Annotated in this window: 56 protein-coding genes and 5 pseudogenes (1 of these 61 cut by a window edge); 30 read left to right on the top strand and 31 right to left on the bottom strand. The window is 60.0% G+C overall.

Annotated elements, in window-relative coordinates; all coding sequences use genetic code 11:
- The 11 genes from ACP15O_RS17405 to ACP15O_RS17355 all read left to right on the top strand — a co-directional run.
- A protein-coding gene (locus ACP15O_RS17405) for a hypothetical protein (protein WP_025042408.1) crosses the window boundary here: on the top strand, window positions 1-217 show its end. Its footprint begins 377 nt before the window's first position; 217 of the gene's 594 nt are visible here — the last part of the coding sequence; the start codon falls outside the window, past its left edge; it ends in the stop codon at window positions 215-217.
- Between the two features lie 102 nt (window positions 218-319).
- Window positions 320-973 (top strand): DUF6927 domain-containing protein, encoded by a 654-nt coding sequence (locus ACP15O_RS17400; protein WP_425097375.1) that lies wholly within the window; start codon window positions 320-322, stop codon window positions 971-973.
- A gap of 126 nt (window positions 974-1,099) precedes the next feature.
- A complete protein-coding gene (locus tag ACP15O_RS17395; RefSeq protein ID WP_005668772.1) occupies window positions 1,100-1,426 on the top strand; it encodes a type II toxin-antitoxin system PrlF family antitoxin in 327 nt (108 codons plus the stop codon).
- The gene (locus tag ACP15O_RS17390; RefSeq protein ID WP_425097374.1) at window positions 1,423-1,941 is read left to right on the top strand and encodes a type II toxin-antitoxin system YhaV family toxin; all 519 of its coding nucleotides are present in this window, start codon (window positions 1,423-1,425) and stop codon (window positions 1,939-1,941) included. The genes ACP15O_RS17395 and ACP15O_RS17390 overlap by 4 nt, the downstream gene beginning before the upstream one ends.
- 94 nt (window positions 1,942-2,035) lie before the next feature.
- Window positions 2,036-2,200 (top strand): hypothetical protein, encoded by a 165-nt coding sequence (locus tag ACP15O_RS17385; protein ID WP_425097373.1) that lies wholly within the window; start codon window positions 2,036-2,038, stop codon window positions 2,198-2,200.
- Window positions 2,190-2,342: an antitoxin PaaA2 family protein gene (locus ACP15O_RS17380; protein WP_348432494.1), complete on the top strand. Its 153-nt coding sequence runs from the start codon at window positions 2,190-2,192 to the stop codon at window positions 2,340-2,342. Before ACP15O_RS17385 ends, ACP15O_RS17380 begins: the two co-directional genes overlap by 11 nt.
- A 102-nt stretch (window positions 2,343-2,444) precedes the next feature.
- A complete protein-coding gene (locus ACP15O_RS17375) occupies window positions 2,445-6,707 on the top strand; it encodes a strawberry notch-like NTP hydrolase domain-containing protein (RefSeq protein ID WP_425097372.1) in 4,263 nt (1,420 codons plus the stop codon).
- A gap of 121 nt (window positions 6,708-6,828) precedes the next feature.
- A complete protein-coding gene (locus tag ACP15O_RS17370; protein ID WP_425097371.1) occupies window positions 6,829-7,215 on the top strand; it encodes a DUF6878 family protein in 387 nt (128 codons plus the stop codon).
- Window position 7,216: 1 nt separating this feature from the next.
- The gene (locus tag ACP15O_RS17365) at window positions 7,217-7,678 is read left to right on the top strand and encodes a DUF6915 family protein (RefSeq protein ID WP_425097370.1); all 462 of its coding nucleotides are present in this window, start codon (window positions 7,217-7,219) and stop codon (window positions 7,676-7,678) included.
- 100 nt (window positions 7,679-7,778) lie between these two features.
- Window positions 7,779-8,081: a hypothetical protein gene (locus ACP15O_RS17360; RefSeq protein WP_425097369.1), complete on the top strand. Its 303-nt coding sequence runs from the start codon at window positions 7,779-7,781 to the stop codon at window positions 8,079-8,081.
- 125 nt (window positions 8,082-8,206) lie between these two features.
- Window positions 8,207-8,935 carry a DUF736 family protein gene (locus ACP15O_RS17355; protein ID WP_425097368.1) on the top strand — a complete coding sequence of 243 codons (729 nt, stop codon included), beginning with the start codon at window positions 8,207-8,209 and terminating at the stop codon, window positions 8,933-8,935.
- A gap of 482 nt (window positions 8,936-9,417) precedes the next feature.
- Here the strand turns inward: ACP15O_RS17355 and ACP15O_RS17350 are convergent, their stop codons facing one another.
- The 4 genes from ACP15O_RS17350 to ACP15O_RS17335 all read right to left on the bottom strand — a co-directional run bounded on the left by ACP15O_RS17350 (window position 9,418) and on the right by ACP15O_RS17335 (window position 12,607).
- On the bottom strand, window positions 9,418-10,650 hold the full coding sequence (locus ACP15O_RS17350) for a type II toxin-antitoxin system HipA family toxin (protein WP_425097367.1): 1,233 nt from the start codon (window positions 10,648-10,650) through the stop codon (window positions 9,418-9,420).
- Window positions 10,643-11,233, bottom strand: a complete 591-nt coding sequence (locus tag ACP15O_RS17345; protein WP_425097366.1) for a helix-turn-helix domain-containing protein — start codon at window positions 11,231-11,233, stop codon at window positions 10,643-10,645. Before ACP15O_RS17345 ends, ACP15O_RS17350 begins: the two co-directional genes overlap by 8 nt.
- 142 nt (window positions 11,234-11,375) lie before the next feature.
- Window positions 11,376-12,287, bottom strand: a complete 912-nt coding sequence (locus ACP15O_RS17340) for an ImmA/IrrE family metallo-endopeptidase (RefSeq protein ID WP_425097365.1) — start codon at window positions 12,285-12,287, stop codon at window positions 11,376-11,378.
- Window positions 12,284-12,607: a helix-turn-helix domain-containing protein gene (locus ACP15O_RS17335; protein WP_425097364.1), complete on the bottom strand. Its 324-nt coding sequence runs from the start codon at window positions 12,605-12,607 to the stop codon at window positions 12,284-12,286. The genes ACP15O_RS17340 and ACP15O_RS17335 overlap by 4 nt, the downstream gene beginning before the upstream one ends.
- Window positions 12,608-12,748: 141 nt before the next feature.
- Between ACP15O_RS17335 and ACP15O_RS17330 the strand changes: the two genes are divergently transcribed.
- The 5 genes and pseudogenes from ACP15O_RS17330 to ACP15O_RS17310 all read left to right on the top strand — a co-directional run.
- Window positions 12,749-12,982 carry a DUF2188 domain-containing protein gene (locus ACP15O_RS17330; RefSeq protein ID WP_088736227.1) on the top strand — a complete coding sequence of 78 codons (234 nt, stop codon included), beginning with the start codon at window positions 12,749-12,751 and terminating at the stop codon, window positions 12,980-12,982.
- 17 nt (window positions 12,983-12,999) lie between these two features.
- The gene (locus ACP15O_RS17325) at window positions 13,000-13,266 is read left to right on the top strand and encodes a multiubiquitin domain-containing protein (protein WP_425097363.1); all 267 of its coding nucleotides are present in this window, start codon (window positions 13,000-13,002) and stop codon (window positions 13,264-13,266) included.
- On the top strand, window positions 13,241-14,425 hold the full coding sequence (locus ACP15O_RS17320; protein ID WP_425097362.1) for a ThiF family adenylyltransferase: 1,185 nt from the start codon (window positions 13,241-13,243) through the stop codon (window positions 14,423-14,425). Before ACP15O_RS17325 ends, ACP15O_RS17320 begins: the two co-directional genes overlap by 26 nt.
- Window positions 14,415-14,840, top strand: coding sequence for a ubiquitination-like system serine protease family protein (locus ACP15O_RS17315; protein ID WP_425097361.1), 426 nt, complete (start codon window positions 14,415-14,417; stop codon window positions 14,838-14,840). Before ACP15O_RS17320 ends, ACP15O_RS17315 begins: the two co-directional genes overlap by 11 nt.
- 761 nt (window positions 14,841-15,601) lie before the next feature.
- A pseudogene (locus ACP15O_RS17310) lies at window positions 15,602-15,730 on the top strand (DUF2493 domain-containing protein); the annotation flags it as partial.
- Here the strand turns inward: ACP15O_RS17310 and ACP15O_RS17305 are convergent.
- From ACP15O_RS17305 to ACP15O_RS17255, 11 genes and pseudogenes are all read right to left on the bottom strand, one after another.
- Window positions 15,730-15,891 (bottom strand): annotated as a pseudogene (locus ACP15O_RS17305) (TrbI/VirB10 family protein); the annotation flags it as partial. The pseudogenes ACP15O_RS17310 and ACP15O_RS17305 sit on opposite strands and share 1 nt — an antisense overlap.
- Window positions 15,888-16,583 (bottom strand): TrbG/VirB9 family P-type conjugative transfer protein, encoded by a 696-nt coding sequence (locus ACP15O_RS17300; protein WP_425097360.1) that lies wholly within the window; start codon window positions 16,581-16,583, stop codon window positions 15,888-15,890. The pseudogene ACP15O_RS17305 and the gene ACP15O_RS17300, both read right to left, overlap by 4 nt.
- 2 nt (window positions 16,584-16,585) lie before the next feature.
- Window positions 16,586-17,242 (bottom strand): VirB8 family type IV secretion system protein, encoded by a 657-nt coding sequence (locus ACP15O_RS17295; protein ID WP_425097359.1) that lies wholly within the window; start codon window positions 17,240-17,242, stop codon window positions 16,586-16,588.
- Window positions 17,243-17,256: 14 nt separating this feature from the next.
- Window positions 17,257-18,066 (bottom strand): type IV secretion system protein, encoded by an 810-nt coding sequence (locus tag ACP15O_RS17290; RefSeq protein ID WP_425097358.1) that lies wholly within the window; start codon window positions 18,064-18,066, stop codon window positions 17,257-17,259.
- Window positions 18,066-19,154 (bottom strand): lytic transglycosylase domain-containing protein, encoded by a 1,089-nt coding sequence (locus ACP15O_RS17285; protein WP_425097386.1) that lies wholly within the window; start codon window positions 19,152-19,154, stop codon window positions 18,066-18,068. Before ACP15O_RS17285 ends, ACP15O_RS17290 begins: the two co-directional genes overlap by 1 nt.
- Before the next feature lie 55 nt (window positions 19,155-19,209).
- Window positions 19,210-19,377 (bottom strand): hypothetical protein, encoded by a 168-nt coding sequence (locus ACP15O_RS17280; RefSeq protein ID WP_425097357.1) that lies wholly within the window; start codon window positions 19,375-19,377, stop codon window positions 19,210-19,212.
- A complete protein-coding gene (locus ACP15O_RS17275) occupies window positions 19,374-21,749 on the bottom strand; it encodes a VirB4 family type IV secretion/conjugal transfer ATPase (protein WP_425097356.1) in 2,376 nt (791 codons plus the stop codon). The genes ACP15O_RS17280 and ACP15O_RS17275 overlap by 4 nt, the downstream gene beginning before the upstream one ends.
- Window positions 21,739-22,017, bottom strand: a complete 279-nt coding sequence (locus ACP15O_RS17270) for a VirB3 family type IV secretion system protein (protein ID WP_008327373.1) — start codon at window positions 22,015-22,017, stop codon at window positions 21,739-21,741. The genes ACP15O_RS17275 and ACP15O_RS17270 overlap by 11 nt, the downstream gene beginning before the upstream one ends.
- The gene (locus ACP15O_RS17265; protein WP_425097355.1) at window positions 22,010-22,303 is read right to left on the bottom strand and encodes a TrbC/VirB2 family protein; all 294 of its coding nucleotides are present in this window, start codon (window positions 22,301-22,303) and stop codon (window positions 22,010-22,012) included. The genes ACP15O_RS17270 and ACP15O_RS17265 overlap by 8 nt, the downstream gene beginning before the upstream one ends.
- Window positions 22,300-22,914 (bottom strand): lytic transglycosylase domain-containing protein, encoded by a 615-nt coding sequence (locus ACP15O_RS17260; RefSeq protein WP_425097354.1) that lies wholly within the window; start codon window positions 22,912-22,914, stop codon window positions 22,300-22,302. The genes ACP15O_RS17265 and ACP15O_RS17260 overlap by 4 nt, the downstream gene beginning before the upstream one ends.
- 43 nt (window positions 22,915-22,957) lie before the next feature.
- Complete coding sequence (locus ACP15O_RS17255; RefSeq protein WP_008327368.1) at window positions 22,958-23,326, bottom strand: hypothetical protein; 369 nt, start codon at window positions 23,324-23,326, stop codon at window positions 22,958-22,960.
- A gap of 210 nt (window positions 23,327-23,536) precedes the next feature.
- Between ACP15O_RS17255 and ACP15O_RS17250 the strand changes: the two genes are divergently transcribed.
- Window positions 23,537-23,788, top strand: coding sequence for a hypothetical protein (locus ACP15O_RS17250; protein ID WP_064223255.1), 252 nt, complete (start codon window positions 23,537-23,539; stop codon window positions 23,786-23,788).
- A gap of 124 nt (window positions 23,789-23,912) precedes the next feature.
- On the top strand, window positions 23,913-24,170 hold the full coding sequence (locus ACP15O_RS17245) for a helix-turn-helix domain-containing protein (RefSeq protein WP_017470289.1): 258 nt from the start codon (window positions 23,913-23,915) through the stop codon (window positions 24,168-24,170).
- Window positions 24,171-24,687: 517 nt separating this feature from the next.
- On the opposite strand, the gene ACP15O_RS17235 is transcribed toward ACP15O_RS17245, so the two are convergent.
- Window positions 24,688-25,383, bottom strand: coding sequence for a hypothetical protein (locus ACP15O_RS17235; RefSeq protein WP_173674657.1), 696 nt, complete (start codon window positions 25,381-25,383; stop codon window positions 24,688-24,690).
- Window positions 25,384-26,239: 856 nt separating this feature from the next.
- Between ACP15O_RS17235 and ACP15O_RS17230 the strand changes: the two genes are divergently transcribed.
- From ACP15O_RS17230 to ACP15O_RS17200, 7 genes and pseudogenes are all read left to right on the top strand, one after another.
- A complete protein-coding gene (locus ACP15O_RS17230; RefSeq protein ID WP_161353838.1) occupies window positions 26,240-26,998 on the top strand; it encodes an electron transfer flavoprotein subunit beta/FixA family protein in 759 nt (252 codons plus the stop codon).
- Complete coding sequence (locus ACP15O_RS17225) at window positions 26,998-27,924, top strand: electron transfer flavoprotein subunit alpha/FixB family protein (protein WP_161353837.1); 927 nt, start codon at window positions 26,998-27,000, stop codon at window positions 27,922-27,924. The genes ACP15O_RS17230 and ACP15O_RS17225 overlap by 1 nt, the downstream gene beginning before the upstream one ends.
- A gap of 14 nt (window positions 27,925-27,938) precedes the next feature.
- Complete coding sequence (locus ACP15O_RS17220; RefSeq protein ID WP_161353836.1) at window positions 27,939-29,723, top strand: acyl-CoA dehydrogenase; 1,785 nt, start codon at window positions 27,939-27,941, stop codon at window positions 29,721-29,723.
- Window positions 29,724-29,733: 10 nt separating this feature from the next.
- A complete protein-coding gene (locus ACP15O_RS17215) occupies window positions 29,734-31,368 on the top strand; it encodes an electron transfer flavoprotein-ubiquinone oxidoreductase (protein WP_239368547.1) in 1,635 nt (544 codons plus the stop codon).
- A gap of 23 nt (window positions 31,369-31,391) precedes the next feature.
- Window positions 31,392-31,840: pseudogene (locus ACP15O_RS17210) on the top strand (MaoC family dehydratase).
- A 55-nt stretch (window positions 31,841-31,895) separates the two neighbouring features.
- A complete protein-coding gene (locus ACP15O_RS17205; protein WP_370687519.1) occupies window positions 31,896-32,204 on the top strand; it encodes a carboxymuconolactone decarboxylase family protein in 309 nt (102 codons plus the stop codon).
- 261 nt (window positions 32,205-32,465) lie between these two features.
- Complete coding sequence (locus tag ACP15O_RS17200; protein ID WP_425097353.1) at window positions 32,466-34,244, top strand: PHA/PHB synthase family protein; 1,779 nt, start codon at window positions 32,466-32,468, stop codon at window positions 34,242-34,244.
- A 314-nt stretch (window positions 34,245-34,558) separates the two neighbouring features.
- On the opposite strand, the gene ACP15O_RS17195 is transcribed toward ACP15O_RS17200, so the two are convergent.
- From ACP15O_RS17195 to ACP15O_RS17140, 12 genes are all read right to left on the bottom strand, one after another.
- A complete protein-coding gene (locus tag ACP15O_RS17195; protein ID WP_170848854.1) occupies window positions 34,559-35,170 on the bottom strand; it encodes a TetR/AcrR family transcriptional regulator in 612 nt (203 codons plus the stop codon).
- A gap of 62 nt (window positions 35,171-35,232) precedes the next feature.
- Complete coding sequence (locus ACP15O_RS17190; protein ID WP_425097352.1) at window positions 35,233-36,393, bottom strand: ABC transporter substrate-binding protein; 1,161 nt, start codon at window positions 36,391-36,393, stop codon at window positions 35,233-35,235.
- A 20-nt stretch (window positions 36,394-36,413) separates the two neighbouring features.
- On the bottom strand, window positions 36,414-38,252 hold the full coding sequence (locus ACP15O_RS17185) for an AMP-dependent synthetase/ligase (protein WP_425097351.1): 1,839 nt from the start codon (window positions 38,250-38,252) through the stop codon (window positions 36,414-36,416).
- The gene (locus ACP15O_RS17180; protein ID WP_425097350.1) at window positions 38,249-39,019 is read right to left on the bottom strand and encodes an ABC transporter ATP-binding protein; all 771 of its coding nucleotides are present in this window, start codon (window positions 39,017-39,019) and stop codon (window positions 38,249-38,251) included. Before ACP15O_RS17180 ends, ACP15O_RS17185 begins: the two co-directional genes overlap by 4 nt.
- Window positions 39,016-39,783 (bottom strand): ABC transporter ATP-binding protein, encoded by a 768-nt coding sequence (locus tag ACP15O_RS17175; protein WP_093455112.1) that lies wholly within the window; start codon window positions 39,781-39,783, stop codon window positions 39,016-39,018. Before ACP15O_RS17175 ends, ACP15O_RS17180 begins: the two co-directional genes overlap by 4 nt.
- Window positions 39,780-40,859 (bottom strand): branched-chain amino acid ABC transporter permease, encoded by a 1,080-nt coding sequence (locus tag ACP15O_RS17170; RefSeq protein ID WP_093455113.1) that lies wholly within the window; start codon window positions 40,857-40,859, stop codon window positions 39,780-39,782. Before ACP15O_RS17170 ends, ACP15O_RS17175 begins: the two co-directional genes overlap by 4 nt.
- Before the next feature lie 4 nt (window positions 40,860-40,863).
- Window positions 40,864-41,745: a branched-chain amino acid ABC transporter permease gene (locus tag ACP15O_RS17165; protein WP_425097349.1), complete on the bottom strand. Its 882-nt coding sequence runs from the start codon at window positions 41,743-41,745 to the stop codon at window positions 40,864-40,866.
- Window positions 41,742-42,857, bottom strand: coding sequence for a CaiB/BaiF CoA transferase family protein (locus tag ACP15O_RS17160; RefSeq protein WP_425097348.1), 1,116 nt, complete (start codon window positions 42,855-42,857; stop codon window positions 41,742-41,744). Before ACP15O_RS17160 ends, ACP15O_RS17165 begins: the two co-directional genes overlap by 4 nt.
- A gap of 4 nt (window positions 42,858-42,861) precedes the next feature.
- The gene (locus ACP15O_RS17155) at window positions 42,862-43,635 is read right to left on the bottom strand and encodes an SDR family NAD(P)-dependent oxidoreductase (RefSeq protein ID WP_093455115.1); all 774 of its coding nucleotides are present in this window, start codon (window positions 43,633-43,635) and stop codon (window positions 42,862-42,864) included.
- A gap of 11 nt (window positions 43,636-43,646) precedes the next feature.
- Window positions 43,647-44,783, bottom strand: a complete 1,137-nt coding sequence (locus tag ACP15O_RS17150; protein WP_425097347.1) for an acyl-CoA dehydrogenase family protein — start codon at window positions 44,781-44,783, stop codon at window positions 43,647-43,649.
- Window positions 44,784-44,792: 9 nt separating this feature from the next.
- Window positions 44,793-46,031: a thiolase family protein gene (locus ACP15O_RS17145; RefSeq protein ID WP_425097346.1), complete on the bottom strand. Its 1,239-nt coding sequence runs from the start codon at window positions 46,029-46,031 to the stop codon at window positions 44,793-44,795.
- A gap of 10 nt (window positions 46,032-46,041) precedes the next feature.
- Window positions 46,042-46,830, bottom strand: a complete 789-nt coding sequence (locus ACP15O_RS17140) for an enoyl-CoA hydratase/isomerase family protein (protein ID WP_425097345.1) — start codon at window positions 46,828-46,830, stop codon at window positions 46,042-46,044.
- Between the two features lie 663 nt (window positions 46,831-47,493).
- Between ACP15O_RS17140 and ACP15O_RS17135 the strand changes: the two are divergent.
- From ACP15O_RS17135 to ACP15O_RS17120, 4 genes and pseudogenes are all read left to right on the top strand, one after another.
- Window positions 47,494-47,813 (top strand): annotated as a pseudogene (locus ACP15O_RS17135) (IS5/IS1182 family transposase); the annotation flags it as partial.
- 459 nt (window positions 47,814-48,272) lie between these two features.
- Complete coding sequence (locus tag ACP15O_RS17130; protein ID WP_317939114.1) at window positions 48,273-48,446, top strand: hypothetical protein; 174 nt, start codon at window positions 48,273-48,275, stop codon at window positions 48,444-48,446.
- Between the two features lie 86 nt (window positions 48,447-48,532).
- The gene (locus ACP15O_RS17125) at window positions 48,533-49,978 is read left to right on the top strand and encodes a coniferyl aldehyde dehydrogenase (RefSeq protein ID WP_161353830.1); all 1,446 of its coding nucleotides are present in this window, start codon (window positions 48,533-48,535) and stop codon (window positions 49,976-49,978) included.
- Between the two features lie 35 nt (window positions 49,979-50,013).
- On the top strand, window positions 50,014-51,624 hold the full coding sequence (locus ACP15O_RS17120; protein WP_239368535.1) for a GMC family oxidoreductase: 1,611 nt from the start codon (window positions 50,014-50,016) through the stop codon (window positions 51,622-51,624).
- A 232-nt stretch (window positions 51,625-51,856) separates the two neighbouring features.
- Here ACP15O_RS17120 and ACP15O_RS17115 read toward each other — a convergent pair whose 3' ends face one another.
- The 3 genes from ACP15O_RS17115 to ACP15O_RS17105 are packed head-to-tail and all read right to left on the bottom strand — an operon-like array spanning window position 51,857 to window position 55,162.
- Entirely contained in the window at window positions 51,857-52,648 is a 792-nt protein-coding gene (locus ACP15O_RS17115; RefSeq protein ID WP_008335465.1) for a TniQ family protein, read from the bottom strand.
- Window positions 52,645-53,568 carry a TniB family NTP-binding protein gene (locus ACP15O_RS17110; protein ID WP_235872058.1) on the bottom strand — a complete coding sequence of 308 codons (924 nt, stop codon included), beginning with the start codon at window positions 53,566-53,568 and terminating at the stop codon, window positions 52,645-52,647. The genes ACP15O_RS17115 and ACP15O_RS17110 overlap by 4 nt, the downstream gene beginning before the upstream one ends.
- Window positions 53,528-55,162, bottom strand: coding sequence for a Mu transposase C-terminal domain-containing protein (locus ACP15O_RS17105; protein WP_024099411.1), 1,635 nt, complete (start codon window positions 55,160-55,162; stop codon window positions 53,528-53,530). Before ACP15O_RS17105 ends, ACP15O_RS17110 begins: the two co-directional genes overlap by 41 nt.
- A 151-nt stretch (window positions 55,163-55,313) precedes the next feature.
- Here ACP15O_RS17105 and ACP15O_RS17100 point away from each other — a divergent pair.
- Window positions 55,314-55,712: pseudogene (locus tag ACP15O_RS17100) on the top strand (IS5 family transposase); the annotation flags it as partial.
- Window positions 55,713-55,999 lie beyond the last annotated feature (287 nt).

The raw sequence follows: 55,999 nt of genomic DNA, 5'->3' as shown, positions 1-55,999 counted from the left end.
CCGCGTCTTCGTGCGCCGGGCCTCGGACTATCTCATCGGCGGGACCTACGAGGTGCCCTCGGGCCTCGGGGGCACCTTCCGGGTCATTCTCAAGGATGCCTGCGACACCTTCGCGATCGTGCAGAACTGCGGCAATTGCGAGGATTTCGACGCCATGCAGCCCTACCGCGTGCCGCTCGATGCCCTGATGGAAATCGATGACCGGAGGGCTGCTTAACGCGCCCTTTCTCAAACAAGCATCGCCAATACCCTGCCGGGCCTGCGGCCCTCTCGGGACATTGGCGACAACAATTTTCCCTACGAGAGAAAGGACTCTGAAATGGGATGGCTCTTCTACACCGACGGCCGCGTCCAGACCTACGCGGATGAGAAAGCGGAGATTGCCCGGCTCTGCACCTCTCATGGCGAAACGCGCAGAACCGAATTGGTCAAGGCCTGCAAGGTCGGCTCCACCTGGTACGCGGCGGCAAAGGTCACCAATCTTGACGGCACCCCTGTCGAGGACGCGACCTATGTCACCGAACCTGACGGCTCGATCACCTTCGGCGCTGTCTTCCTCACCCGATACGACGATGGGTGTTGGGGCTACAAGGACATTGAAGAAGGTGGTGGTCCGAACGAGTCTCGCGCTCCCCTTGGGCTGATCAAGCTTCTCTCCGACCTGAAAGATCCGGACAGCTACGCGCATGCATGGCGCCAGCGCTGCCGGGACTGGGCCGCGATCCCTGACTATCAAGAGGGGGACAGGATCAAGCTCGCCGCGCCTGTGACCCTGACCGATGGCAGCACCTGCCAGATCGTCACCGCAACCCACTACAGACGCGGGCGGCAAAAACGCCGCTGCTACCGCATCGAGGAAACCGGTGGGCTCGTACGCCTGTCGAAGGCCTCGCTTGCGGGCTCGGAGCTGCTCAGTTCCGCAAAAGGTGCTGCCAGCCCGGTGCTGGCGGAGTATCTCGCGGGGCGACATTAGGTCCTGCGCCGGACGGTTCATCGGCCTGCCCGGCGACAGCAGATCCTGCGGCTTATCTTGACATGGCAATGCAAATGCATTACCTATCACAAGCAGCAAAGACCCCCATTCTTTCAGGAGACTGCCATGACAGCGCTTGCACAAGATGTCTCGAAACTTACGGATCGGTATCAGACGACCGTGCCGGCGGGTGTGCGCAAGCAGCTCAAGCTGGGCAAGGGCGACCAGATTCGCTACTGTACCGAGCCGAGTGGCAGGGTCTATATCGAGCCCGTGCGCAGCGACGAGGAAGATCCCGTGCTCGGAGCTTTTCTCGATTTTGTCGAGGCCGATATCAAGGCGCATCCGGATCGCATTCGGGCGTTCGATGGGGCTTTGCATGACCGTCTTGCAGCACTGGTCGGAGACGTTGACGTCGATCTCGATGCGCCGCTATCGCTCGAGGATGAATGAGCGGCGATAGCGTGCCCGCAGGGGCGCCCCTTGTCGTAAACGGATGGTCGATTTATGCGCATCCGCTCTTTCTGGACCAGCTCGAAGGGCTGATCGAGGAGGTTGAAGCGCGTAAGGCACGCGATCCAAAGACCTGGCGCAAGAAAAACCCCACGAAACGGCTGGCAGCCATCTTCAAGCTGGTCACCGAGGCCATACCGGCGGACCCGGGTGCCGCCGCCTACCGGCAAGGCGGCACGCTCGGCGATCACCGCAAGCACTGGTTCCGGGCGAAATTCTTCCAGCAGTATCGGCTGTTCTATCGGTTCAACAGCGATGCGAAGGTCATCGTGGTGGCCTGGGTGAACGACGACAAGACCCTGCGCGCCTACGGCAGCAAGACGGATGCCTATGCGACGTTCAAAGGGATGTTGGAAGATGGCAATCCACCTGACAATTTCGACGCGCTCTTGAAAGAAGCTGCGGCGGCGGACAAGCGGTTTGAGACGTCTCTTGAAGCGGCGCCCGATCGGTAAGTGGGCCAGCTTGCTGTGACCCTTTGGCATTATCGTTTACGACGCCCCGCTGGAAGATGTAGCATCGGCTGATAATACGGTCGGAGAAAGCACAATGATTGAGGCGGAAAAGGATAGGCAGCACCTCGGGTTAGAGGAGCAATGCGCGCCTGACCTGACGGGGCACCGTTTCCCAATTGCCGTGCAAGTTGCAGACATGCCCGATGACCTCGGCAAGCTGCTGGATATCGGGCTCGAGGAGCATTTCCGTGGCGGCTGATGTCAATTCGTATGACGCGTGGTTTCGCGCGAAGGTGCAGGCCGCGCTGGAGGAGGAATGCACGGGAACATCTCAGGTTCAGGTTATGCAGGCCGCACAGGCATTGATTGATGCGAAGCGGCAGGTCGAACCCAAGACCTGAGCAAGCCTTGGAGGTCAGCGCGGTCTGACCCCCGTCACCCTGAAAAGCGAAAGTGGGCTTTTTGTCCTTTGGAACTCAGACCCTGATCCAAAGGAAATCCCCATGTCCAAGCCCCGCTCAACGCTCCCCAATCCTGTTGAATCCGACGCTAACCTCGCCTCTGCCCTCGCGCAGATCGGCGCGGAGGTCGACAACCAGCCCCTGCGCAGTTCAGCGCTCGCGCGCATCATGCGCGAGACGTTTCATGGCAGCGATGCCGGCGGTGCCTGGGACTGGCGCATGGCCTACGACCTGATGCAGGCCACGGCCATCCAAGTGCTGCTGCGCGGGGACGGCGAGGTAGGTGACATCGCCACCGCAAAGCTGCTTGCCTCACGGCTCCTTACGGAAACCCGCCGGTCGGAACAGCAGATCCGGCTGCAGCAGTTTTCCACGCCGCTGCCATTCGCGGCGCTGGTTTTGCGGGCCGCGGCGATCCGCAAGGGCGAGACCGTTCTGGAGCCCTCGGCTGGCACCGGTGCACTGGCCGCTTTCGCCGCCCGGGCTGATGCCACGCTTTTGCTCAACGAGATCGACCCCTTTCGCCAGCGCCTCCTGCGCGCGGTTTTCGGCGGCGAGGTCACAGGCCATGACGGCGAGCATATCGATGATCTGCTACAGACGCCGGTTCTACCCGACGTCGTGGTGATGAACCCACCCTTCGCCTCCTCGGTCGACCGATCCCGCGACAAGCACATCGCTGCCAAACATCTCATTGCGGCTGCAAAGCGCCTGGCACCAGGTGGGCGCCTGGTGGCGATCATGCCGCCGGGGTTCACGCCCGAACGCGATGCCGCGCATTGGTCCCGCGCCTGCGGTCTCCTGACGCCACGATTGGCGCTGACGATGCCGGGGCAGGTCTACCGCAAGCTCGGCACCTCTGTCGAAACCCAGCTGATGGTCTTCGACAAGGTGCAGGAGGACGGCGCGATGATCCGCGCCAATGTCCGGGTTCTGGATGAAGCCTTGGCATATGTCGACGCCGTGGCCGCAACACGGACCGAGATGCGCCCCGCCCAACGGACTGAAGCGACCCCTCATGCTCGGCCGACCGTTCCATCCTCATCTCCGCGCAAGGCTGCTGCTGCGCCTGTCACCACCTCCAAACCCTGGGCCAACGCCGTCCGTCCGCTCAGCTTCACGAGCCTTCAGACCCCCCGTGACAACACGCCCATCTCGGACATCTACGCGCGCTACCGTCCGCAGCGGATCGAGATCGCGGGTGGGCAGGAACATCCCACGCCGCTCGTTGAAAGCATCGCCATGGCCTCGGTTGCCCCGCCCATGCCCTCAAACACGGGCCGTGATGGCTTGCGCCTGCCCGCACGGTTGATCGAGGAGGGACATCTCTCCGAGGCGCAGCTGGAAACCATCATCATGGCGCATGACGCCCATGGGCGCGACCTGCCGGGGCGGTTCACCATCGACGACGACCAGACCAAGCTCACCCGGGCCGATGATGACCCGGATGCCAATGCTTATCGCCTCGGGTATTTCCTCGGCGACGGCACCGGTTGCGGCAAGGGGCGCGAATGCGCGGGGCTCATCCTCGTGAACTGGCTTGCCGGGCGCAGAAAGGCGATCTGGGTCTCCAAATCCGCCACGCTCATCGAGGACGCCATCCGCGACTGGACCGATCTCGGCGGCTCGCCAGCCGACATCCAGCCGCTCTCAAAATGGAAACCGGACCAGCCCATCACCGTGACCTGTGGCATCCTCTTTGTCACCTACGCCACGCTGCGGTCCGCGGGCAAATGCGGCACCACGCGGCTGAGCCAGATTTTTGAGTGGATGGGCGAAGATTTCGACGGCGTGCTGGCCTTTGATGAGGCCCATGCCATGCAGAACGCGGCGGGGTCCGAGCAGGGCAGGGGGGTCAAACCCTCCCAGCAGGGCCTTGCGGGCCTGCGGCTGCAACTCGCGGCCCCGCGCGCCCGCGTCTTCTACATCTCGGCTACGGGTGCCACGAGCGTCCACAACCTTGCCTATGCGGCGCGTCTCGGGCTCTGGGGGCAGGGCCCCGAATACCCCTTTCCGAGCCGCGAGAGCTTCGTTTCTGCGATGGAAGCCGGCGGCGTCGCTGCCATGGAGGTGGTCGCGCGCGATCTCAAGACGCTCGGGCTCTACACTGCGCGTGCCCTCAGTTTTGATGGCGTGGAATATGATGTGCTCGAACACGCGCTCACTCCAGCCCAGATCGAGATCTACGACGCATACGCGGGCGCGTTTCGGACGATCCACCACAATCTCGGCGCCGCTTTGACCGCCACTGGCGTCAACGACGCCTCGGGAGAGACCAATGCCTCGGCCGCACGCGCCTCGGCCAAGTCCCGCTTCGAGAGCACGAAGCAGCGCTTCTTCAACCATCTCCTGATGGGAATGAAGGCGCCGACCATCATCCGCGCCATCGAGGACGATTTGGCGGCGGGCAATGCTTGCGTCATCCAAGTGGTCTCGACCGGTGAGAGCCTGCTGAAACGTCGGCTTGAGACGATGGACCCGGAGGACGAGCTGGTCGAGGGTGCCTTGACGCCGCGCGACTACGTCCTGGGCTATCTCGAACAGGCCTTCCCGATCCACGCGCAAAAGCTCGTGGAGATCGACGGCAACATGGTCGCGGAACCCTTACGGGATGAGGCCGGCGCGCTGGTTGTCTCGCGCGAGGCGCTCGCCCTGCGTGATGCGGCCATGATGGAGTTGATGACGCTGGCCCCGATCCCCTCGGCGCTCGATCAGATCCTCTGGGCCTTTGGTGATGAGGCTGTCGCCGAGGTCACGGGGCGATCTATCCGGCCCCTCAAGGCCGAGGATGGCCACCTCTTCATCGAGAAGCGCGCCGCCAGCAGCAATTCCTCCGAGACCCAAGCCTTCATGGACGGCGAGAAGGATATCCTGATCTTCTCCGACGCGGGCGGGACGGGCCGATCCTATCATGCGGCGCAAACGGCCAAGAACCAGAAGCGTCGGCGTCACTACCTGCTGGAGCCCGGCTGGCGCGCCGATGCGGCCATCCAGGGGCTCGGCCGCACGCATCGATCGGCTCAAGTGTCAGCGCCCTTCTTCCGGGTCTGCACCTCCGATGTGCATGGCGAGAAGCGCTTTACCTCGACAATCGCCAAGCGCCTCGACCAGCTGGGGGCGTTGACCAAGGGTCAGCGCGAGACCGGCTCGCAGGGCATGTTCCGCGAGGAGGACAATTTGGAAAGCCCGATCGCGCGGGCGGCGCTGCGTGGGTATTTCGCCGATCTTGCCGCCGGACGCGCTGAGGCGATGAGCTACGAGAGCTTCACCGACTGGACGGCCCTGCGGCTGATCGACAAGGACGGGGTGCTCCTTGAGGAGTTGCCGCCGATCCAGCGGTTTCTGAACCGGATGCTTGCCCTTCCCATCCACATGCAGAACGCGCTCTTTGCCGATTTCATGCGCCGGATCGCTGATCAGACGGAACGGGCGCGCGCGGCAGGCACGCTCGATCTCGGCGTGGAAACCCTGCGCGGCGAAAAGATCGAGCAGGTCTCCACGGAGGATCTCTGGACCTGCCCGAAATCTGGCGCCGTGACTCGGATCATCGGGCTCGAGGTCACCGACCCGGTTCACGTGCTGTCGGCAGATGACGCCCTCTCTCGCAATTCCGACAAGCTGCCGATGGTCAATAGCGCCTCCGGTCGCGCGGCGCTCATCTCGGCGCGGCCCATGCAGATGTATGACGAGGACATCGTCACGCTGATGCGCAAGGCGGTGCGGCCCAACGGGTCGAGCTACCTCGAAGAGGCACGGTTCGAGTCCTCGGCCTGGGAAGAGATCGGCAAGCCGGAGTTCGCACGGCTTTGGGATTCCGAGGCTGCGTCCCTGCCAAAAACCACCACGACCAAGCTCTACCTGTTGACTGGGCTGCTGCTGCCGATCTGGAAGGACATCCCGACCACCAACGAGCGCATCTACCGCGTCACGCCAGACGGGCCGACCGCCATGATCGGGCGCACGCTCAGCGAGGAAGGGGCGGCAGCGTTGCGCGCCCGCTTCCTCGTCTCCAACCCGCAAACGCCGCAGGAGATGTTGACCGCCGCCTTTGGCAACACCGCACCTGTCAATCTGGGCCGGGGCCTGAGCCTGACCCGTCGCCGGGTCGCAGGCGAGATGCGTCTCGAGCTGGGCGGTGCCGACAAGGGCATGATGGACGGCCTCAAAGCTCTCGGCTGCTTCACCGAGATCATCGCCTTCCAGTTTCGTGTGTTCCTGCCGCATGGGGATGGGGTCGATACATTGGGCATTCTGGCACGGATCGTGGGGCAGGGAACCGGCAAGGCGTCAGACCAAGCCGCCTGAAAAGTCAAAGGGGGCTTTGTGTCGGGCGTCGCGGATCGGGTTTTGGCCGGTCTGCGCTTTCCGGGCGCGCGCCGACCAATGCGACGCCTGGCCCCCCAACTTCTGACAAGAGGACAGACCCATGACCAATCCCCAGATCGACTATGCCGCAATGGCGGCTCAGTGGCGCGCCGAGCGCGAAACCACCCTGAAAGCAACCCGAGCGGAACTGATCGCGCAATTGCGCGCGCTTGGCATCAACGAGGTCACCGCCGAATACGAAGGCTATGGCGACTCCGGCAATGTCGAGGACGTGAATGTGCAGCCTGCGGAGGTCAAACTGCCGGAAGCGCTTGTCACCGCCGTGGGCGATTTCGCCTGGTCACTCGCCTATCACCATCATCCGGGGTTCGAGAACAACGAGGGCGGCTACGGCACGCTGACCTGGGACATTGCAGCAGACAGCATCACCCTCGATCACGCCGACCGCTATGTCGAATGCTCGCACAGCTGTGACGAGGGGCTTTGAGATGGCCCATCCGCTTCATCATGCCGAAAGCTCTGCCCGGAAGTTCGGCGGGGTGCCGTCTGACTATCAGGCCGTCCACGATTGGTTTGACGCCTCGAAAGAGCACCTCGCGCTCTTCACGCACCGGGCCTTGCGTCACCATGCCCAAGGCCTGTTCGAGGCCGAACGTGTCTTCGGTCTGACCCTGACCAATAGCGCTGGTCGGGACATCCCCGTGCGCTGGATCGGCGAGCAACATGTCCGCGAAGATTGTCAGGGCCGTATCCCGAGCATGGCGGACTGGCTGCGACGCATACAGCCTGAGCCATGGATGGCCAATGGCCATATCGAGCAGCACGTCAGCGGGGAGCCCTGCGGCGATCCAAGGGTTGCCTGGGCCTCCGAGGTCGCCGCCGGCAGAACGGTTCTTGGCCTGAAAGATTGGATGGCGGCACGCGCGACGCAAGCCACGCAGAGCGCCTGACAGCTCTCGGCCGTTTGCCAAACGAATGCTGCGTGGAAGCCCGGTTGGATGACCGGGCTTCTTGCGTCGTTTCCCCACCATTCTTCGTAAGGAGGTTCGCATGACACTCGAAGACATCAAAGCCGCGGTCGATGCCGGGCAGACCGTGCATTGGGCCAATACCGGCTACGTTGTCCAGAAGGACCGGTTCGATCAGTACCTCATCACCTATGTGCTGAACGGCAGCTGCATCGGCCTGACCGACCGGGGCGGGCAACGGTTGAACGGAAGAGAGGCGGAGTTTTTCATCGCGCAATCGAAGGACGCCGCGGAAAATCCGGACAGCCAATCTAGACCAGACGGGCAGGGGAGGGGCGTAGCACCCGGAGGCGCGGGGGCCTTCCCACTCGGACGGCAGCTCTGACCCTTGGGCGGGGCTGAAAGGAAAGCAAGCTTTCTGTTTTGTGATCCCTCAAGGGGTCGAGAAAGCAATCCCGGATGCGCTGGCAAGAACGTCAGGCACCGGCCAATCCAAGAAGGAACTATCCCATGTTCGCAGGAACCCTCACCCGCAATGTCGAGACCGCCGCCGCCGAATACACCGGCATGATTCACTCGACGCGATTTGACATCGCCATCCAGCTTGAGGCACGGGCCAAGATGTCCGCGCGCAGCCCGGATTATGACGTGACGGCGATCAACAAGTCGGGCCGCAAGGTCCGCATCGGCACGGCCTGGAACGAAACCGGCAATACCAGCGGCAACCCCTACATCTCGATGCAGATCGACGTTGGCATCGGCCCGTTCCGGGTCAACGCGGTGCAGACGAAAGAGGCGCGCGCGGCTCAGAGTGGCGAATTCGAGATCATCCCTCTGGTCTCGAACGGCCCGATGAAATCCGGCTCGATCTCGGGCGAGCTCACCGCCATGGACGCCGACAACGCCTTCACCGGCTACATCGCCAACATGATGTTTGATCTGGAGTTCATCCTGATCGAGAACAGCTACAAATCCGAGGAGACCCACCCCGATTACCGCATTGAGGTCAGCTCCCCCCGGGGCACACCGATCCGCGTCGGCTCGGCCTGGATGGCGAAAAGCAGCCGCACGGGCAACGACTACCTGTCGCTGCTGATCAACACGCCCGATGGCGATTTGCGTGTCAACGCCGTGCAGAACGAAGAACAGCGCGGCGGGCAGACCTTCTCGATCATCCCGTTCATCGACAGCGGTGAGCAGCCGCAGGACGCAGGCGCGGGGCTGTCGCTGGTCGCGTGATCAGCGCGAGAGCCGAGACCAACTAAACCCGGAGGGGAGCCGTGGGACCACGGTTCCCCTTTTTCTGTGCTGGTGTGGTTTGGAGATTGCGCGAAGGAAACTATGCTTAAGTCAGGTGTTGGAGTAGGCCCAGAGCCGCCATTCTGCAGTCGGTAGCGGCCCCGGCTGATGCTGCAGAAAGCACCAAGGGCAGCGAAGCGCAGATAGCGATCTTTGCAAACTCAGTGTTTCTTTATCTCAACAAGCGCCTTTGCGAACATGACAACTGGAACGAGGCAAAGATCAAAGAACGATCAGGTGACTTGTTCGAGAACGCCAAGAAAATCTGAAACCTGCCGAACGCCGCAAGCTAGAGCGTACCTGTCGCCCTGCTTCGCCGGAGCTGTCCGTCACCCCTCACTTGCTGATGGGGGTGCGGCGGCGCAGAAGAACAGGGCACCGGCCTCCGCCCTGCTTTGCTGGTGAGTCAGGAACCCCTTACCCTATGAAAGCTCCTCCAAAATTGGCACTGTCTTCATGTGAGCCTCAACGGCTGACCTGACCTCATCGCTCATCGGCAGGTTTGCCGCTTCCGCTTCCCAATGCTCCCGAAAGAGCTGAACCGTCTCTTTGGCAGCATCGATCGCCATCTTCTTCGGAATGGCCGCTTTGACGGCAAGGTGCTCTAGCTCATCCACCGAGAATGCCGAGAACACCTTGGCACGACTGATCTTCATGTTGGTCGCATCGCCCGGAATGTAGGGCACAGTCGCCACAAAATCATAGGCAGGTGCCAGCGAGACATACCGCCTGTCCGGATAGATCAGTGACCAGTTTTTCATGTGCATGTCGGCATTGCCGATCAGCATGTTAAAGGTCAGGCGCCTGACATATTCGATGATGTCGGCATCGTTGCCTTCGGCGGCGATCACTTGGGCGATGTTCCGGAATGTGCCATTACCGTATTTGTCTTCGGGATAGAGCCCATATACCTGCGCAAAATCCTCGATATGCACGCGCGATCCGTCGGATAGCCGATCAAAGCGCTCGATCACAAAGGCATGGTTGCCGATCTTATCGATGCCTTCGGGCAAGTTCTTGATCGCATCGATGCCGACCAGATGGATGGCAGGCACGTTCATCCCGATTAGGCTGGCCAGTTTCATCATCGAGAATTCATTTTCAGGGACGCCTGCGAATTCACGGGAGGGGAGCTTGACGATCCAGGAGCCCCCGACCCCGGAGGCGGGAATGGTCAGCCCGCCACTTGCTTCCATCACGGCGGAAAACTTGAGCTGAACACCTGCCAGCGAAAACCGCAAAGCGTTCTCTCGCTGATCATCACCATGATCATCGGCTCCGTCGGCAGCATCCGGTGGCCAGGCTTCACCGTCAGCAGGGGCGATCGTGATCGCGCCGGGCAGGTCATGGCCAAGCGCCCAGAGCAGATAGAATTCACGTTCGGGGTTCACGCCCACCTGTTCGGCCAGGTATTTGCGCAGATGACCCTCGGGCAGAAGGTTTGAGAAGAAGGGCATGACGCGCTTCTGATACGGCCTAAAATCCGTGTAGAGCTCCCCAAATTCATCCTTGAAGGCAAGACCAAGCGTCGGCCTGTCAGGATCGGCGATGTACTCATCGGTGAAGGCAAAGATGGTGCGATCGCCGCCAAGATTGGTGAGTGTGCCGATAGGCTCCCCATACAGGTTTACGTTCAGGACTGAGACACTACTCATCGTTATCTCCATCAAGGCGATAGGCAGGGCGCGGCAATCGAGTCCGCTCCTCGTCGGCTACGCCATGAGCAAGCATGTTGCGCAAACTGTTCATCTGCTTTGACACGTCTTGCAGCGCTGCAACGCCACCCGCGCCCTCCACGGCTTTGAGCGCTTCGCGGATACTGCGCAACGTGTCGGTGTTCCGGATCAGGTTCTCGAATTGCCGCATCTCCCGAAACTGCCGCTGCAGGTTTTCGAAGGCGGGACTATCGATCTTGAGCGACTGGATGTGCTCAAGCTGCTTGGCGAGCCGGGCAATCTCTTTGCGGGCTTCCGGCGTGGCCTTCGGGACGTCGTTTACGCTACGGGTGATTGTCCTGACTGCTGGCGCAGCCTTGCGCGGCACGAGCGCCAGTTCCAGATCAAGGGCGTTGGCGATGGCGGTCAGGCTTGAGACGGTGAGGTTCACCGCGCCGCTCTCGATCTTGGAGATATGCGACTGCGGCACGCCTGCACGGGCGCTTAGCGCACGCTGGCTAAGCCCCTTCTTCTCGCGTGCAGCTTTCAGTGTTGCCGCTAGTTTTTCGCTCTCATAGCTCATTTTGATGTAATCCTGCATATCAAGCAAAGCGCTTGATCTATTTTAATGTATCATACGGAACACGAATTTTCAAGGAGTGATCTGTTTTCATATATCGAAAGACCGAGATGATCTACTTTTATAGATCATTTTTGGCGCGCTTTTAGCCCAGCCAAGAAGAGCCCGGCGTGCGGCTCACCATACGGTCGTATATGTCTTCCTCGGCCTCTTCGGTAGGCTCGAAGCGTGATGGCGCATCACCAAGATGGATCAGGGAGAGCGCAAAGTCGTGGACTTCGGAGACCAGAGCATACTCGGTGCAGGGCTCTTTGAACCAGATTCCTGCCTCATGCTCTCGCGTTGCTTTTCGCCGAACCAGTTCGGTTTCCGTTGCCGGTATCGCGGCGGCCGGTATCTCGATTGCCGGGCGGCCAGCCGTCTTGAAGTAGGCACCTGTGCGCAAGGCGCGATCACTCGACCGCGCCCAATGAATGAAGCCATCGATAGACTTCACCAGAACTGCACGGCGCTCGGTGTACTGCAACCAGCGCAGCGTCGCCGCGATCAGGGACACGCCGTAGCGGTCGGCGCATGCCCCCAAAGCCTCCAGGTCAGGCTGAGATTTTGGACCGATCTGCGCGCGGAAGTCATCCAGCGGCATGAGGAGATTTGCGGCAAACTCGTTCGCCTCCTTCTCGATCTGCCGGTACTTGCTGTCCCAGCGTTCCATATCCTCGGTGCTGCACTGGATACCGTCAGGATGATCCTGCCTGTGCAGGAGATAGTGCCCGAACTCATGGGCGAGCGTAAAGTTGATCCGCCCCGGCGATGCTGTGTCCGAATTGTAAAAGATGCCCCAGCCTTTCTCGCTAGGCGGCGCCTTCATCAAGGCGCCCTCGAAACCTTTCAACGGGGCGCCCTGTACAAGGCTTATCGGATCGTCAGGAAAGCGCTGCTTGGAAAAATCATAGGCGAGCGCTTCAACATTCACCGGAAAGCGGTCGTCGCCACCCAAGGTGTTCAGGATGATGGTCAGATCGTATGCCCATCGTTGTGGCGACTTCGGCTTGCTCATCCGGGTTTCCCCCATAGTTTTACCATCTCACGAATTTTTTCTTTCGTGTCGGCGTCCATGTGTTTGTACTCGCGATAGAACTGCGCATCGACAGCGTCTTCCTCGGTGATCGTCTGCTTTTCATCGAGCAGGTACTCAATCGTGACGCCAAGCGCTCCAGCGATCTTAGCCAGCTTCTCCGCCGATGGACGCGGCGGGTTCTTGTTCTCCAGCTCCCATATGTAGCTTTTGCTGGAGCCGGTGAGCTCGGCGAGTTTGTCGAGCGTGAGCTTTTGCTCCTTCCGTAAGCGGCGAATCTTCTCTCCCAGGCTGTTGGTCATGTGGCGGCCTCCCCGTCGATCTTCTTGTTCGGTAAAGACATACTTTACGTGCTTGACTTCTGACTTTCAACAAATATATGATGTTCGGTGTAGGCGCACTTTTTGTGCCTACACCCCTAACGAACAGGAGATGTGAAAACCATGAGTAAGGGACCGAAGACCCATCACGTCGTGCCGAACCCGGCGGGCGGATGGGATGTGAAGCGTGGCGGCGCATCCCGCGCCAGCAGCCACCATGAAACCAAGCAGGACGCTGTCGATCGCGGACGTGAAATCAGCCGCAACCAGCAAAGCGAACTGCGTATCCACAACCGCGACGGACGGATCGCTAACAGCGACAGCCACGGCGGCGATCCGTTCCCGCCCAAAGGCTAAAAAGAAAGGACACGGCCATGGCGAAGGACGAAACGGGCAAACCCGCAAAAGAGTACACGATTGTCGTGAACGGCCGCGAGAAGACCGTGACGGCGACAGAGCTTGGCGAGGACGATCTGGTCGCCCTTGCCTACGAAAACCCGCCCACTGGCGAGTTGATCTGCTTCACGATCACTTACCGGCGCGGCCAGGGCAACAAGCCCGAGGGCACGCTGGATGACGGCGATACCGTGAAGCTGAAGGAGGGCATGATCTTCAATGTCACGGCAACTGATAAGTCGTAACGACGATCTCAAGGCTCTCGAAGAAGGCGGATACGAGGTGGCTGTGAAAAGTGGCCACCTCGTGATCTCCAACGTGCCTTACGTGAACGCCAATCGGGAGGTAAAGCTCGGTACGCTCGTTTCGGTTCTGCAGATGAACGGGGGCGAGACGATGACGCCAAGCGACCACAAGGCTTATTTCGCGGGCGAACATCCTTGCAATCATGACGGCAAAACGCTCGAAGGCATCAGGCATTCCACCAAACGCCAGAGCCTCGGCAAGGACATCACGGTAGACCATATGTTTTCCGCTAAGCCGAAAGAGGGCTACCGCGACTACGAACACAAGATGACCACCTATGTGGAGATGATCGCATCGCCCGCGCGAAAGATCGATCCGACAGCGGATGCGCGCACCTACGTCGTGGCAAACACCAATGAGCCTGATCCGGTGTTCAACTACCATGACACGGCCTCGACACGAGCCGGGATCGGCGCCCTCTCGGACAAACTGGCTATGAACAAAGTGGCCATTGTCGGCCTTGGCGGCACCGGCTCTTACGTGCTCGATCTTATCGCCAAGACGCCGATCCGCGAACTGCATCTCATCGATGGGGATGATTTCCTGCAGCACAACGCGTTCCGCAGCCCCGGCGCGCCTGGCATCGAAACACTGCGCGAACGAAACAAAAAGGTCGATTACTTCGCGGCGCTTTATGCACCCATGCGCAAGGGGATCGTCCCGCATCCGGTCTATCTCGACGCCTCCAACGCGGAACTTCTGGACGAGATGGATTTCGTCTTCGTGTGCGTTGACTCTGGAGCAGCCAAGCGCCCGGCGGTCGAACGTCTCGAAGAACAGGGCACCCCCTTCATCGATGTAGGTATGGGCATTGAGATGGGCGATGATGCCTTGGTGGGCGTGCTGCGGGTGACGCTAAGCACCGATGAGCAGCGTGAACCTTTACGCCGCCGCGTGGGGATAGGCGAGGCGGACGTCGATGATGCGTACGCCACCAACATTCAGGTGGCTGATCTCAACTCCCTGAACGCGACACTCGCGGTGATCCGGTGGAAGAAGCTGGTAGGGTTTTATGCCGATTTTGAGGGCGAGCATTCCAGCAACTACACTATTGATGGCAACAAAATAGACAACATGGACAAGCGCGATGGCGATTAAGAAGATTACCCACAAATTTGTAAATGCGATCCCCGAACGGACCGAGGAGGGCATCCTGTATCTTGCCATGGATTACGCAACGGCAGTGCACAAATGCGCCTGCGGCTGTGGCAGGGAAGTCGTCACGCCCTTAAGCCCGACGGATTGGAAGATGGGCTATGACGGTGTGTCGATCTCGCTCTCGCCGTCCATCGGGAACTGGAGCTTTCCCTGCCGGTCGCATTACTGGATCAAGCACAGCAATATCCGGTGGGCAGGTGATATGAGTGATGAACAGATTGCCGCCGGACGGGCGCACGACCGTCGCGCCAAAGATCGGTATTACGATGCGCCGGAAGCCCCCGCATCAATGGCGAATGCAGATGTGCCACAAGGTCTTTGGCAACGTTTCCGGCGGTGGCTAAGCGGCAAGTAATGGTTAGTACCGACGCCGATATCCTTACCGCGAGAGCGGTTTTGTCCTTGTCCCGAATCCCTTCCGTTCGATGATGTATGGCGGCTGCACCTACGGCGAAAGACGGTTTATCCAGATGCGCATTCAGCATATGTATCCCCACCCGCCGCCAAAACCCGCAACTCTGCGAAAAGTAATTCACATAGTCAGCAGCGGCGTCGCCTGCACGTAGACCTCGATCTAGCCTTGCGGCCTCCCCAGCTCGGCTTCGCGTGTCGCAGGGGAGAACGGCCCTTCGGTCCGTCGCGCATTCGGCCATGCGGCCTCACCGCGGCGTTGCACCCAGGCCCCCGGTTTGCCCGCCTCGCGAGCACGTCTCTCCCTGGCCGCTCCGCCGGATTGCGCTCTGGTCTGTTTTGCGGAGCAAAACGATCCCGCCGCTGCATCCGTCTCCCGCGTCCGGTCGGGCCGTTTGCCTGCTCGGGTCGGGCAAACCTACCGTCAAAACACACACACATAAGTGCGGAAGCATATCCTCCGGATGGCCCCCAAATCAGCCCGCGTCAAGGATCGCAAAACTTTTCGGCGAGGTCGGGGCCTGTGGCCCGGGGCGGTTCCGTGCGTGAGTGCGCGCCTGTGTCGGGTGCTGCGCGCGGAAAACTTTTGCGCCCGGCAAGCCGGCGGCTGCGCCGTCCCTGACCCGGGCAGATTCGGAAACCAGACATTCGGCCATGCCCCCACACTCACGTGGTGGCTCTATAACCGAACACTGGAGACCAGACATGGCTTACGACACCGCGAACACCTACGAGACCATCGAACTTTTCGGGCTGACCGAGAAGGACGCCCACCTGCCGATCCCCGAAGATCACATCCTGACCGACCACATCATCCGCGAGAGCTTCGAGGCTTGGGACAGGAGATAGAGCAGCGCTCCGCCAGCACCGATTATTAGAACAACGACCAAGGCCAGAAGTGGCGAGCGCCGCGGGGCAGGGGGCGAACCAGCGCCCTTGCCTTGTTCTAGAGCAGCGAGGCGTTTCTCGAGGTCCGCGTTTCCGGTGTCGCTCATGATCCCACCCCCGCAGGCGGTGTGGCCTCGATACAGACCACCTCTTCCCCGATCCGCAGGACCCATTGCCGGTTCACCCCCGAGACCCGGATCACGCCATCCTCGGTGGCTTGCGTATTGACCGTCCGTTCGCGGCCACTGGCGTAGCGGAAGATCGCTGGCACCGGTGCGTTCCGTGGGAACTCGAAATACGTGAACGTCCCGTCATCCCAGACGCGGGCAGGGGTAAACTCGCTCCGCGCGCTGGCACCGTAATTGTAGTTCGGCGCTTGGGCTGCGATGGCACGTGTGGGGCGGCTGGTATCCTCGGGGTAGCGGAACTGGACCACGTAGAAGGTCGGACTGCGGACCTCCTGGACGTTGAAGTAGTAGCTCCGCCGGTTCGTATAGACCGTCACGTTGGTATGGACACCGCGCGCGACGGGTTTGATCGCGAAGGCCTGACCGCCGGGTACGCCGTCGATCTCAAACCCTTCCGTGTCACCCGCGATGATCGAACGGATGCTTTCACCCTCGCCGAACTCGATGGTGGTCACATGGGTGAGCGAGACGTTTAGCCGGTAGACCTGGCCCTCCTGATAGCTGGCAAGCCGCACCCGGTTGTCATTGGGCCCGCCGCGCGGGATGGCTTCGGCGAAGGCGAGGCTGGGCAACAGGGCAATCAGCAATATGAAAAGTCGAACAGGGAACAAATTCAATTCTCCAATCTGTCGGAGCGGATGGAATATTCGAGGACCGTGAAGCCGAAGGGGTTGGTCCAGACCTCATCGATGGAGCGGCGGGTCTCGGGGCGGAACTCGAAGAGGAGGGTGGCGGTGAAAAGCCCGGTTTGGACGCCGTTGATAGATGTCAGGCGCTTGCGCAGGCGGACCGTCGCGCGGTTGGTTCCGATCCGGTTGATGCTGAGGATCTCCACGTCGAGCCGCGCATTGGGGCCATAGACCGTCGGCGGGTAGTTCTCATTGGCGCTGTTCCAGATCTGGCGCAGCCCGCTCTCGGCAGCTCCGTCCGAGCGGCGCAGAACGCTGCGGATGCGCAGGTCATTGTCGAGCTGGTTATAGACCTCGCGGTCGGTCACATAGCGGAAGACCTCCGCCTCGATGACCGCCTGGTTGGCGGTTACCGAAGTCGCGCCCACCGAGGCTTCGGGGAGTGCAAAGCCGGTGGCGGGATCATAGGGGACAACGACGGGGGGCGGGTCGACATCGAGGATCGAGACAGCCGCGGCGCACAGACAGCCGAGGATGCCGAAGACAAGGCCCATCAGGCCAAGGCGTTGCCAGAGGCGTTCGCGGCGCAAGGCGCCGTAGACCAGTTCTTCCTCGATGATTTCTTGTTCACTCGCCACCATTCATGCCCCCACGATCAGTCTGCCCGTAGGTCCGGCAAGGTGAAATCCATGAAGCGCTGCTCCTCGGCGATGGTGGCGGCATCGATCACGCCGACGGTGCCGTCACCCACGGTTTGCACGGCTTCGAGTTGCCACATGGCGACAAGTGCGATGGCCAGTTCCGCCGTCACGCGCGTGTTAAGATCGATGCTTTCCTTGAGTTCGTCCATGTCGTCGATGAGCCCGACGAGGCGGTCTACCCGCTCGAGCGATTGGCCTGCGTCTTCATAGCTGTTCTGGGCGGCGGCCGAGACGAGCGCGCCGGTTGTTGCCTGCGTTGCCACGCGGTTGGCTCCGGGATTTCCGCTGGTGGCCATTTCCGAGAGGGTGTCATCGTCAAATCCGAGATCGGCCAGGACCCGGTCCATCTGGGTTTCGATCTCGCCCGCGCCGGAGCCAGAGAGGCCAGAGAAGTCGCCGGTCTTGATGGCTTCAATGGTGGCGAGGATGTCTCCGAACTCCTGATCAAGCAGGCCGTTCAGCTCGTCCTCCATCTCGGTGCGGATGATTTCTGGAAGCTCGGCGAGGCGGGTGAGCGCCTCATAGGTTCGTTGCAGCTCCGCGAGTTGGTCCGTGAGTGTCGCAAGCTGTTCGCGGAGCTGCGTCAGCTGCTCGTTTTGCAGGATCTCGTCTTCGATCATCTGCCGGAGCTGCTGGATGTTTTGCGCAATATTCTGGGTGTCGACGACCGGCACACCTTGCGCCACGGCAGCGGACAGGGTGCCGAGATGCAGACCGATCCCAAGCGTCGTGGCCAATGCCATCCTCACGAGCAAATCTCTCATCAGTCTATCTCCCTGATCGTGAATTCCATGAACGTGCCTTCGGCCATACGGGCGCTGGCCTGTGCCAATTCCTCGGCCGAAAGCACGCGGGTCCGCGCCGCTTGAAGACGAATACGCGCGGCGACGAGACGCACGAGTTCGGCGCGGGCATAGGTGTTGAGCGCGACGCTTTCCTGCACGTCTTCCGTCGCGGAAATCCGCTCGACGATATCCGCAATGCGCAGGGCGGCCTGCCTGATCGCAGCGGGTGAGTTGTTGCCATAAAAGGCCGCCCCATGACCCGTTAGGGAGAGGTTTGCATTTGCCAGAAGCGCGGGGTTGATCGTACCGAGCGCTTCGATCCCGCCGATGCGGCCCAGGTAGAGATTGTAGCGTTCGGGGATGACCTGAACGTAATGCCGGGTCTCGCGGAAGGGCGGCACGCCACCATATTCGAACACGCGACCGGGTCCGGCGTTATAGGCCGCGAGGGCGTTGATGATATTGCCGTCAAAGGTGTTGAGCTGTGTCGCCAGGTACCGCGCGCCGCCATGCACCTGCAGGTAGGGGCTGTTGTAGTATTCCGGGTTGATGCCAAGATCGCTGGCGGTCCCGGGCATGATCTGGGTGAGGCCGAACGCGCCGACGGGCGAGCGGGCGCCAATCGTGAACCGGCTTTCCTGCCAGATGAGCGCCTGTAGGAGTGCGCGCCATTGGACTGGGGAGAGGCCCGCGCGGCCCACGCCCGCAAATCCGCTGGTTTCCTGGGCGACGCGGATGATGAGTTGCTCGATGTTTTCTGCCGCATCCCCAAACATCTGTGCGCCGCCGGGATTGGGGTCGATCTCGGCATTGCCGTAGACCGCTTCGACGGAACGGGCTGGATCGCCACTACCGCTCTCCAATCCAGAGATCATCGCGGGCAGGCCCTGACCGCCGAAGCTGGTCTGGGCATCGAGGATGCGTTGCAGGGTTTCCAGCTGCTCCCGTTCGATCTCGGCAATGAGTTCGCGCACGGCAAGCTTGTCCGCCTGAACGGCCAAGTCAGCCTCGCGATCGCCAGTTTCGACGATATCGCGCGCGGTCAGCCCACTGTCATTGGTCGGCACGCCTTGAGACAAGGCGAGACCGGGCAGCAGGCAAAGTGCCAGGATATGGGGCAGGCTACACTTCAATGTCGCCCTCCGGCGCATCTAGAGGCGTAAAGGTGCAATCAGGCGTGACAGGTGCCGTGGACGCGAGGAATGTGAAGCAGTTCGCCTGCGGTTCCTGGTACTGGGCGCAGGAGGCCAAAGCGCCGAGCGCGGTGAGAAGAAACAGAGTACGAATCATGAAAGCCTCCAGAAGTCTGGGCGGTCGCGGTAGTCGGCACCGACCAAGGCCTCGCCTTTTTCCATGCCGCCGAGGATGGTGAGATTGGGCCCAAGGGCGCTCAGATCGGCATCGACGACGATCGAGCCTTGGTCGTCACGGATCAGCGCAAGGCGGCTGTCGCTGCCGGTGTTGAGAAGCACGTCGAGCTCCTTCTCCGTGAGGTTCAGCATTGCGTAATCCGCAGGCTGCGCGCGGATATTGGGCAGCAGGATCTGCGTCGGCACCGCCTCGATGATGGTTTTGCCGGTCCGGGTGCGCTCGAGCTGGCTGGCATATTGCGTCATCATCACCGCGACGGTGTTCTGCTTGCGCGCAGTCACGAGCCAGTTCGACAACCTTTCGGCGAAATATGCGTTGTCGAGCGCTTTCCAGGCCTCGTCGATCACGATGATGGTGGGGCGGCGGTCCTCGATCTCGCGCTCGACCCGGCGGAAAAGATAGGAGAGAACCGCCATCCGCTCCTTGTCGGCCTCGCTGTCGAGAATACCGGTCAGATCGAAGCCCACCACATCGCCCTTGAGCGAGAACGTGTCCTCGAGGCTCTGCCCGAAGATCCAGCCGTAGCGGCCGTCTTCGGTCCACTCGAGCAGGCGCTGGTGCAGATCGCCGCCATCATCGGTGGACACAAAAAGCGATGCGAAATCCCGCCAGTTCCGCAGGGCCGGATTGGGGGCCTGGGCATTCTGGCGTACCACTTCCTGGATGCGGTTGGTCTGCGCCGGGGTCAGGGGCTTGTCAGCGCGGTAGAGCAAGGTGGCAAGCCAGTCCGAGAGCCAGGCGGTGCCACGGGCATCGGTCTCTGTCCAGAGCGGGTTGAGGCCCGTGGGCTGACCGGCGTTCAGGGACGCGTAGCGCCCGCCATTCGCGCGGACCGCCATCTCCATACCAAGACGGTAATCGAAGACGAAGACCCGGGCGCCCGCGCGACGGGCCTGGGTCATCAGGAAGGCCGAAAGCACAGACTTACCTGACCCGGGCCGCCCCATGATCAGGGTATGGCCGCTGGTGGGTTCTTTGTCGGGCGAGCCTTGCTCGTGATAGGAAAACCGGTAGGCGCTCTGCTCCGGCGTGGGCAGATAGGTGATGACCTTGCCCCAAGGGGTTTTCTCAGCAGGTTTGCCAAGCTGCGTGCGATGAAACGCCCCAAAATCCGCGAAGTTGCGATTGGTGACGGCGCTGGCACGCACGCGCTTGGGCTGGTTGCCCGGGTGCTGGCTGAGGTAATGCGCCTTGGCCGCGACCCGCTCGCCAATCATCTTTATGCCTTCGGTTGCGGCGGCGTTCACGATCTCGGCGCTGAGGGTTTGCAGTTCTTCGAGCGTGTCGCAAAAGAGCGTCACGACCATGTGATGCTCGCCGAAGCTTTGGCGCTTGGCCTCGAGATCATCGGCGGCGATGTCGAGGGCTTCCAGGAGCGAGAGGGCTGCGTCCTGGCTGGCCTGCATCTGGCGCTTTTGCCGCTTGATACGGCCCGCCATGAGGTTCGAATTGATCGGCGTGAAGGAGTGCGTGACGATCATGTCGACCGGCAGGTTCAGCATGTCGAACATGGTGCAGGAGGTGCCTTCCGAGTATTCCCCGATGGTGAAACTCTTGCCGTAGCGATGCCCCACGACGCCTTCCGAGAGCTCGAAATGGTCCCCATGAAACGTCACGCGGGTATTGGCGACGTTGAAGGACAGAAAGCCGTAGGTGTTGGCCGGGTAGAGCGGCAGTTCCTGGCCAGTGTTGAGGGCCCCCAGAAAGCCGATCAACTCGCCGGACTTGGCCGAAAGCACACGTGGGTTAAGCTCCGTCAGGCCTGACAGGAACACGCTCACGGCCTCGCCCAGACGGCGCAGGCGCTTCTCGGTTGCTTCCTTAAGGCGATCCGGCGCGCTGCGGTTCAGGAACGGCAGGACGCTTTTCGGAGGCGGGCGATGAATCACGGTGAGCGTCAAGGTTTTGTCGCGCAGGCCGCTGGTCTCGAGTTTCGTGCGCCAGAGACGGTCAACTTCTCCAGCAAAACTGTCCTCACGCAGGGGCTCGAGGTCCGGCGTGATCGCCTTTGAGACCTTGTGGACGTAATAGCTGAACTCCGGCCCCAGCTGCGCGATGATCCTGGCAAAGAGGGCAGTCACCTTGTCGAGATAGGCATCATCCGTCGTGTAGCTGTTGACCCCATCGAGCCGGATGCACTGGAAAAGCTCGTTCACCCGGGTTCGTACAGTGCGGTCATCGACCAGACTGACGTAAGGCAGCATATGCGCGAGGCGGGTTTCCCGAGCATACCAGTCCGGCGTCATCGTGCGGAGATCGAGCGCTTCGTTCATGGCTTCATCAGGGCGCATAGCTGTCCCCGCCATGAATAGAGCGGTTCCGCGTCGGCGGGGTCTCCTGCAGCGCCGTCATCATCACGTCGATGAAGCGCGGATCCCAGTCCGCGGCCTTCCAGAGAACCGGGTAGAGCAGGGCGGCCACGCCCAGCACCGCGATGTGCTGGACCCAGACGAACAAGAGCACCGAGCCGAAGAGCCAGACCATCGCATACATGATGGGCAGGCCCAGAAGCTTCGGCGGGCGCACGAGGCCGAGAAAGAGAGGCGAGCGCTCAGCCACCGGCAAAGACCGCGGCAACGATGGTGGGAGCGGCGGCAACACCGGCGATGCCGACAAGCACCCAGAGGGCTTGGCGCAGGTCGATGATGTTGAAGAACCAGCTCAGGAAGACGCCCAGCACGGCCAGCGTCGCGATGACAACGCCAAGCGGACCGGTCAGCGCATCGACAATGCCCTGCAACAAGCTCTGGATCGGGGAGAGATCGATGCTTTGAGCAAGCGCAGGCTCTGCGAAGAGCAGGAAGAGCGCGAGCGACGCAATAAACAGGTTAGATATGTGCTTCATGAATTTGATCCTTCCAATCGGGCCACGACAGCCATGACGCGCGCCACGTGGTTCTGGGTTTCTCTGTAGGGGGGAATGCCGCCGTACTGGCGGATCGCATCGGGTCCGGCGTTGTAGGCTGCCAGCGCCAGATGCGGATCGCCGAAGCGCTCCAGCATCATCGCGAGGTAGCGGGCAGAGCCGTCGAGGTTCTGTTGAGGGTCACGCGGGTCGACGCCCAGATCACGCGCCGTCGCTGGCATCAATTGACCAAGGCCAATGGCACCTGCACTTGAAATCGCATCCTGCCGGTAGGCGCTCTCAACCTCGATATTGGCTCGATAGAGAGCTAGCCAATCCGTCACGGAAAGCCCCGCGCGACGCAGGCCGGGATGGCCGGCATAGCGCAAGGCCGTGGTCTGAATCCCGGAGAGGACATCGGCGCGGGGCAGGGGAGTCGGGCGGGCAAGGGCCGCGACTTGGACGCCCTCTTGCTCGGCCTCTACCTCGCCGAAGATCGCGATCCCATCGGAGGCCGAACTCTGACCAATCCCTTCATTGTAGTTTCGAGCAAAGCTGCTCTGAGAGCGGGACGGGGTCAGGGAGCCGTCGCTCTCCATGACCAGGACCATTTGCGCTGAGGCAGGTGCTGCGACCAGCCAGAGACAGACGAGGTTAGCTGCCAGCGCCCTTGTCTGATGGGGCTTTGTCTGGCGGCGCAAATTTGTGCGTACGGCTTGTCCCCGCCTCAAGCGGCAGGTCGACATGCGCAAAACCAAGGCCAATGAAGAAAGACACCACGCCGGAGATCGTCTTGAACTCGCGGATCTTGATATCGTTGTAGGTCGTCCGGGTGCGAGCGGTGACCAGCAGCTTTTCCACCCCGTCATCAGAGACAACACGCATGATCCAGACCCCGTAATAGCTGGGGCCTTTCTTGTGTGCCGACTCTTGGCACAGGATTTCTGCGCTATAGCCGCTTTCCACGAGTTCGCGGAACCTGGCTTCCGTAACCACATTTGGTGCTTCGATGTCCCAGTTCATGGCCCGGCTCACGCTTTCTCCAATGGCGCGACCCCAGGCATTCCTACTTGAAGCCCAGAGTTACGATAGTATATTATCAACCGCAAGATGTAATATCGTGCTTTGGCTGTAGTTTGGTTACGCAAACACTAGTCACGGCCAGTGTCCGCGATCAAGGAGATAACAGGTTTGAGAAACCCAAGGTTGACATGCCTGCTCCCATTGCAAGCTATGGCCCTTCTGATCTGCGTTCCTGGGCCGGTTTTGGCGGAATCCTGCTTTGCGCCATCCCGTCCTTTCCTGCCAAGCGATTCGCAGGCCGCGCGGGACTATGCGGATATCATCCGCGGCGACTTCGAAGATTACATTCAGGATATCCAGAGCTACTTCCGTTGCCTCGACGGTGAACGGGCCCGCGCCTTCGAGGAAGCGCGCGAAGTCAGCGAGGACTATGGCCGGTTCCTGCAATTGGTAGGGGATTGATGGGCAACCTCGGGAGCATCAGACTTGCAGCCCATGGAAACCAGACGCCGATAACACCCTCATATATCTACTTTTTAGATAACAGATTTCATCCGCTAGCGACGTCACAAAAGGTATGTGACGCGTGGCAAAGACAATCAGAAGCAAGGGACAAGTGGCACTCTGTCAGGCGTTGGTCGACGCCCGTGTCAAAGCGGGCCTTGGTCAGAAAGACCTGGCAGACAGGCTCAGATGCCACCAGTCCCTTATTGCCCGCCTTGAGAGCGGCCAGCGCCGGGTCGACGTTGTCGAGCTGGTCGTCTTGGCGCGCGCCATCGGCTTTGACCCGTTCGAGGTTCTGGCGATCGTTGAAGCCGCCACGGAGCCCGACCACAGGATTTGAAGCCAATGAATTGTTGAGAACACGGGAACCCACTTTCCCGGTCTGATGATCATTTCCTCATCGAGGACCAGTTAGCCAACATCAAAGAAGCCCGGCGCGCGGTCGTAGTGAACGCTCTGCAACCCCACGCCGCAATTCGCAGCGCCGCAGTGCAGGAAGCCAGTAAACAGTGAACGAAGATAAGGGTGAGGGCGTCGCGATCGCCAATCTGATCGGGACCGATGGGTGCAGTGTTGTTGGTTGGGTTTATCGCTGGAGGACAGGCTCACATGCGGTGATGTGGGACGTCCAAGGGCCCCAGCCGGTATCGGAAACCCGGCCGGATATAAGTGACGAACAGAAGCAAGAAATCGACTTCGATGCGCTGACGAGGATCGGAAGAAGCGACGACGGGTGAACAGAGCGAACCCGCGGTGTTTGCCTAAACGCCAAACAGCATGTGGACCGCGAAGCGTATGCGGTGCGGTCGTGCAAGCCAAAGAAGCCGTCTTCCATGACAAATCTACGTAGCGGCAGGTCAGTAGTTCACCTGCTCGAACCCGTAGTTGCCGTCATAGTCACGCCAATCGACGAAGACGGATCGGTGATAAATGCCAGGGCAATGCTCGCCCCAACGTTCAAGTCCCACATGGGCCTCGGGCAGGGCAGTTATCGAAGATCGCTGCCATGAGAAATCGCCTTGGGTCCCGTAGGTGCCGAGGACCACGGTCGCGCTTCGGTTACAATCCCCATCGCGCCCGGACTCGTGCTGTCGTGCATACCGTACATCGAAGACGCGGATGGACCGCACGAAATTGAACTCTGGCCCGCTGATATCGATGTCCGCGCGGTCCTGAACGAGCCGCAGGGCGAGGTCGGTGGGAACGAGATTATCTACTGGCAAGGATTGAAGCGGTCGACGGCTGTCGGTTCGGTACAAGGCTTCAAAGATGCCGCCAGCGTTGTTTTGTAACCGATCGTTCTCGTAGGAGGCGCCCATGGGACAGCGCCAGATTTGCAGCGGTGGTTCGACCGGCCAAGGTGTAATCCGCCGGATAAATTCGGCGCGGGCTCGGGCGCAAGGGACGGAAGCAGGCCAGCCGCCAGACAGGCACAAGAGGATCGCGCAATCGATCGGGTATGTCTGCGCGCGGGCGGGTATTGGCAGCGAAGAACCTGTCACGGTCAAAGCGACTGCGACCGAGGGGAGGAGCTTCTTGAGTAAATGGCGCATGCTGTGGAGCCTCCGTGATAGGAGTTCAGCATACATACAATAATATACTATCGCAACGCTAAGTATAAAGTCGCATAATGAAGTTTATGTTAAGTATTTGCGATCCTCGGGAATTCGAGAGCCCGTCTTTTTTTGGCTAAAGCCGATGGGTCGCAAATGTGCTTTTCCCTTGTTCCCGACCGGCACTGAGCGGGCGCAAGCAGAAACGAGAGTTCACAGACCGCAACGCATATATTGAACGGACAATGTGCTTGGCACGATAACACACTACTTCTGATTCTCGTTTGAACGCGGCAAAGCACCCGCTTCTTCTGATAGCTATCCCCAAGCTTATGAAAAAGCGTCAATATTTTTTGTTGACTGCTTCAGCTATTTATTACTTACTAGTCAGTAAAAAGGAAACCTAAATGCTGACAAAAAAACTGTCGTCTTGGAACCAAAGGGGTCGCCGATCTGGTGCGCGTTGACGAAATCATTGCTGCAGGCTGTAACCAGGGCTGCCAGCTCAGGATTGTGATCGAAGACATGCGATGCCAGCTGCCGCACGTCGTCCACCCAATTGGAAAGCCTCAGCCTGAAGGGGATCAAGGACAGCAAGAGCTACAAACACCTCGTCCACATGTACCTTACAAGCAAGGTACCCGGTGGCGGTTGCGTCGATTGTTGGCATGGGCGCCAAAAAGGCGAGCCACAAAATCAGCTGCATTTGGCAAGTTGAAAACACATTAAACCGGGTTTTCGAAGATGGCAGTGACGTGGTGAACAATCTCTGGAACCTGAACGAAACTACCAAGTGAAGTCGCGTTTCCCATCGGACACTTCCCGATGGCCGAACATCAAAAAAAGGAGCCTCATAATGAAGGTGCTGGTGCCTGTCAAACGCGTGATCGACTATAACGTGAAGGTTCGCGTCAAAGCGGGCGGATCGGGCGTTGATCTCGCCAACGTGAAAATGTCGATGAATCCGTTTGACGAAATTGCCGTCGAGGAGGCGATCCGACTGAAAGAGGCCGGCAAAGCCGAAGAGATCATTGCGGTCTCGGTCGGCGTAAAGCAGGCGCAGGAAACGCTGCGGACAGCTTTGGCCATGGGGGCCGACCGGGCGATCCTGATTGTCGCCGCCGACGATGTGCATACCGACATCGAACCCCTCGCCGTGGCGAAGCTGCTGAAAGCGGTGATCGACGAAGAACAGCCAGGTATCGTTCTGTGCGGTAAACAGGCCATCGACAATGACATGAACGCCACCGGGCAGATGCTTGCGGCGCTCACGGGTTGGGCACAGGCGACGTTCGCCTCCAAACTGGAGATCGACGGCGACAGCGCCAACGTGACCCGCGAAGTCGACGGCGGATTGCAAACTATCAAGGTCAAAATGCCGGCCATCGTCACCGTCGACCTGCGCCTGAACGAACCGCGCTATGCCTCGCTGCCGAATATCATGAAGGCCAAGAAAAAGCCGTTGGACGAAAAAACCGCCGCCGATTACGGCGTCGAAGTCGCCCCGCGCCTGGAAATCGTCAGCACGGCCGAACCCGAGGCCCGCGCCGCTGGGATCATCGTCGGCTCGGTCGACGAACTGGTCGAGAAACTCAAAGAAGCGGGGGCTGTGTAATGGCTGTTCTTCTCCTTGCCGAAGTGAACAATGGCGAATTGTCGCTGGACGCCACCGCCAAGGCCGTGACCGCCGCCAAGGCCCTGGGTGACGTGACCGCGCTCTGTGCCGGGGGCTCTGCCGCCGCCGCGGGCGAAGCCGCCGCCAAGATCGACGGCGTGTCCAGAGTGCTGGTCGCCGAAGACGCAAGCCTCGGCCACCGCCTGGCGGAATCCACCGCTGCGCTGATCGTGTCGCTGGCCGGTGATTACGAGCATATCGTTGCGCCCGCCACCACCGACGCCAAGAACGTGATGCCGCGTGTTGCCGCACTGCTGGACGTGATGGTGATCTCAGATGCCTCGGGCGTGGTTGACGGCAACACGTTCGAACGCCCGATCTATGCCGGCAATGCCGTGCAGACGGTCCGCTCGAACGATGCCAAAAAGGTCGTCACCTTCCGCACCTCGACCTTTGATGCGGCCGGTGACGGTGGTTCGGCCCCGATCGAAACCATCTCGGCGGGTGACAATCCCGGCCTCAGCGAATGGGTCGAGGACAAGGTCGCCGAAAGCGATCGACCTGAACTGACCTCGGCAGGCGTCGTGGTCTCGGGTGGCCGCGGTGTCGGTTCCGAAGAGGACTTCAAACTGATCGAAGCCCTCGCGGACAAGCTAGGCGCCGCTGTCGGCGCGTCGCGCGCGGCGGTCGATTCGGGCTATGCCCCCAACGACTGGCAGGTCGGCCAGACCGGCAAGGTCGTGGCCCCGGACCTCTATGTTGCGGTCGGCATCTCGGGTGCGATCCAGCACCTCGCCGGCATGAAGGACTCCAAGGTCATCGTTGCCATCAACAAGGACGAAGAGGCCCCGATCTTCCAGGTCGCGGATTTCGGACTGGTCGCCGACCTGTTCACCGCCGTGCCGGAATTGATCGAAAAGCTCTGATCTGGAGTCAGAAAATGACCTATACCGCCCCCCTTCAGGACATGCGTTTCGTTCTGCGCAAGCTTTGTGATCTCGACGCGATCAGCCAGTTGCCTGGCCTTGAAGAGGCAACGCCGGATATGGTGGACGCGATCCTCGAGGAAGCCGCCAAATATGCCGGCCTAGAACTGTCGCCGCTCAGCCGGTCCGGCGACCTCGCCGGTCTGGGTTTTGAAGATCGCCGGGTGACCATGCCCGAAGGCTGGAAAACCGTCTACGACATGCTGGTCGAGATGGGCTGGAACAGCCCGTCGGCAAGCCCCGAATACGGTGGCATGGGTCTGCCCTTCGTGGTCAATGCCTGCATCCAGGAGATGTTCCACGGCGCCAACATGGCATTCCAGCTCTGCCCGATGCTGACCCAGGGCGCGATCGAGGCGCTTGAATGCTATGCTTCGGACACCTTGAAAGAGACCTACCTGCCCAAACTGGTGAGCGGCGAATGGACCGGAACCATGAACTTGACAGAACCGCAGGCAGGGTCTGATCTGGCCGCGATACGGTCAAAGGCGGTGCCCGAGGGCGATTGCTACCGGATCAGCGGCCAGAAGATCTTCATAACTTACGGCGAGCATGACCTTACTGACAACATCATCCACCTCGTGCTGGCCCGACTGCCTGATGCTCCGGCGGGCGTCAAAGGCATCTCGCTCTTCGTTGTACCGAAGGTGATGCCAGATGGCGCTCCCAATGACGTGCACTGCGTTTCGATTGAGCACAAGCTGGGTATTCATGCCAGCCCGACATGCACGTTGTCATTTGGAGATAGCGGTGGCGCCGTCGGTTACCTTGTGGGCGAGGTCAACCGTGGACTGGAGTATATGTTCGCGATGATGAACAACGCCCGGCTCAATGTGGGAATCCAGGGCATCGGCGTTGCCGAACATGCCTGCCAGGACGCGGCGGCGTATGCAGCCGACCGCCGGCAGGGCAAGGTTGACGGGGTCGAGGGGTCGGCCGCAATCATTCACCATCCAGATGTTCGCCGCATGCTGGGTATCATGAAGAGCCGCACCGAAGCCGCCCGCATTCTCGCCTACCGCGCCGCGGCGGCGCTGGATTTTGCGCATCGCGCCGTCGACCCCGAGGCCCGGGACCGTGCACAGCGCCGGGTTGATCTACTGATCCCGGTTGTCAAAGGCTGTTCGACCGAGATGTCGATCCAGACCGCCTCGCTTGGCATTCAGGTTCATGGTGGCATGGGCTATATCGAGGAAACCGGTGTAGCACAGCACCTGCGCGACGCCCGGATCACCACGATCTACGAGGGTACCACGGGCATTCAGGCACTCGACCTGACCGGGCGCAAGATCCTGCGCGACCGCGGTGCGGCGGTTCAGGAAATCATCGACGACATGCGATTGAGCGCGGCGGAACTTGCCTGCGAGAGCAGCCCGCACGGTGATTGGACGCTCTTGTCGCGCAGCGTTTCGCACGCTGCCGATACGGTGGAAACCGCTACAAGATGGCTGCTTGATGCGGGTAAGGAAACCGCACATACGCAGGCCGCGTCGGCAATGAACGTGCTAGAGCTCTTCGGCCTTTCGCTGGGCGCCTGGGCCTTGGGCGATGCGGCGCTTGCTGCCGCTGGGGAACCTGCCGCGGGTGGCCAATCCGACCATGCCGGCGCCAAGATCCGGCTGGCGGAATTCTATGCGCAGCAAGTCTTCCCCGAGGCGCTGGCACGGCTGAGCGCGGCGACGGATGGTGCGTCGAGCGTTCTGGCGCTGGCACCCTCTGATCTGCACAGCGTTGCGTGAGGTCATTGAGATGTCTGGATCTGCACGAGAAACGATAGAATATGATGTGGTGATCGTCGGCGCGGGGCCTGCGGGTCTGAGCGCCGCGGTCCGTCTCAAGCAGCTCGACAGTTCGCTTGACGTGGTGGTGCTGGAAAAGGGTTCGGAAGTGGGGGCGCATATCCTGTCCGGCGCAGTACTCGATCCCTCGGGGCTCGAGGCGCTGATCCCCGACTGGAAGGAAAAGGGCGCGCCGCTAAACGTCCCGGTGACCTCCGACAAGTTCTACATGCTGGGCGAGGCCGGTCAGATCCGGGTGCCGGGGTTTCCGATGCCGCCGCTGATGAACAACCACGGCAACTACATCGTCAGCATGGCCAATGTCTGTCGCTGGATGGCCGAGCAGGCCGAGGAGCTGGGCGTCGAGGTTTTCCCCGGCATGGCCTGTTCCGAGCTGGTTTATGACGAAAACGGCGGCGTGAAGGGTGTTGTGGCCGGTGAGTTCGGCAAGGAAGCCGATGGCACACCGGGGCCGGCCTATGAGCCCGGCATGGAGCTGCACGGCAAGTACGTGTTTCTGTCCGAGGGCGTGCGCGGGTCACTGGCCAAGGAAGTGATTGCCAAATACGACCTGTCGAAGGGCAAGGAGCCGCAGAAATTCGGCATCGGCATGAAAGAGATCTGGGAGATCGACCCGGACAAGCACAACGAGGGTGAGGTGACCCACACCATGGGCTGGCCGCTGGGAGGCAATGCCGGGGGCGGGTCGTTCATCTATCACCTCGAGAACAACCAGGTCTATGTCGGGTTCGTGGTGCACCTGAACTACAAGAACCCGCATCTCTTCCCCTATATGGAATTCCAGCGCTTCAAGCATCACCCGATGGTGGCCGAACTGCTGGAAGGCGGCAAACGCGTGGCTTACGGCGCGCGGGCGATCTCTGAGGGCGGGTTCCAGTCGATGCCCAAGATGGTGGCGCCGGGTGTGGCGCTGCTGGGCTGTTCGGTGGGCATGGTCAACGTGCCGCGGATCAAGGGCAACCATAATGCGATGCTGAGCGGCAAGGCCGCCGCCGAGGCCGCGCATGCCGCCATTGAAGGCGGACGTTCCAGCGATGAATTGAGCGACTACGAGACCGAAGTCCGCACCGGCCCCATCGGCAAGGACCTCAAGAAAGTGCGTAATGTCAAGCCGCTCTGGTCCAAGTATGGCCTGCTGGCCAGCCTGACGCTGGGCGGGTTCGACATGTGGACCAACACGCTGGGCTTCAGCCTGTTTGGTACGCTCAAACACGGCAAGACCGACGCCGCCGCGACCGAGCAGGCCAGCACGCACAAGCCCATCGAGTACCCCAAGCCCGATGGCACGCTCAGCTTTGACCGGCTGACCAATGTCAGCTTCTCGATGACCAATCACGAGGAAAGCCAGCCTGCGCATCTGCAGCTGAAAGACCCCAACGTGCCGATGTCCGTGAACATGCCGAAATATGCCGAACCGGCACAGCGGTACTGTCCTGCGGGCGTGTACGAGGTGGTTGAAGACAAATTTGTCATCAACTTCCAGAACTGTGTGCACTGCAAGACCTGCGACATCAAGGACCCCAGCCAGAACATTAACTGGGTCACGCCGCAGGGGGGCGACGGGCCGAACTATCCCAACATGTAACGCAATATCAGGAGAACCGGACTATGAACGAGCTGAACGGATATGACATCGAGGATCTCGAACCGGGCATGATCGCCACGTTTTCGAAAACCATTACCGATGCCGACATCATTCTTTTTGCGGGTGCGTCCGGCGACAACAACGCGATTCACATCAACGATGAATTCGCTAAGACCCCCCGTTCAATGGCCGTATCGCGCATGGATTTCTGACCGCCAGCACCATTTTAGCAGCGATTGCCAACAAACTGCCTGGGCCAGGAACAATCTATATTTCGCAGGCGATGAATTTCGTGGCGCCTGTGCGTCCGGGTGACACGGTTCATGCTGAAGTGGTTGTCAAGGAAATCATGCGAGGGCGCTGCCGCGCCGTCCTGCAAACGACCTGCCGCGTACGGGACCAGGTCGTCGTGGATGGCGAGGCAACGGTCAAATTGACGTCCAGCGCCAAACGGGCCGCCAAGGCCGCTTAACGCGGTGCCGGTAGTGCCGACGTTTCCTGATTCAGTCACCCAGACGGAGACACCTGTGACCGAACGTCCCATCAGCCGCTATTCGGTTCCCGACGTGAATGCGCTTCCCGAGGATCCGAAATCCATGATCCTCGGCATTCAGAAAAAGGGCGGGGGTTATTCCGAATGTGTTTCTGGCCTTTGCGCACCGACCCGCGGACTGCGCGCGTTCATGGCCTATCATGATGCATTGATGGAGAAAGAAAGCGGATTGTCTCAGGCCGACCGCGAAATGATCGTTGTGGCAACCTCCAATGACAATAGCCGCCTGTATTGCCGATTGCTCACGGGGCGATTCTCCGGATCCGCGTCAGGAACCCGATGATTGCAGACCAGGTCGCCACGAATTGTCGCAAAGCGAATATTACACCCCGGCAGGTGGCAATGCTCGATTTCGCGTTAAAAGTGTTCGATAATGCAGTTGCGATCGATGAGTTCGATTTCGAAACCCTACATGGGCACGGTTTCAACGATGAGGATATCTGGGACATCGAGGCATCACGGCGTTCGTCGGGTTGTCCAACAGGATGGCGAATGTCACCTCGATGCGCCCGAATGACGAATTCTACATGATGGGACGCGGATGATGACGCAACAGACAAATTCGACAGACAGCGCTGACATGGCAGAGGCCGCAACGGAAATGCAGGATCTGACGCTGCGCACGATGGCAGTTTTGTCACAGCTCCACGAGCGCGCCCTCAAGAAAGCCAGCGGGTCGGAGTATTCCCTGATGGACACCCAAACGCTTGCCAAAGCCTATGGAACTTTCTGGGGCGACATGCTGCAGAACCCGGGAAAGTTGTTTGATGCACAGATGAAAGCGGGCACGGCAATCTTGTCCTCCTGGCAGGCGATGTTGCGCGACACCGGGGAAGAGGGCAGCGTGCAGGACCGCCGTTTCAGTGACCCCAATTGGGACAAGGACCCGGTATCGCGCATCTATCGCGACATGTTCCTGGCGGTCGAAGACGCGACCAATGACCTGTTGGAAAAGCTTCCAAAAGACTTCAGGGATCATATGCGCGTCAGTTTCTACACCCGGCAGATGCTGAGTGCTCTGTCGCCCAGCAACTACCTGCTGACAAGCGCTCCGGCGCGCAAGATGTTCATCGAAACCGACGGCACGAGTTTCCGAAAGGGGCTGTCCAACATGCTCGACGATCTCGAGCGCGGCGAGGGGCGTCTGGACATCGCTACCAACGATTCAACGGCTTTCCAGGTGGGCGAAAACCTTGGTACGACCGAAGGTGAGGTCGTATTCCAGAACGACCTGATGCAACTGATCCAGTACCATCCGCGCACTCCGGAACAGCATAGCGTGCCAATCCTGTTTGTCCCAGCCTGGATCAACAAGTTCTACATTCTGGACATGCAGCCAAAGAACAGCCTGGTGCGCTACATGCTGGATCGAGGACATTCCGTGTTCGTGATATCCTGGGTTAATCCAACCAGCGAACACGCGGACAAAGATTTTGCCGACTACATGACCCTCGGCCCGCTGGCCGCTCTTGATGCCATTCGCGACATCACCGGAGAAGAAAAGGCCAATATCCTCGGCTTCTGCATCGGCGGCATCCTGGTGACGGCGACGCTGGCTTACCTCGCAGGCATTGGTGATGACCGGGTCAATAGCGCCACAACACTGGCCACCATGGTCGATTTCAAGGACGTGGGAGAAATCGGCGTCTTCATTGATGAGAACCGGCTGGAAGTTCTGCGCGCGCATATGGAAGAGAAAGGTTATCTTGAAGCCTATCACCTGCAGGACATGTTTTCGATGCTGCGCGAGAACGACCTGATCTGGTCGTTCTTCGAGGCGAATTACCTGCGCGGCAGGAAACCTCGCGCTTTCGACCTTCTGTATTGGAACTCGGATTCCACCCGTTTACCGGCGGCGATGCTGCTTTGGTATCTCAAAGAGATCTATCTCGAGAACCGGCTTCGCCAGCCCGGCGGATTGGAAATGAACGGCATCAAGATCGACCTGAGCAAAATAGAAACGCCGGTTTTCGTACTTGCCACGTCCGAGGATCACATCGCCCCCTGGACCTCGATTTATCCAGCGACGCAGATACTCGGCGGCGAGGTTGAATTTGTCCTTGGCGGCTCGGGCCATATTGCCGGAGTCATCAACCCCCCGACCGAACGTGCCAAATACGGTTTCAGAAAAAGCGACACCTATCCGCCAGAACCAGCGAATTTTCTGACCAAGGCCACGGAAATGCCGGGGTCGTGGTGGCCCTACTGGGCGGACTGGCTCGAGGCCAAAGACGGCAAGACCGTCAAGCCTCGAAAGCCCGTCAACCGCGGAAAGTACAAATCCATCGAGCCGGCACCGGGAAGCTACGTTCGGGCGAATTGAGACCGCGTTCCATGACAGGGATATGTGGTCGTTCGGTACTGCCGGAAATCGCCGCGAAACCTGAACGCCATCCCTCGTGAAGCGGAACGACCGGAAATCCTATCCCTATTGAACCAAGCATCAAACGTCTTGCATTCCTCGGCATAATCAAATGGCCGGTAGCGGATACTCCTGTGCATATGTGGGCAGGGCAACGATCTTCGTCAGATTTCACCGAATGAATTGCCCCCCAATCAACCGGCATTCCGAAATCCCGACTGTGACTGGTCTGGTTGTATGCCGAAATTGAGCGCAAAAACACAGCATTGGGTGCGCTAGGCTCGTATTCCATCGCTGACAAGTTCAAGGATCTGGTTGGCAATAACCTCAGGAGGTTCCGAACCGTCAGGGTTGTACCACTCCGGCATCTGGTTGAAGGCCGAGAACAGCACCTGCGCCAGTCTTTTTGTTGAACTTTGGCGGATCGATTTGTCTTCAATGCCGGCCTTGATGATCTCTTCAAGGAAATCCTGACCATCGCGCAGGGTCTGGCGCAGTTTGTCCTGGTTTCTGCCCGTGAGGTTGCGGCGCGCCTCGCGCATCAATGAGGAACCGAAATCACTCACAACCAATGCGGCGTAAGAACGAAAAAACACGCGCAACCTGTCAAGGCCGTTGCCAGTTGATACCTGGGCCGCGTCAAAGCAAAGCTTGACCCCTTCCAGCGACACCAATGAGCACTGCATCAGGATGTCTTCCTTGTTGCGGGCGTAGTAATAGAGTGCAGGCTTGGTCAGATCGAGTTCGGCGGCGATATCATCGAGCGAGGTTTTCTTGTAACCGACTGTCGAAAACAGTCTCGCCGCAACGTCCAACACGGCACGGCGCTTCAGTTCCTGCTGCTCTTCGACGTCTTTTGTCTTTCTATGCCACTGGATTGCAGGCACATGACCCTCGCTTGAAATTGTGCGCCGGGCGAGAATTCTTCCCGCCCGGCATCTTACCAAGTTTAGTAGTCGAGGCCCCGGGCTGCAACTGTCCAGGCGCCGTTTTCAACCTTGGCCAGGATCAGCGTTTCCACCCCCTGGTGATCTTCGGGGCCAAAGCTGATTGTTTGGCCGCCGATCGGATCGACATAGCCATTGATCGCCTCGATCGCAGCCAAGAAGCCTTCGGTGGTCAGTTCGGGGCCTGCCGCTTCAAGCGCCTCGGCCAGCAAATCGATGAAAATATAGCCCAACTGCGCCTGCGGCTCCATTTTTGTCCCATAGGTCTCTGCATAGCTTTCCAGGATGCGTTTGGCCTCGCCTTCCGAGGTCGCGACATCGGCGAAGACGAAGGGCGAAACCAGATAGAGCCCTTCCATTGCACCGTCTGCCGCCTTGGCCACAGCATCCATGTAGGGGACCATGCCCGTGACGAAGATCGGTTCGAAACCGAGCTTCTTCGAGGTGGCAACGGTCAAGATCGTGTCCTTGACGCTGCCGGCGTTGAAGACGATGTCGCAGCCTGCATTCTTCAAGGTCGTGACCGAAGACACCATGTCGGTCTCTGTGGCCGCATGCTCGGTTTTTGCAACGATCTCCATGCCGTATTCATGTAGCTGCTGTTCGACGCCAAGCGTCATCGACTCGCCCGCCTCGTTGGCGATCTGCGACACGCAGGGAGTCACAAACCCGCCATTGTCATGGAAATAGGCTACCGCCGCACGGAACTGCTCGGTATAGTTGCGAAAAAAGGCGTATTTCATCTGGTGCAGCGGCTCTGCCATCTCGGGCGCCGCAGTCATGGGAAACAGGTTGGGAACGCCGGCGTCCAATTGCTGCGGCATGACCGCGAGGTTCATCGGTGTTCCCAGCGCGCCGACCATAGCAAAGACCCTGTCGCGGCGCAGCAGTTTGTTGGCAGCCTGAATGGCGCGCGGCACCTGATACTGCGTGTCCTCGATCACGATCTCAAGCTGGCGACCGTGAATGCCGCCCGCGGCGTTGATCTCGTCCACGCGCATGCGCAGTCCGTTGGCTTCAGGTACGCCCCAGACAGCCAGCGGGCCGCTGAGATCGGTATAGCTGCCAAGCGTGATCTTATCTTCGGTCACGCCCTGCGGACCAGCGATGGCCGCCCCGGTGACCAGCGCGGAGAGCGCCAGTGCAGTTGCAAAATTCTTCATGATTTCCTCCCTTTCAAGTTTCAGTACATAGTTTCAATGAGGTCTTTGTATTTACGCTCGACCTCGTTGCGTTTGAGTTTCATCGTCGGAGTGAGTTCCTCATCCTCAGCCGTCAGAAGCACGTCGATCAGGCGGAACTTCTTCACTTGTTCCACCGGCGAAAATCCGGAATTCGCACGGTCCACCTCGTTGCCAATCAACTCGATGATCGGCTCGCTTTCGCAGAGCGATTTGTAGTTCGAGAACGGGATGCGCTTGTCCTGTGCGTATTTCTCGACCGTTTCCTGGTCGATCATGATCAGCACGGTTAGGTACTTGCGCTTGTCGCCAATGATCACCGCGTCCGAGATGTAGGGCGAGAATTTCAGCTCGTTTTCCAGCTGCGAGGGCGTGATGTTCTTGCCGCCGGCGGTGATGATGATGTCCTTCTTGCGGTCCAGAATGGTCAGATCGCCATTGTCGTCCATCTTGCCGACATCGCCGGTATGCACCCAGCCATCCACCATGGTCTCGGCGGTCTTTTCCGGCTGGCTCAGGTAGCCAGAGAAGTTTGACCGCGCGCGTATCAGGATCTCGCCATCCTCGGCCAGTTTGGCTTCGACGCCGCGCATGGCCCGCCCGATCGAGCCGATGGGCGATTGGCCTGGAACCGTGGCAGTGACAATGCCAGTCTCGGTCTGTCCATAGGCTTCCTGCACAGAGACGCCGAGCGCATTGAACCAGCGAAGCAGTCGGGCCGAGATCGGCGCGGCGCCCGAAACGATCGTATGCGCCCGTGCCAGACCCAGTTCCACGCGGATGTTGCGCAGGACAAGGAAATCGATCGCTCGGTGAAAAAGGGAAAGGCCCAGCGGCACCTGTTTGCCCGCAGCCAGCAGATCTGCCCGGCGTTCGGCCACTTTCAGCGCCTGCGTATAGGCAAAGCGTCCAAAGGCGGTGGCGTCATTCATGATGAAAGAGATGCGGGAATAAAACTTTTCCCACACCCGCGGCACGGCAAAGATGAAAGTCGGGGCCACTTCCTGAATGTCGGCATTAAAGGTCTCACCGCTTTCGGCAATATTGATGGTGATGCCATGCCGGATCGGGGTTGCGACCGAGATGATGCGCTCGGCCGCGTGGCACAGCGGCAGGAAAGTCAGGATTTCGTCGCCCGGGCCCAGCGGCATTTCCGGGTGGTTGTCGGCCTGCGCCAGAAAGAACCGGTGCGAGATCATCGCGCCCTTCGGCGCGCCGGTGGTGCCCGAGGTATAGATCAGCGTGGCGATGTCCTCGCCCTTGCCGGCATCAATTCGGGTTTCGAAGGCGGCGTGCATTTCGGGGGCGCCGTCCGCGGCAAGCTCGAGAAACGCCTCCCATCCCATGACCTTGTCGTGAGAAAACCGGCGCAGGCCTTCCATGTCGTAGACAATGACCTTTTCGATCCCCGGCAGCTCGTCCTGCACCAGCAGGTATTTGTCGAGCTGTTCCTCGTCCTCGACGAACAACACCTTGGCGCCGCTGTCGTTGAGCTGATAGGCCACCTGCTTTTCCTGCAAAGTTGGGTAAAGCCCGTGGGTGACCGCACCGATGCACTGAATGCCAAGGTCGGAAAACACCCATTCCTTGTTGTCTTCGCTGATGATCGCCACGATGTCGCCGGGCGCGATCCCCAGCGTTATCAGCGCACAGCCCGCCTGCCGGGACCGGTCATAGTAGTCGGTCCAGGTGTATTCTTCCCAGATGCCGAAATCCCTTTCGCGGATCGCGATCGCGGACCCGAATTTCCGGCAGTTCTGCCGAAACAGTTTGGGCAGTGTGTCGCAGCCGTCGATTTCAAAGACGGGCGGGGTCCAGTTTTGTGTAGAGATGTCGTTCATCGCCAGGTCTTCCTTGCTTTCCAGCGGCGGTCGCCCCGCGCGCTGTCGGCCTTGATGCCAAGGTAAAATTCGCGAATGTCAGCGCTGTTCATCAGCATGTCGCGTTCGCCTTCCATGACGATCCGGCCGGTTTCCAGCACATAGCCGAAATCGGCGGCAGGAAGCGCGACGCTGGCGTTCTGCTCCACCAGCAGCATGGTCATGCCCTCTTCGACGTTGATCCGCTTGATGATCGCGAAAATCTCGGAAATCAGCCGGGGCGAGAGACCCAGTGACGGCTCGTCCAGCAGCATCAGGCTGGGCCGCGCCATAAAGGCGCGGCCCAGGGCCACCATCTGCTGTTGCCCACCCGATAGATAGATCGCCTGCTTGTCGAGAAATTCGCGCAGGACCGGGAACCATCCCAGAACCTTTTCGAAATCGCGCGCCACCTCGTCGCGGTCCTTGCGGCAATAGGCACCCATCATCAGGTTGTCTTTCACCGACAAAAGCGCAAACACTTCGCGTCCTTCGGGGCTATGGGCCACACCGGTGCGGGCAATCACATCCGGATCCAGGCCGGTAATGGCCTTACCCTTGAATGTGATCTCACCTTTGAACGGGTCGAGCGCCCCCGAGATGGTTTTCAGGATAGTGGTCTTGCCAGCGCCGTTCGATCCCATGACCGTGACCACGGTGCCTTCGCGCACCGAAAGGCTGACACCGCGGATCGCCATGACGCGGCCATACATGGTTTCGACATTGCGGACTTTCAGAACTTCGCTCATGCCGCTTCCCCCCCTAGATAGGCTGCCTGCACATCCGGGTCGTCCTGCACCTCCGAGGCGCTGCCGGTGGCCAGGAAGCGGCCTTCGTTGATTGCCAGAACCTTGTCCGAGACCTTGTTCACCAGCTTCATGTCGTGCTCGATCATCACCACGGTGATGCCCAGATCCTCGCGGATGTCTTCGATCACAAAGGCGGTGTCGTCGGTTTCCTCGGTGGTCAGCCCGCTGGAGGGCTCATCCAGCAACAGGATCTCGGGGCTGGCGACCAGCGCGCGCGCCATCTCGGTTTTCTTGCGCACGCCGTAAGGCAGGTCGGCGACGCGGGCGTGACGGTAGCCTTCGAGATCGAGAAACTCGATAACCTCTTCCGCCTTGCGGCGGTGCTCCAGTTCCTGGCGCAATTGGCCGGGCAGGAAGAACAGCTCGCTCAGCGGCGAGAACCGCCCATGCCGGAACCGGCCGATCAACAGGTTGTCCAGAAGTGAGGCATGCTCGAACAATTCGATGTTCTGGAAGGTGCGGGCGATGCCGTGGTTGATCACTTCGTGGGGCCTGGCCCCCAGCAGGCTTTCGCCACCAAAGCGGATATCGCCTTCCAGCGGGTCATAGATGCGGCAGATCAGGTTGAACACCGTGCTCTTGCCGGCACCATTGGGACCGATGATGGTGAATACCTTGCCCGGTTCCACCGAGAAGCTCAGGTTATCGACGGCTTTCAGCCCACCGAATGCCAGCGACACGTTTTCGACTTCAAGCCAGCTCATTTCAGACGCTCCGTCTTGAGGAAGGTCTTCTGACGTTGGAAGCTGCGGCGCTTGTACATCGGGAAGACGTTGAAATAGTGATGGATTTTGACCCAGCGGCCATAGAGCCCATCAGGTTCGAACAGGATGAAGCCAAGAAGGATCATCCCGAAGGCGAGGCTGTCGAACCCGCCGGATGTGGCTATGGCCCCGGGAAGCAGCACCTTGACCCAACTCAGGACGGTGGGCAGCAGCACGATGAAGAACGCGCCGAAGATGGCCCCGTGGATGGTGCCGATCCCACCGACAACGATCATAAGAAGCAGGCGAATGCTCTCACCCATGCCGAAAGTTTCCGGTGTAATGTAGTAGAACGCATGCGCCAGAAGCCCACCAGCCAGACCGGCGAACACCGCCGACAGGAAGAAGGCATAGGCTTTGTAGAAGGCCACATTCGTGCCCAGCGAACGGGCCGAAACTTCGCTGTCGCGGATCGCGATCAGGGCGCGGCCAGACCGTGTGCGCAACAGGTTGCGCGTCATCAGAATGGCGCCGACAAACAGGGCGAGATTTAACAGGTAGGTCTTCCAGCTCTGGTCGATGGCGATGCCGAAGATGTCGATGCCCGGAACCGGCAGGCCACGATGTCCGCCGGTAAAATCGCCGCCGCCGCCGATCAGCCGTTCGGTCACGATAGCAATCGAAAGCGTAGCGATGGCGAGATACAAGCCATGCATGCGCCCGCAGATGCGCCCGATGGCCAGCCCGACCAAACCAGTGATCAGCGCCGCCAGGGGCAGCGACAGGATCCACGGCACGCCGTAGCGGCTGAGCAGGATGGTATGAGCATAGGCGCCGATGGCAACAAAGGCGGCCTGCCCGAAACTCACTTGTCCCGAGAATCCGGTGAGGATCATCAGACCCAGGCCGGCGATGGCATAGATGTAGACAAACGACAATTCGTCCAGAAAGTAGCCGTCAAGGAACAGCGGGGCGGCAAGCGCGATACACAAGAACAGCAGATACCAGAAAGCCTGTGTGCGGTCGCGAAACAGGCGGATGTCCTGCTTGTAGGATTTGCGGAAAAGAACGCGCATGAGCCTATACCTTCTTTGCGTAGATTTGTGCCAGCAGCCCTTCGGGCCGGATCAGCAGCACGACGAACATGATCAGATAGGCGCCGATGCCCTTGAACGTCGGGAACATGATGTCGAAGAACGGCTCGGTCACGCCGATCAGCAAACAGCCCAGAACGGCGCCGGGGATCGATCCGAACCCGCCGACAATGGCGCCGGCAAAGGCTTTGAAGCCGACAAATCCCATCTGCGTCGAGACCAGCGTGACCGGGCCCAGGAGCAGGCCGGCGATGGCGCCGAAGATTGCGGACATGGCCCAGATGGACGAGGTCAGGCGCTTGACGGGGATGCCCATGTAAAAGGCCGCCAATTGGTTCAGGGACAAGGCCTGCATCGCCACGCCTTGGCGGGCATAGCGGAAGAAGGCGTAAAGCCCGCTGGCCACGATGGCGGTCACCAGGATCGCCAGAACGCTGGACCAGCCGATGATGACCGACCCAAGTGTCAGATTGCCCTCAACCGGAGCAGGCAGCGAATAGTTGCCGAAGCCCCAGACAATCCCGGCCACGGCGCGCAGTGCAATTCCCAGCGCCAGCGTCAGGATGAAAACGGTGAACACCGGCTGTCCGGTGAGCCGCCGCACAACAAGCGCGTCGACCCCGTAACCGAACCCGCCCATGAACACGAGCGTCAGCAAGGCCCCGAACCAATAGGGCAGGCCCCAAAGCACGATGAACTGGTAACCGACAAAGGCCCCCAGCATCATGAACTCGCCCTGGGCGAAGTTCACCTGCTCGGTGGCTTTGTAGACAAGCACCAGGCCGATGGCGATCAGGCTGTAAAGACAGCCCTGTGACAGGCCGACGAGCAAAAGCTGTATGGCGTCGGCGAAACTCAGACCGGTCATGTGGCGGTCCTCCAATGCTGAAGAATTTCGTTCATTTCGACGGAACCGGCGTCACCAGTTGTCGGAGTGTCTGGCGGGGTATGTGAAAAACGCGGCGCCGGGGCGGGCATTTCGACGCCACCCACGGTGACAAAGCTCTCGCGTGCCCGGCTGTGCGGGTGTGTGGCGGCTTCGGCCAGTGGCACCACCGGCGCAAAGCAGGCATCGCTGCCTTCCAGCACCTCGCACCATTCGGCCTGTGTTCGGGTCAGGAACAGTTCGGTCAGAGCCTCGCGCATGGCCGGCTGCGCCTCGGGCGCATATTGGTCGGCAAAACGCGGATCATCGCTCAGCCCGGTCAGGCGCAGGAATTCGGCAAAGAACTGTGGCTCGACACAGCCGATGGATATGAACTTTCCGTCGGCGGTTTCGTAACAACGATACCACGCCACCCCGCCATTGATGAAATCGCCAGCGCGCTCGCCGCTCCAGGCCCCACCGGCCGCCAGCCCGTGTTGCATGGTCATCAAGAGGTTGACCCCATCGCACATGGCCGCGTCGACCACCTGACCCTCGCCGGTTGCACGCGCATGGGTCAGGGCCGCGAGGATGCCGACATTCAGCATCATCGCGCCACCACCCTGATCGGCAATCAGGTTCATTGGCGCGGGAGGGGGCCGGTCGGCCTCGCCCAGCCCGTGAACCGCGCCGGTGATCGCGGCATAGTTCAAATCATGCCCGGCAGCCTGCGCCAGCGGCCCGGTCTGGCCCCATCCGGTCATGCGGCCATAGATCAGCGCCGGATTGCGCGCCAGAACCGCCTCTGGACCGAAACCGAGTTTCTCCATCTTGCCGGGTCGAAAGCCCTCGATCAGAATCTCGGTCCGCTCGATCAGCGCCCAGAGCTTTTCGGCATCATCCGCCTGCCGCAGATCGAGCACCAGACTGCGGCGCGAGCGGTTGAACAGGTTGTGCTTGTCTTCGATTGGCAAGGGAAAAGCCTGACCGGGGCGGGTGATCCGCACCACTTCGGCGCCCATGTCGGCCAGATGCATGGCCGCAAAGGGCGCAGGCCCGATCCCGGCCATTTCGATGACCCGAACACCTTTGAGGGGACCATTGCGAGTCAGCATCGCCCTACCTCGCCCGCAGCCGCGTGGCGGCATCCAGACGCAGGGTCGCGCCGTTCATGTAACTGTTTTCGATCAGAAAAGCGCAGGCATGGGCGAATTCTTCCATCCGGCCCACGCGCTTGGGGGCCTCGACGCTTTCTTCGAGCGAGGCGACGACCTCATCACCGAGGCTCATCACCATCGGTGTGCCAAACAGTCCCGGCGCGATGGCGTTGATACGGATGCCTTTCGGCCCCAGCTCGCGCGCGGCAGGCAGGTTGAGCCCTATCACACCGGCCTTGGACGAGGCATAGGCAGTCTGCCCGATCTGGCCTTCATAGGCCGCCCCGGACGAGATGTTGACGATCACGCCACGCTCTTCCCCGTCTTCGGGCGGGTTTTCCAGCATCCGCGCGGCGGCCTGGCTCATCACGTTGAACGTGCCCACAAGGTTGATCTCGACCGTGCGGCGAAAGGCATCGAGAGACGCAGGTGCGCCCTCGCGGTCGACCACCTTCATCGGGCTGACCACACCGGCACAGTTGATGGCGACATGCAGCGCGCCAAAGCGGTCGACCACAGCCGAGATGGCCTCGGACACGTGCTCGTCGCTGGTCACATCCACCTGCCGGAACATGGCCCGGTCCGCGCCCAAACGGTCGGCCAGCGCGGTGCCCTGTTCCATGTCGCGGTCGAACATGGCCACCTGTGCACCCAGCCCGTGCAGGTATTCTGCCGTCGCAGCACCAAGTCCCGAGGCCCCGCCGGTCACGATAATGGTCTTGCCTTCTATCTTCATGACCTGGGCCCCTATTTGAACGCCGCCACACCGGTCAGGGACCGGGCGATCAGCAGTTTCTGAATCTCTGTGGTCCCGTCCGGGATCGGCCCGATGATGGCTTCGCGGGCCAGGCGTTCGACGATGAACTCGCGGGTCACGCCGTTGCCGCCATGGATCTGCACCGCCTGCCGCGTGGCGTTCACCGCGATCTCGGTGCCGTACCACTTGGCCATGGCGCATTCTGTGTCACAGCGTTCATCGCGGTCGATCATGCCGGCGGCGCGATGGGTCAGCAGGCGCGCGGCGTCGATCTCGGTTGCCATGGTGGCGATCTTGTCGGCAATCATCTGATGCCCGGCGATCTGCTTGCCATGCTGGTTGCGCTCTTGCGCGTAACGGATGGATTCCTCCAGCGCCCGGCGCGCCAGCGCGATGCCCCACATCGCCATATGCACCCGCGCGCGTTCGAACACGACCAGCGTCTGCTGCAACCCGCGCCCTTCGGCGCCGATGGTGTTCTCAACGGGCACCCGCACCTCATCGAGGAAGACCTGCGAGGTCGACTGTGCATTGAGGCCGATCTTGGGGATGTCGCGGGTTTCGAACCCGTGTTCCTTGCGGTCGACCAGGATATGCGTCAGCCCCTCGCCGGTGTTGCAGGTGCAAATCAGGAAATCGGCGAAACGCCCATTCGAGATCCAAGTCTTCTCGCCCGAAATCACCCAGTCGCCGCCATCCTTGCGGGCGCGGGTTTTGACCGCCGCCACATCCGAGCCGACGCCCGGTTCCGATATGCCGATGGCCACGGATGTTTCACCTGCCAGAAGCTGTGGGATATAGCGCGCGCGCTGTTCATCGGTGCCAAGGCGAAGCAAAAGATCGGCCCCCACCACGTTGATCAGGATCGGCAACGCAATGTCCATCGCCGTGACGCCGACCTCTTCGAACAGCATCAGGTGCGTGGACCAATCGAGCCCCATGCCACCCGCTTCTTCTGGATGGGGGGCCGAGGTCAGGCCGAATTCGGACAGCTGCATGAGGAACCCCTGGATCACCTCTTTTTCAAACGGCGCATCCTTGACCTTCAGGTATTCCGGTTCGATCTGGTCATCGAGGAAGCGACGCAGCATGTCGCAGGCCATGGTCTGTTCTTCGGTCTTGAACATCTCGCTCTCCTATCGTGCCAGAATCAGGACCGAGGCCACGGCCTCTTCGATCCCGATCAGCCCGCCACCGTTCTCTGCAATTGCCACCTTGGCCCCTTCGACCTGGCGCGTGCCGCATTCGCCGCGCAGCTGGCTGACAAGCTCATAGACCTGCCCCAGACCGGTGGCGCCGATCGGGTGGCCCTTGCACTCCAGCCCGCCCGACGGGTTGACCGGCACACGCCCGCCAATCGTGGTCTCGCCACGTTCGGAGGCTGCCGCGCCCTCACCAAAGGGAAAGAGACCAAGGTTTTCGATCTGGATCAGCTCGCCCACGGCGGTGGCATCATGCACCTCGGCGACCGAGACGTCCTCGGGTCCAAGCCCGGCCTTTTCATAGGCGCGCCGGGCCGCCTTGGCGGTCAGATGGTTATCAAAGTCGTCGCCATCCCGGTCCGAACCGGTCTGGATAACGCTGGCACGCAACTCGATGGCGCGGTCTCGGGAAATGCCGAGGCGCTTCATGCCCGCTTCGGTCATCAATACGGCCGCTGCACCGCCATCGCTCATCGGGGCGCACATCGGTAAGGTCAGCGGATAGGTGATCGGCGGTGCGCCCAGCACGTCGCCAACAGTGTAAGGATCGCGGAACTGCGCCTTGGCATTTTCCACCGAATGCATGTGGTTCTTGGCCGCGATGGCCGCGAATTGTGCCTGCGTTGTCCCGAACAAGCGCATATGCGCGCGAGCAAAGGCGGCGTAGACGGCCATGAAAACGGAATAGGGTTTTCCGGACTCGCTGCCTTCCGGCAAATCGATCCCATGCCCCAGCGCAAGCAACTGTTTTGCATTCTCCTCGGCGGTCGCCAGTTCCCAGCCAGAGTCGAAAAAGCTGAACATCTTGGCCTTATCACCAGTCCACATCTTCTCGGCCCCAACGGCCAGCGCCACATCGCCTTCTCCCGCCTTCAGAAACTGCGCAGCTAGGTTCAGGGCGGTCGATCCGCTGGCACAGGCGTTTTCGACGTTCACAACCGAAATTCCCTCGATCCCCATATCGCGCAGGGCGATCTGGCCCGGGATCATCAACTGCCCTTCCAAATGCCGCTGGGTGGCGTTCGAAAAATAGGCGGCCTCGATTGCACCGGCAGCAATCCCGGCATCTTCCAGGGCTCCGGTGACGACCTCGCGGGTCAACGACTTCACAGTCGCTCCGTCCAAGCGCCCCATGCGCGTCATCGCCACACCGGTTATGTAAACCTTATCCATCTGGTCCTCATCATGTTCCGGCAAAAACCGGTTTTCGTTTCTCGGAGAATGCCGCCAGCCCTTCTGCGGCGTCGTTCGATGTCAGGTGGTCGCGCAGGACCGACAATTCCCAGGCCAGAGCCTCGGCTTGCGGCATCTCGACTGACGCATTGGCGACCGCTTTCATGCGCGAAAGAACCAGAGGACTTTTGTCAGCCAGTTCTCTTGCGAACGCGTCCAGACGAACCTCAAGCGCATCATCGGCAACCACTTCCTGCACAAGCCCCATGCGCAACCAATCGCGCGCCGGCAGACTGCGGCCGGAAAACAGCAGGTATTTGGCGTTCGGCAAGCCAATCCGAGAGGGCAGGACAGCAGCGCCTCCCGCCCCTGGAAAGACCCCAAAATTGGCATGCGCATCGCCGATCTTCGCGCTTTCTGCGGCGATCAGTACGTCGCAGCACATCGCCAGTTCCAGACCGCCGGCGACGGTCACGCCGTTCAGGCCACCAATGACGGGTTTGGGAAAATCGCGGAGAATCTGAAAAACCTCCGCTACGGCATCAAGGAAGTCGCCGTCGTCGGACCGCTCCTGTGACAGACCAGCTTGCACCGCCTTGAGATCAGCGCCCGCACAGAACGCCCGGCCGCTGCCGGTCAGCACCACAACGCGCAGCTTTTCGTCACGACGAATGCGCTCAAGCGCCTCCCCAAGCTCCAAGACCATGTCCCGCGAAAGAGCGTTCAATTCGGTGGGTCTGTTCAGGCGCAACCAGGCCGCCGATCCCCGCATCTCCAAAATGACATTTGCATGTTGCATTTTCATACCTTTATTTACTGACCAGTAAGTAATAATAAGCCTGCGCTGTCAACATCAAATTTCCTTATCTATTACAGCACCTTGGAAGAAACGCTCGAATGGGGGTTCATAAAACCTGTAAAAAACCGAGAATCAGAGTGACAGCTTTTTCGGGCGAGACTCGTTGTTCGCGAAGGAAATCTCACAGGAATTGCTGCCTGTCGGTAATCATGTGTGCTTGCGCTTCAGGAATGCCGAACAGGCAACACCGAACAAATTCAGTCGGCTACACATCGCAGATTTCTGACAGGTCCCGCTCCCGACAGCGGCAACGAACGTAGGAACGGAGTTGTTCGGACTCTGGGCCTCAGCGCCGGGCTCAATGATAGCTTTGGTGATGTAGGCCTGATCGCACCGAAGACTATGCAGCACGCGATTAGGAATGCTGCGTTGGCAATAGCCAAAACCACACATGGCCCAGACGGCCTGCTCCCCGTTTGTCGAAGAAGTTTGCAGCGAAGGCGCTGCACGAAATCAAAACTTCTGGCATGGGCTGCGCGTAGGCTACCGCTTTGGCCTCTGGTCCGAGCGACGGCTTTGCGAAGAGGTTCATTTGAACCTTGCATACCGCTCGTTTCTTTAGGTGGGCATGTTTCGTCAACTCCATTTCTTGGGACTTCTCTGGATCCCGCCAGCCAATAGACGGCTGCGCGGAAAGGCCCGGCTTTCTTTGCCTGTTCTGACAACTATCTGATCGACACGGATCATGGGATCATCGTGGATGTCGATGCTTGGCGGTTGATCCGGCAGGCAGAAGTGGGCGCAATATCAAGATGATCGACCGGACGTCAGAGCGGGTCGGCCTGAAGCCAGATTGGGTGGCAGCGGACTCGGCATACGGGTATTCTGAGAACCTTGTCTGGCTGGCGCTCAAGCGCAAAATACTGCCTTTCATCCCTGTCTTTGACCACTCAAAGCGAACGGATGGAACCCGGTTGCGCACACCGGGCACATCCGGTCTGGCATTCCGATAACATCCGGTCAGTGATTCCGGTTTGATCCGGCCACGGATTCCGGGGCATCCGGTCACCCCGGACCCGGGCTGAGAGACGCCGCTGGGCGATCGTGCGGCGGGGTAGCCTTGTCTTCCGGCAGGAAGAGTTAAGAGCCCCAGAATGAACGATTGCCTATGCGGAAGATCGCCGAAGCCCTCAGGCTGAAGACCTCTGGCCTGGCAACGCGGAAGATCGCGTCGAGCCTGGGCCTTGGGCAATTCCTGTGAGGTTTCCTTCGCGAACAACGAGTCTCGCCCGAAAAAGCTGTCACTCTGATTCTCGGTTTTTTACAGGTTTTATGAACCCCCATTCGAGCGTTTCTTCCAAGGTGCTGTAATAGATAAGGAAATTTGATGTTGACAGCGCAGGCTTATTATTACTTACTGGTCAGTAAATAAAGGTATGAAAATGCAACATGTACAACATGTAAATGTCATTTTGGAGACGCGGGGATCGGTGGCCTGGTTGCGCCAGTGCGGCGCACGCCAGGTTGACGGCGCAAACGTGGCAATTGCCGAAAATGGTGGTGGGTTGATCGGGATCGAAGGGGCTGTGGCCTCGATTCTGATTCTGGCGCGATAGGAGAGCAGGATGTTCAAGACCGAAGAACAGACAATGGCCTGCGATATGCTGCGCCGCTTCCTCGAAATTGATACAAAGGACTAACCATGAATTCCTATGCCACGCCTATCGTCCCTGACACCTCCATCGACGATCTCAAGGCGCTTTTCACCTGCCAGAAAGCCGCCTCCAATGCCAACCCCTACCCGTCCTACGAAGAACGGTGCGGCAATGTCGAAAAGCTGCTGAAACTGACCGAGAAACACAAGCACGACATTTGTAATGTCATCGACAAGGATTTCGGCAACCGCTCGGTGCGCGAAACCACGCTGAGCGATTTGTTCCTTGTCATCCAGGGCGCCAAACATGCCCGCCGTCACCTGCGCAAATGGATGCGCCCGCGCCGGGTGGGCACAAGCCTGCATTCGCTGCCGGCCACATGCAAGGTGGTGCCGCAGCCCCTAGGAGTGATCGGCAATATCGCTCCCTGGAACTATCCCTATGCCATCGCGCTTCTTCCGGCGGTGCATGCGCTGGCCGCAGGCAACCGTATGATGATCAAGCCCAGCGAGGTCACGGTACATACAACCGAACTTCTGGGCAATCTCGTTTCCGACAATTTTGACGAGGACCTGTTGGCCGTCGTCACCGGCGGGGCCGAGCTGGGCAATGCCTTTGCCGAACTGCCTTTTGACCACCTGATCTTTACGGGGTCCACCGCCGTGGGGCGCAAGATCGCCCAGGCCGCGGCACCCAACCTGACGCCTGTCACGCTGGAACTGGGGGGCAAGAGCCCCGCGATCATCGACCATTCCTATAATCCGGCCAAGGCGGTCAGCTCGATCCTGCGCGGCAAGGTGCTGAACTGTGGCCAGACCTGTATCGGAGTGGACTACGTCTTTGTGCCCACCGAAAAGCTTGATGGGTTCGTCGGGGATATGAAGAAGGGCTTTACCAAGTTCTTTCCCAACCTCGATGGCAACGTAGACTACACCACGATCGTTTCGGACCGCCATTACGACCGGCTGCGCAATCTGGTCACCGATGCCCGTGACAAGGGGGCAAAGGTGGTGACGGTCAACCCCGATGGTGGCGAGGGCAATACCAACAACCGGATTCTGCCGCTGAATATAGTGATCAACCCCAGCGACGACATGGCAGTGATGCAGGAGGAAGTGTTCGGCCCGGTTCTGTCGATCAAGACCTATGACAGCCTGGATGAGGTCACGGGCTATATCAACAGCCATGACCGTCCGTTGGCGCTCTATTGGTTTGGCCATGACCGCGCCCGTGAAAAACACATGCTGCAAAACACCTGGGCCGGGGGGATGTGCGTCAACGAAACCCTGTTCCACGTGTTCCAGGAAAAGTTGCCCTTCGGCGGCATTGGGGCCAGCGGCATGGGCACCCATACCGGCAAGGCTGGGTTTGACAGTTTCAGCGCCCACAAGCCGGTCTTCCGGCAGGCGCGGCTGAACTCGGCCAACCTTCTGAATCCGCCCTACAGCAGGCTCACCGACACGCTCTTGGCGGTCATGAAGAAAATCGTCTGACACAGACACAAAAAATGGTAACAGGGAGAGTAACAATGGCAGATTATGTAGTCATTGGTGGAGGATCTTCGGGAGGAGTGGTTGCCGCGCGGCTATCCGAGGATCCGAACACTACCGTCACGCTTCTCGAGGCAGGGGGTCCGGGTAACTCGAAATTCGTTTCGATTCCCGGCATGTTCGCCGGGCTGATCCAGAACTACAAAATCAACAAGCTGAACTGGCGCTTCAACACCACGCCGCAGAAAAATCTTAACAACCGTGCGCTTTATAACCCGCGCGGCAAGATGCTGGGCGGTTCGTCCGGCATGAACGGCATGGTCTATATCCGTGGCGAATCCGGTGACTATGACCGCTGGTCCGAACTCGGCAACGAAGGCTGGAGCTATGACGAGGTGCTGCCCTATTTCCGAAAGGCCGAAAACAACGAACGCGGTGCGGATGACTATCACGGCGACAGCGGTCCCTTGCATGTCAGCAACGGCGATGCCTCGTTTGATTTCTACAACGCCTTCCTCTCCTCGGGCGAGAAGCTGGAATACCCCAAGACCCCGGATTTTAACGGCGCCAATCGCGAAGGGCTGGGCATCTACCAGTTCACCACCAAGAACGGCGAACGCGCCTCGGTCAAGTTCTGCTATCTCGACCCGATCACGGACCGCAAGAACTTGGATATCCAGGTTAAGGCCACGGTGCGCCGGATCGTCATGGAAGACGGGCGCGCGGTGGCCGTCGAATACGACCAGGGCGGCGAAACCAAGCGGGTCGGGGTGAACAAGGAGGTCATCGTCAGCGGCGGGGCCTTCGGCTCGCCGCAAGTCCTGATGCTCTCGGGCATCGGACCCCGGGCCGAGTTGGAGAAACATGGCATCAAGGTGCAGCATGAATTGCCCGGCGTGGGCGAAAACCTGCATGACCACCCGGACGTGATGTTCGTGTTCAAATCTAAGAAACGCACCGGAATTTCCCTTGGCCCACTGGGCACGCTCAAGAACCTTGGTGCCTTCTACCAGTATTTCACCAGGCGCAAAGGTTGGCTCGCCAATCCGCCCACAGCGGCGGGTGGCTTCCTGCGGTCCGAGCCGGGTAAGAACAACCCGGATTTCCAACTTCACATGGTGCCGTTGCCCTATCGCAACCATGCCCATGACTACATGTCGATGATCAAGTGGGGCTTTACCATGATTGTCAATATCGGTCACCCGCGCAGCCGGGGGCGTTTGACGCTCAAGAACGCCAACCCGGGGTCCGAGCCCAATATCGACCTGAACCTGCTGGATCACGCCGATGACCTGAAGGACATGCGCAATGCCTTCAAGGTGACGCAGGACATCCTGCACGGCTCACCGCTGAAGGATATGATCGCCAAGCCGCTTTACCCAAAGCGTTATCTCAATACCGATGCCGAGATCGACGACTACCTGCGCGCCGAGGTCAACCATGCGTATCACCCGGTCGGCACCTGCAAGATGGGCCGCGACGACATGGCCGTGGTCGATGCGCGGCTCAAGGTCAAGGGACTGGCCAATGTGCGTGTCGCCGATGCCTCAATCATGCCCGAGATCATCAACGGCAACACCAATGCCACCTGTATCATGATCGGTGAAAAAGCCGCCGACATGATTAAGGAGGACGCAGCCGCAACCTGATCAATTCGCCCGCAAGGCCAAGGATGCCGAGCATCAGCAGAAGCTGAAGCGCTGGGTGTTGCTGGATACGGCCGCGCACGAGTTCACCACCAAGAGGTATTCGGAAACGTCAATTGGCAAATTGGCCGACCTGCTCGATGTTTCCAAGCCTGCCCTCTGTTACTATGTGAAGAACAAGTGTCGCGTTGCCCTTAAATCTGAGACACGACGCGTTCGGGGATATTTTTTGCCCTTAATTATGAGATTCCACTGCCATCGCGCCTATGCTTTTCGCGCGCTGCCGGGCGATGTAAACAACCGCGGCAAGCAGACGTGGCTCCTTATCGAAGGCGCGCAATAGAGCAACCCTTGCATAGTCGTCGATGCCGGAGCTTGAGATGGCCGCTTTGACCAGTGGACGGGATTGGGCTGCATCAATTGCAGCAAGGCCAAACAGCCTTACTTCCAGCCTGTGGCCCTGAAGAGCGTATAACGGATCTCCGCGGAAGGCCTTTAATGATATGGCAAAGGTGACCGCGCGCATTGCGCGCCGAAATTGCTTGGAGCTGCGTAATCGCGCGGCGTATTCAAGCCGCGCGGCGCCGTTGCGCGCACGATTTATCAGCTTTTCGGGCATCTGTTCGCCACTGGCCTTGCCGAGCGTCGGCACAAGTCTCGTCCCACAAACCTGGCAGTCGAATGCCCAGGCTCGCCTCCAATGCTTGAGCGAAAGGCCCTCTCTGGAACATTGCAGGCAATGCTGGAATGGTATCTGGGCCGTCAGCGAGGCTTCTCGTGTCGTCATTGCTGGGAAGGTCAAAGATCGCACAACATCTGGGTCAATCCGTGCGGCGTTGGCAATCTTCGCCGCCGCAGCCGCGTCGACGTTGAAGTTCAAGGCGGTGCCATGCGCGGTATCGATTCTGAGATGAGCCAGTAGTTCCGCATCATCACAGTAGTTGGCCGCCGCCAGCCTAGACAACCAACCTGACAACAACTCGTCGGGCAGCGGCGCGACAGTCTTGGGCAGCGGGTGCGGCTTCACACCCCGGACTTCTCGAGCCGCCGATGGGGGTTCGCATGGCGCGACCAAACCGGCGTCCATTTTGCGATTGCGTCATCGGTGATGCATTCATCACCTGTGACAATGGCGTCGATGGAAAGATCCTTGATCAGGGCGAAGATGCGCGAGGTCACCCCGCCGGTCAGCGCAAGTATCTGCTTTAGTGACTTGACCTTCAGATTGGATTTCTTCTCGAGGGGCATTGCCGCGATGAGTGTCTGGATCATGTCCGAGAACTCGGCGTCGTCGCGCCAGTTTGGAAGGTGATGTTCGTCCAGCCGCCTGGCAAGCTGGATATCACCACGGATGGCATCGACGGCCTCGCTGACCCCCAGGCAGACCAGCGACACTTCGAGTTCATTGCTGAGATACCGCAGAACATTGAGAAAGCGGCGCTGTTCGCGGTGGGTCCCGGCCAAGAGGTTGTGGACTTCGTCGATCATGATCATCCGCAGGCCAAGGTCGCGCAAGAGCGCGACGACACGGACTTCGAGGGAGGCCACATTTTGAGCGCGCGCGCTCAGTGCCGTGGCCGGTGCCCCGACGGTCGCCAGGATGTGCAGATAGAACCGTCGTTCGTCGGGAGCTGGTGGTGCTTGTAACAGTAACAGCGGCGTTCGCGTAATTCCCGATGCTGGGTCATATTCCGGTGCATATCTGCGCGAAAGATTGCGGGCGATCATCGTCTTTCCGATCCCGGACGCGCCATGCACAAGAAGGCCAGGCATACGGGTTTGCCTTGGCGCTTCGATCATACACTGCAAACGGTCCAGAACTTGTTCGGCCCGCGGAAAGCCAATCCAGATATCCGATTGAATGAGGGTGATCCGACCGTCTTCCTCTGTTTTTCCTGCCCTCAATTCACCATCTCTCCACCTTGAACAATGGGCGCGATGTATCACCCGTATCGATCGCGCGCAGCCCTTCGGTTGTTGAGACGGCCGAGTTGGCGCCCTCCAATGTCCCTTTTCTTTCACGGGATCGGCGTTCGGCCCTCGTCAGGCTCCGGCTTTCAGACTCGATTTGGCGTTGCTGTCGGATCAGCTCAGCCAGGACCAGCTCATTGGACCCGGACTTGCCAAGGGCACGGGCATTCCTCATGGCTTCGCGATATTCCCAGAGCGACACAGGCGGAATTTCCAGGTTTCGGTACCGAGCTTCGACGTATCGGTCATTATCCAGTTCGACCCAGATCACCGAGAGGTCGCGAGGGTCGTAGCGGACGACCACCTTTCCATCCCCGCGCCCGATGTGGCCTGCAAGCGCATCGGACCAGTACCGTATCTGGAACAGATGGATGCCGTCACGCCTGACCTTGCGCAGTTCACTTGGCAGAAAGCTCACCCGAAAGGCTTCAATCTCGAAGGGGATATCGCCCATCATTTGCTCTGAGAGCGCCTCCCATTTGGCAACGGGCGTGCAGCCAAGACTTGAATGAATGCTGTTGTTGTAGCGGCAGATTTCCAGAGCAAACCAGCGATCGAAGTCGCTTAAGGTCATCGTGGCCATGCCCTCGGCGTCATAGTCGCCCTTGGCCACGACCGAGGATTGCGTTGTTCCAGGCAACAGGTGCACGGCCCCCATCATCGTGCCGATCAATCGTTCGATGTGCCCTCCGAAATGAGGACTGCCTGGCGGCCGATAGACCAGATCGATCCCCCATTCTGCACATGCCGACCGAAAGGCATGCGACCGGAAATCGCGCCCGTTATCGACGTGGATGCTATGCGGTTTACCCTGCGCGGGCCAAGGAACATTGCGCACCAATTCCGCCAGAAGTTCCGCCTTGGGGGCCACAGCCTGTGTCAGGCAAAGCGCCACCGACAGACGCGAAGGTGCCTCGAGAGAGGTGTAATATCCGGTCACCATCCGCGTTGCGACGTCGATCGCCAGCGTGACCCAAGGCCGCCCAATTGGTTTGCGTTCAAAACTGTCGACGAGAATGATGTCCGCAGGCGTATGGTCGATTTGCACGACCTCCAGTGGCCGGTTTGCCTTGTTGTCGCCTACGACCGGCGCAAATTTCTGGCGGGCCGCCTTTGCGCCTTCGCGTGCCTTGGCAATTTCACGGGCATCCATTGCATCCAGCCTGCGCTGAACCGTCCGACGTGTCGGCGGTTGCAAGCCCTGCTGCCAGCACGCGCTTCGGATTTCTGTCACGATGCGCGACAGGCTTGGGCGTTCCCGCCGTAAGAAATAACGGCGAAGATGTTCTTCGATCACCGCTTCCACCTTGCCGGATATCAAGGTTGTACCAGTCGGGCGGCCCCGTTTCCGAGAAGCCAGCGCGCTGGTGCGCCCACCCTCTTCGGCCAGACGCTTTATCCAGCGCCAGACAGTCGCCCTGCTGACACCAAGCTCCCAAACGGCGTCATTGATGCCACTTTCCAGACTGCCAGTTCCTTTGAGATATGCCTGAACAAGCGGACGCAGAACGGCCGCCCTGCGCGCCTCCTCAGCACCAGCGGCAACGAAGTCTTCGCGATCATCATCCATCAATATTTGCCACACGAAGCTGCGAACCCTGTCTCAGGTTTAAGGGCAAAAATATCGGATTTAAAGGCAAAATATCATATTTAAGGGCAAAGCAAGGCCGTTGATTTCGTTGGATTTCTCATCTCACAATTAAGGGCTACGCGACACCCACCTTCTCGACCAAATCCCGCAGGACCAGGAAATCGGTAGCGTTACGGCTGATGGCGCCTACGACACGCGCAAATGCCACGATGCGATTGCAGATCGCGGTGCCCATGCCGTCATCCCGCCCCGCAAGAACGCGAAGCCCTGGAAGACGATCACCGCCGGAGCCGTGGCGCGAAATGAGGCCCTGCGCGCGGCGAAATACCTGGGCCGCGCGCTCTGGCGACGATGGAGTGGATACCACCGCCGAAGCCGCGTCGAGACAAAGATGCATTGTATCAAGTTGCTGGGCCAGCGGCTCATGGCACGGGACTTCGATCGACAGGTCGCCGAACTCCAGGTCCGCATCGCCGTCCTGAACGGCTACACCGCGCTCGGAATACCCGTCACGGAAGCTGTGGGATAAGTCCGTCCGGGGAAAGGGGAACCTCGGCCTTAAGCCGATTTGTGCATCAGAGCCCTTGACACTAATAATTAGCTATCTATGTTTTTCCCGGCGATGGTTCCCCGGAAGAGGAGCCGGATTTCATCGCTGCATCAAACTGGAGGAAATTCATGTCACGGACAGCCAATTTGGCCGGCCCGCGTTCGCGGACCGGAATGGTGGTGCTTTGCCTCGCTCTGACCGCGGGCTTCGCCCCGCTCGCGTCGGCGCAGGAGCAGCCCGCCTTCAACGAACATGCGGGAACCCTG

Origin of the sequence: Youngimonas ophiurae (nom. illeg.), assembly GCF_049803795.1 — a bacterium.
GTDB lineage: Bacteria > Pseudomonadota > Alphaproteobacteria > Rhodobacterales > Rhodobacteraceae > Thalassobius.
The sequence above is the reverse complement of the archived record's forward strand: the minus strand, read 5'-3'. Positions and strand labels throughout refer to the sequence as shown.

Bases quoted from the DNA above. Each gene is read 5' to 3' on its own strand.
- ACP15O_RS17385 (WP_425097373.1), top strand. From the start codon at position 2,036: ATGATTGAGGCGGAAAAGGATAGGCAGCACCTCGGGTTAGAGGAGCAA.
- ACP15O_RS17235 (WP_173674657.1), bottom strand. From the start codon at position 25,383: ATGCGCCATTTACTCAAGAAGCTCCTCCCCTCGGTCGCAGTCGCTTTG.
- ACP15O_RS17330 (WP_088736227.1), top strand. From the start codon at position 12,749: ATGAGTAAGGGACCGAAGACCCATCACGTCGTGCCGAACCCGGCGGGC.
- ACP15O_RS17160 (WP_425097348.1), bottom strand. From the start codon at position 42,857: ATGCTGACTCGCAATGGTCCCCTCAAAGGTGTTCGGGTCATCGAAATG.
- ACP15O_RS17145 (WP_425097346.1), bottom strand. From the start codon at position 46,031: ATGGATAAGGTTTACATAACCGGTGTGGCGATGACGCGCATGGGGCGC.
- ACP15O_RS17335 (WP_425097364.1), bottom strand. From the start codon at position 12,607: ATGACCAACAGCCTGGGAGAGAAGATTCGCCGCTTACGGAAGGAGCAA.
- ACP15O_RS17165 (WP_425097349.1), bottom strand. From the start codon at position 41,745: ATGACCGGTCTGAGTTTCGCCGACGCCATACAGCTTTTGCTCGTCGGC.
- ACP15O_RS17280 (WP_425097357.1), bottom strand. From the start codon at position 19,377: ATGATTCGTACTCTGTTTCTTCTCACCGCGCTCGGCGCTTTGGCCTCC.
- ACP15O_RS17390 (WP_425097374.1), top strand. From the start codon at position 1,423: ATGAGCGGCGATAGCGTGCCCGCAGGGGCGCCCCTTGTCGTAAACGGA.
- ACP15O_RS17220 (WP_161353836.1), top strand. From the start codon at position 27,939: ATGACCTATACCGCCCCCCTTCAGGACATGCGTTTCGTTCTGCGCAAG.
- ACP15O_RS17370 (WP_425097371.1), top strand. From the start codon at position 6,829: ATGACCAATCCCCAGATCGACTATGCCGCAATGGCGGCTCAGTGGCGC.
- ACP15O_RS17215 (WP_239368547.1), top strand. From the start codon at position 29,734: ATGTCTGGATCTGCACGAGAAACGATAGAATATGATGTGGTGATCGTC.
- ACP15O_RS17125 (WP_161353830.1), top strand. From the start codon at position 48,533: ATGAATTCCTATGCCACGCCTATCGTCCCTGACACCTCCATCGACGAT.
- ACP15O_RS17120 (WP_239368535.1), top strand. From the start codon at position 50,014: ATGGCAGATTATGTAGTCATTGGTGGAGGATCTTCGGGAGGAGTGGTT.
- ACP15O_RS17155 (WP_093455115.1), bottom strand. From the start codon at position 43,635: ATGAAGATAGAAGGCAAGACCATTATCGTGACCGGCGGGGCCTCGGGA.
- ACP15O_RS17170 (WP_093455113.1), bottom strand. From the start codon at position 40,859: ATGCGCGTTCTTTTCCGCAAATCCTACAAGCAGGACATCCGCCTGTTT.
- ACP15O_RS17150 (WP_425097347.1), bottom strand. From the start codon at position 44,783: ATGTTCAAGACCGAAGAACAGACCATGGCCTGCGACATGCTGCGTCGC.
- ACP15O_RS17290 (WP_425097358.1), bottom strand. From the start codon at position 18,066: ATGAGAGATTTGCTCGTGAGGATGGCATTGGCCACGACGCTTGGGATC.
- ACP15O_RS17400 (WP_425097375.1), top strand. From the start codon at position 320: ATGGGATGGCTCTTCTACACCGACGGCCGCGTCCAGACCTACGCGGAT.
- ACP15O_RS17255 (WP_008327368.1), bottom strand. From the start codon at position 23,326: ATGAACTGGGACATCGAAGCACCAAATGTGGTTACGGAAGCCAGGTTC.
- ACP15O_RS17185 (WP_425097351.1), bottom strand. From the start codon at position 38,252: ATGAACGACATCTCTACACAAAACTGGACCCCGCCCGTCTTTGAAATC.
- ACP15O_RS17225 (WP_161353837.1), top strand. From the start codon at position 26,998: ATGGCTGTTCTTCTCCTTGCCGAAGTGAACAATGGCGAATTGTCGCTG.
- ACP15O_RS17375 (WP_425097372.1), top strand. From the start codon at position 2,445: ATGTCCAAGCCCCGCTCAACGCTCCCCAATCCTGTTGAATCCGACGCT.
- ACP15O_RS17130 (WP_317939114.1), top strand. From the start codon at position 48,273: ATGCAACATGTACAACATGTAAATGTCATTTTGGAGACGCGGGGATCG.
- ACP15O_RS17105 (WP_024099411.1), bottom strand. From the start codon at position 55,162: ATGGATGATGATCGCGAAGACTTCGTTGCCGCTGGTGCTGAGGAGGCG.
- ACP15O_RS17320 (WP_425097362.1), top strand. From the start codon at position 13,241: ATGTCACGGCAACTGATAAGTCGTAACGACGATCTCAAGGCTCTCGAA.
- ACP15O_RS17340 (WP_425097365.1), bottom strand. From the start codon at position 12,287: ATGAGCAAGCCGAAGTCGCCACAACGATGGGCATACGATCTGACCATC.
- ACP15O_RS17325 (WP_425097363.1), top strand. From the start codon at position 13,000: ATGGCGAAGGACGAAACGGGCAAACCCGCAAAAGAGTACACGATTGTC.
- ACP15O_RS17275 (WP_425097356.1), bottom strand. From the start codon at position 21,749: ATGCGCCCTGATGAAGCCATGAACGAAGCGCTCGATCTCCGCACGATG.
- ACP15O_RS17200 (WP_425097353.1), top strand. From the start codon at position 32,466: ATGACGCAACAGACAAATTCGACAGACAGCGCTGACATGGCAGAGGCC.
- ACP15O_RS17265 (WP_425097355.1), bottom strand. From the start codon at position 22,303: ATGAAGCACATATCTAACCTGTTTATTGCGTCGCTCGCGCTCTTCCTG.
- ACP15O_RS17395 (WP_005668772.1), top strand. From the start codon at position 1,100: ATGACAGCGCTTGCACAAGATGTCTCGAAACTTACGGATCGGTATCAG.
- ACP15O_RS17230 (WP_161353838.1), top strand. From the start codon at position 26,240: ATGAAGGTGCTGGTGCCTGTCAAACGCGTGATCGACTATAACGTGAAG.
- ACP15O_RS17345 (WP_425097366.1), bottom strand. From the start codon at position 11,233: ATGAGCTATGAGAGCGAAAAACTAGCGGCAACACTGAAAGCTGCACGC.
- ACP15O_RS17355 (WP_425097368.1), top strand. From the start codon at position 8,207: ATGTTCGCAGGAACCCTCACCCGCAATGTCGAGACCGCCGCCGCCGAA.
- ACP15O_RS17250 (WP_064223255.1), top strand. From the start codon at position 23,537: ATGGCCCTTCTGATCTGCGTTCCTGGGCCGGTTTTGGCGGAATCCTGC.
- ACP15O_RS17180 (WP_425097350.1), bottom strand. From the start codon at position 39,019: ATGAGCGAAGTTCTGAAAGTCCGCAATGTCGAAACCATGTATGGCCGC.
- ACP15O_RS17295 (WP_425097359.1), bottom strand. From the start codon at position 17,242: ATGGTGGCGAGTGAACAAGAAATCATCGAGGAAGAACTGGTCTACGGC.
- ACP15O_RS17260 (WP_425097354.1), bottom strand. From the start codon at position 22,914: ATGGTCCTGGTCATGGAGAGCGACGGCTCCCTGACCCCGTCCCGCTCT.
- ACP15O_RS17140 (WP_425097345.1), bottom strand. From the start codon at position 46,830: ATGCAACATGCAAATGTCATTTTGGAGATGCGGGGATCGGCGGCCTGG.
- ACP15O_RS17360 (WP_425097369.1), top strand. From the start codon at position 7,779: ATGACACTCGAAGACATCAAAGCCGCGGTCGATGCCGGGCAGACCGTG.
- ACP15O_RS17350 (WP_425097367.1), bottom strand. From the start codon at position 10,650: ATGAGTAGTGTCTCAGTCCTGAACGTAAACCTGTATGGGGAGCCTATC.
- ACP15O_RS17175 (WP_093455112.1), bottom strand. From the start codon at position 39,783: ATGAGCTGGCTTGAAGTCGAAAACGTGTCGCTGGCATTCGGTGGGCTG.
- ACP15O_RS17365 (WP_425097370.1), top strand. From the start codon at position 7,217: ATGGCCCATCCGCTTCATCATGCCGAAAGCTCTGCCCGGAAGTTCGGC.
- ACP15O_RS17190 (WP_425097352.1), bottom strand. From the start codon at position 36,393: ATGAAGAATTTTGCAACTGCACTGGCGCTCTCCGCGCTGGTCACCGGG.
- ACP15O_RS17315 (WP_425097361.1), top strand. From the start codon at position 14,415: ATGGCGATTAAGAAGATTACCCACAAATTTGTAAATGCGATCCCCGAA.